Raw genomic sequence first — 55,384 nt, 5'->3', positions numbered from 1 at the left:
CGTGACCCATAGCTTCGTTCCCGACGATAGAGCGGACGCATGAGGCCGGTCTATGTGCTGGGTGTCGGGGCGCACCCTTGGGGCAAATGGCCGGAAACGACCCAGGTCGAACTGGCCATCCATGCCGTGAAGGCCGCGCTGGGCGAGGCGTCGCTGGAGTGGCGCGACCTGCAGGGGCTGGTCGCCGCCAGTTCGCGCTTCGAGGGCGGGATGGGATGGGGCCTGCACGCCAACGAACTGACGCAGGCCGTCTCGGAACACGGACTGGCCTGCATCAATGTCGGCGGAGCCTGTGCGGCCGGGGCCGTCGCCTTCCACACCGCCCATATGCTGATCGCCAGCGGCCAGTACGAGACCGTGGCGGCCATGGGAGCGGAACGGATGCCCAAGGGGTTCATCCCGCGCCCGCCCGGCTCTGCGGACGATCCGGCCGATCATGACTTCCTGCGCTGGAAGACCATGGGGGCCACCAATCCGGCCTATTGGGCGATGGAAGCCCGGCGCCGGATGCACGATCACGGTACCACCGCTGAAACCTACGCCGCCGCCTCGGTCATGATGCGCCGCCACGGGGCGCTCAACCCCTACGCCCGGTTCCGGACACCCTCGACCGTGGACGAGGTTATGGCCTCTCCCATGGTCAGCGACCCCTTGCACCTGCTCGAGATCTGCGCGGTCAGCGACGGGGCCGCCGCCGTTATCCTCGGATCCGAGGCGCAGGCGCGCCGCGCGGGAGGACCGATGATCGAGGTCGCCGCCAGCGCCATCGCCACCGGCCGCTTCGGCGACCCTGCCGCGCGCATCCCCACCGTCGGCGCGACGCCGCGCCCCGATGTTTCGCACACCAGCGAGGTCGTCTCGGCGGTCCACAGGGCGTGGGCCCTGGCCGGTATCGGGGCCGACGACATCGACTTGGTCGAGATCGCCGACAACACCGCTTGGCACATCCTGGCCTGGCCCGAGCTGTTCGGCTTCTTCGAGCCGGGGCAGGCCGATGGAATGCTGCTGTCCGGGGAGCTGACCCTCGGCGGCCATTTGCCGGTGAATCCCAGCGGGGGCTTCCTGTCGTTCGGTGAGGCCACGACGGCCCAGGCGCTGATGCAGGTCTGCGAACTGGCGTGGCAGCTGCAGGACCGGGCCGGCGAGCGCCAGGTCGAGGGTGCCCGCATCGCGATGTCGGCCGTCCTGGGCCTTGGAGCCAATGGCGGCTCCATCGTGCTGAAGCGATGACCGAAGCCGTTCAGGTCGAAGTTCGCGATCGCGTCGCGGTACTGACCCTGTCGCGCCCCGACAGCGGCAACGCCATCGATCAGGAGATGGCGGACAGTCTTCTGAAAGCGACCCTTCACATTGCCAGCGACGATGCGGTGCGGGCGGTTCTGCTGACGGGGCAGGGGCGGGCCTTCTGCGTTGGGGGCGACGTGAAAGCATTCGCCGCGACCGGGACCGGTGCGTCCGCCCTCGTCGATGGCCTCACGGCGTCCTTGCACGTGGCGGTCGCGCGGCTTGCCCGCATGGACAAGCCGCTGGTCACGGCGATCAATGGCGCAGCAGCCGGTGCCGGGTTCGGATTGGCTATCCTGGGCGATGTCGCCCTCGCGGCCAGGTCGGCGAAGTTTGCTATGGCCTATGGGGCGATCGGCCTGACACCGGATGGCGGCGCGACATGGCTCCTGCCGCGCCTGGTCGGATTTCGCCAGGCCCAGCGGCTCGCGTTGACCGGCGAACGGATCGATGCGACCGAGGCAGAACGAATCGGCCTGATCACCCGGGTGATCGACGACGATGCCTTGCAGGCCGAGGCGCTCGCTGTCGCCACGACACTCGCCCAGGGGCCGCGACTCGCCTTTGCGCGCACGCGGGCTCTGCTCCATCAGTCCCTGTCGAACGGGCTCGAGACACAGCTGGAACGCGAGGCCCGAGGCATCGCCGAAGCCATCGCCGGGCCAGAGGGACAGGAGGGCATCGCGGCCTTCGTCGCCCGACGTCCGGCGGACTTCAGCGGCCTCTGAGCGCCAATCAGGTCAGGGCTGAGACCAGCCCCTCCGACAGTCGATCAAGAGCCTCGTCGCCGCGTTTGCTGCCTTGAGGCAATCCGGCAAACCCATGGATCATATCTGGATAGTGGTGGCCGACGACCTGAACCCCCGCCGCTCGTGCCCGGTCAATCAGGCCCTGGCCCTCATCCCGAAGAGGATCGAACCCCGCAGTGATCACCACGCTCGGCGGCAGGCCGGACAGGTCGACCTTGGTCAGATCGGGCATGCTTTCGCTCGCGAACACGCTCCAGGCCCAGGCCATGAAGTCGCGCGTCAGCATATGGTCGCGACCGAAAGCCATCTGGGAGGCGCTGTCGCACCGCGCGTCGATCGCAGGATAGAGGAGGCCGAGCCCCGCGATGGGCGGGTGCTCGCCCGCGCACCGCAGGGCCGTCGCGATGGCCAGCCAGGCCCCGGCGCTGTCGCCGGCTAGCCCCAGGGGCGTACCGGGAAAGTTGGACCGGACCCACCGGACGGCCGCGAGCGCGTCGTCGAGACCGGCGGGGTAGGGGTGCTCGGGGGCCAGGCGGTAATCGACCGAGACGACGGTCAGCCCGGTGCTCAGGGCCAGGCGTCGGCACAGGGCGTCGTGGGTGTCCAGGTCGCCGAAGACGAAGGCTCCACCATGCAGGAAGACCACGATCGCGGTGTCCGCGTCGCCGGTCGACCGATAGAGTTTCAGGGGCAGGGGCCCGCCGGGTCCGGCGATCTCCAGGTTTTCGACCGTCAGGATCTCCGGTTTCGGTGCCCGGGCGAGATAGCCGTTCGCGCCGCTCCGGAAGGCCGCGAGATCCGCCGGCACCCGGAGCGCCACCCGTGGATCCTCGAGCCACCTCGCGAGAGCCGGATCCAGCGACCCGTCAGGAGGCGGCACGTATCGCCTCTCCGCCCCGCAGGTCGAACCCGTCGTAGCCTTGGGCCGCAGCCTTCTCGAGGATGCGGCGATAGCCACGGACGCCACCGGAATAGGGCATGAAGACGCGGGGCTTACCCGGCATCTCGGCCCCGACGTAGTAGGACGGCGTCTTCATGTAGAGGGTCTCATGAGCGCGGGCATTGACGTGATCCACCCAGTCGGACTGGGCGGCCTCTGTCGCCTCGATTTCTTCGACGCCTTGCTGTCGCGCGCTGTCGAACAGGGCCGCCAGCCAGTCGATCTGTTCCTCGCTCGACAGAATGACATTGCTGAGCAGCGATGGGCTGCCGGGTCCCCCGACGAAGAACAGGTTGGGAAAGCCGTGGACGCCGATGCCCAGATAGCTGGCCGGACCGCCGGCCCAGGCGTCCCCCAGGGTCTGGCCGTCGCGGCCCACGATGTCGATCTTCAGGATCGACCCGGTGAAGACATCGAAGCCGGTGGCGTAGATGACCACGTCGAACGGCAGGTCTCCGGCCGTGGTGCGAAGACCGGTCGGGGTGAAGCGCTCGATCGGCGTCTCGCTGATGTCGACCAGCGACACATTGGGTCGGTTGAAGGTGGCGAAATAACCCCCGTCGACCGAAGGGCGACGCGTTCCGAACGGGAAGCCCTGGGGCACCAATTTTTCCCTCAGGACGGGGTCCTCGATCTGCTCGCCGATCTTTCTCTGCACGAAGGCCGAGGCGATGTCGTTGGCGGCCTGGTTCAGCAGGATGTCCTTGAAGGTCAAGGCGAAGCCGAACCCCAGGCGGTTCCAGGCGGCCTCGAACGCGCGTTCACGCTCGTCCGGATCGACCTCGGCGGCGGACCGGGGATCGGGCGCAAACCCCAGGCCGCTGGGCGAGTTTCGCGCCGCCTCGCGACGGGCCCGGTAGTTCGCCTTCACCGCCGCATCCTCCGCGTCCGAGACGGGGGCGTTGGCGGCGGGGATCGAATAGTTTGCCGTCCTCTGGAACACCGTCAGATGCTCGGCCTGGGCTGCGATGATCGGTGTCATCTGCACGCCGGACGATCCCGTGCCGATGATCGCGACGCGCTTGCCCTCCAGCGCCACGGGCTCGCGCGGCCAGCGCGCGCTGTACAGTACCTGGCCCGCGAAGGTGTCCTGTCCCGGATAGGTCGTGGCCTTCGGCATCGACAACTGCCCGACGGCCATGACGAAGCGTTGGGCGGACCATGCGCGGCCGTCCTCCGCCTCGATCCGCCAGCGGCTGGTCGCCGGATCGAGCACGGCGCTGCGCACGCGCGTGTTCAGGCTGACGTCGCGCCGCAGATCGAACCGGTCGGCGACATGGTTGATGTAACGCAGGATCTCCGGCTGCTTCGCGTATCGCTCGCTCCAGCGCCACTCCTGTTCCAGCTCTTCGGAGAAGCGGTAGGAGTAGTCGAAGCTTTCGACGTCGCAGCGGGCGCCGGGATAGCGGTTGAAGTTCCAGACGCCGCCGATTTCGTCAGATGCCTCGAGCACCTGAACGCCGAAGCCCTGCGCCCGGAAGGTGTGGAGCGCCCGCAGTCCGGCCAGGCCTGCCCCGATCACGAGGATGTCGATGCGGACGTCTTCAACCATGCGGGTCTCCCTGCCGAAAAGCTGCCACGGCCGGGCGCATGCGTCAACGATGGTGTTGATAAGCGGCGAGCGCGTGGCTAGGACAGGCAGGAACCCGCTGGCGCGATCGCCCGTGCCCAGCCCTGGCATCCGAGGCTCAGCATGCGCGACATCCACCATTTCATCGACGGCGTGTCCTTCACCGGGTCGTCGGGCCGGTTCGCCGATGTGTTCAACCCGAACACCGGCGAGGTCCAGGCGCGGGTGCAACTGGCCTCGGTGGCCGAGATGGATCGCGCGGTGCAGGCGGCGCAGAACGCCTTCGAAGGCTGGTCCTCGACCAATCCCCAGCGCCGCGCGCGGGTGATGTTCGAGTTCAAGCGGCTGGTCGAAGCCAACATGACCGAGCTGGCCGAACTGCTGTCGTCCGAGCACGGCAAGGTCGTCGCGGACTCGAAGGGCGACATCCAGCGCGGGCTTGAGGTCATCGAGTTCGCCTGCGGCATCCCCCATGCGCTGAAGGGGGAATACACTTGGGGCGCCGGTCCCGGCATCGATGTCTATTCGATGCGCCAGCCGCTGGGCGTGGTCTCCGGCATCACCCCGTTCAACTTCCCGGCCATGATCCCGATGTGGATGTTCGGCGTGGCCATCGCGGTCGGCAACACCTTCATCCTCAAGCCCTCGGAGCGTGATCCGTCGGTGCCGGTGCGTCTGGCCGAGCTGATGATGGAGGCTGGCGCTCCCGCCGGCGTGCTGAACGTCGTCCACGGCAACAAACAGGCCGTCGACGCCATCCTGACCCACCCGCTGGTCCACGCCGTCAGCTTCGTCGGCTCGTCCGACATCGCCCACTATGTCTATCAGACGGGCGCGGCCAACCATAAGCGGGTCCAGGCCATGGGCGGGGCCAAGAACCACGGCATCGTCCTGCCCGACGCCGACATGGACCAGGTCATCAAGGACCTGTCGGGCGCCGCCTATGGCTCGGCCGGCGAACGCTGCATGGCCCTGCCGGTCGTGGTCCCGGTCGGCAAGAAGACCGCCGACGAACTGCGCGAGCGGATGGTGGCCGAGATCCCGACCATGCGGGTCGGCGTCTCCACCGACGCCGGCGCCCACTACGGCCCGGTCGTCACCGCCCAGCACAAGGCGCGGGTCGAGGGCTGGATCGACCAGGGCGTCAAGGACGGCGCCGAACTGGTGGTCGACGGCCGCGGCTTCAGCCTCCAGGGCCACGAGCGCGGCTATTTCATCGGCCCGTCGCTGTTCGACCACGTCACGCCCGAGATGGAATCCTACAAGGAGGAGATCTTCGGCCCGGTGCTGCAGATCGTCCGCGCCGCCAGTTTCGAGGAGGCCCTGTCACTGCCCTCGAAGCACCAGTACGGCAACGGGGTCGCCATCTTCACCCAGAACGGCCGCGCGGCGCGCGACTTCGCCGCCCGGGTCAATGTCGGCATGGTCGGGATCAATGTGCCGATCCCCGTGCCGGTCGCCTATCACACCTTCGGCGGCTGGAAGCGCTCGGCCTTCGGCGATACCAACCAGCACGGCATGGAGGGCGTCCGCTTCTGGACCAAGACCAAGACCGTCACCGCCCGCTGGCCGGACAGCGAACTCGAGCACGCGGACTCCAGCTTCGTAATTCCCACTATGGGGTAGCCGTCACAACTAGGTGACACCTTGAACTTCTCCTTTTGACGATCGGACGAATGTCCGCTCGTGGCGCATCTGAGCCGTTTGGAGCGTATCCTGACGAGGGGGCGTCGATCGTGGGAGGTGGCCATGAGCCAGCCCGATCTCTTTCGTTTACCCCGCAAGCCTTGGAACGCTGGCCGAATGACCGGAGCCAAAGCCCCGCTTAAGCCAAAGCACATCTGGGCAATCCGACAGCATCTCAAATCCGTCGGATCGATCCGAGATCTGGCGATGTTCAACATCGCATTGGACGCCAAACTGCGGGGCTGTGACTTGGTCAAGCTCCGGCTCGGCGACATCGCTCAGGGCGGCGTCATTCGGCAACGATCGACGATCGTGCAGCAAAAGACCGGTAGGCCGGTGCCGTTCGAGATCACGGAAGCCGCGAGGGAAGCTTTGGCTCACTGGCTGGAGCGCCAAGGGCGACGGCGCGACGACTGGCTGTTTCCTAGTCGCAGCCGAGATGGACAGCACATAGGCACGAGGCAGTACGCTCGGCTGGTAGATGCCTGGGTGAGGATGATCGACCTCAACCCAAGCGCCTATGGCACCCACAGCCTTCGACGCACGAAGGTGGCCTTGATCTACAAGAAGACCGGAAACCTACGCGCCTGCCAACTCCTGCTCGGCCACGGAAAACTAGAGAGCACCGTCCGATATCTCGGCATCGAAGTGGACGACGCGCTGCAGATTTCTGAGCAGATCGACCTTTGAGCCGGCTTGGGGCAGCCCGCCCGAAAGCGGACTGCCCCAATGTCTCGTAGGGGTCGGTAGCGGACATCTGTCCAGGCACCGAAAGCAGACCCTCCACGCCTCGGATCCATCCGAGGGGATGAGCGGTCCGGCCTCCTTGTAGGTGGGGACCCGAAGGGCCGGACCGCATACCGACGCCCGGGGTGAACGCTGGCGAGCGCGGTTGAACAGCTGTGTTTGGCGATTACCAATCTAGCAATCTGTCGCAGGCCACGGCCTAGCCATTTCGCGGATAGCGGTCGCGGCCGTAAGTCCAGTCGGTCTGCCACTGCCCGTCTGCGTCCCGAACCACGACTTCAGCGGCATAGCCCATCGCGCCCGTCACATTTGCGGCGTGGATAGCGTCATTCAGAGCTGAGACCTTAGTCCTGTAATCAAGGTCAGCACCGAGGTGCCGTACATTCCAGTTGGGGCCCTTCTTGGACACATAGAAGACCCCTCGCATCATGTGTTTGGTTATTCGACATTGACCCTCTGAATCGAGCGGATGCCTAGCGGGGCAAAGCGTCGCTTTTCTAGCTGTGGTATCAGGGCTGGCCCTATCTGAAAGGCGAGAAAATTAGCAGCCTCGGCCAGTGCGGCTGCAGACCCATGATCCGACGGTCAAACCGATCATGATGAGCGTGGCTACGACCATGAGGCCGATCCACACCCCTTCCCCTCGGTCGCGGCGCTTCATCGCCTGAGAAGGCGCCCAGCGTACGCCGTTCGCCAACCCCCACACATCACAGGAGACGACCCATGGACGTGCGCGACCTCCAGCGCCGGTTGCAGGCACTTGGCTGCTATGCCGGTGCCATAGACGAGGGGTTCGGCCCTGCGAGCATGGCTGCGCTCTAGAAAGCCCCCAGGCAACGCTTCGGCGTCATTGGCTTCATCGGCTGTCGTCGGAACTGGCGAATGACCTTGCCAAATCCAGCAGAAGGCGCTGGCGTTTGGGGCTCAACTTCGCGAACGCGTCCGCCATTTCGACACCGACCTTGCCCAGGCTCGCGAACACGAAGTCAGGGGTCCTTACCGTCCCCTCATCGAGCCCTTCAAAAAAGTAAGTGACCGGGAGGTTCAGCTTTTCGGCCAGCGTCCACAGAACCGACGCTGAAATCCGGTTCGTGCCTCTCTCATACTTCTGAACCTGCTGAAACGTCACGCCTACCAACCGACCGACATCGGACTGGCTCAAACCCATAAGGGTCCGAGCGGCGATGAGTTGGCGACCAACATGCACGTCTAGTTGTTGCCGCTCCTCGGCGGCTTGACTGCGGGCCATTGTTTTCCTGACCGATTATCCGAGACCAAACCGTCCGCTATCAGACCACTCATCTGACACTTACCCACGACGTCCGATAGGCTGAAAACCGTCGCCTTCGGGTAATCGATCAAACGTCATTCTTTTAGAGGGACTGCCACACCACGTGTTGGGTCCAAGCTCTGGTGCGTTGGGCAGTAAACTAGGGGATGATCGCTCCACGCCCGCGGGTCTGCGATAACGGTTGAGAGCTGCGCGCCTCGGCAGACATGGCCCTTGAGCGTGATCGCTGCGCACGTGAGTTTGCCGCCGGCAACAACCCAGGCCGAAAGGTGCGCCTCGTTCACTCCGAAATGCTGAGCCGCAACCCGGTCGGGGTCAACAGATTGACCGGCGTTCTCAACAAAGCCACCCCACGTGGCCGATACATGCTCAAGCAGATGGCCATTGGCAGGGTGAAAAAGGCTGTCGGCTTCGAGCTTCTTCGGGACTGGCGCGTGCAACAGCCTTGGAGCGTCACCATGCGGCGCGGATGGGGGTCTTTTCAGGACTGGAACTCCACCGCTCAAAAGGCGCAACAAAAGCCGGCGTCGGCGGCGTCAGCACAGTGCATAAGCCTCCGACATCGCGGACGTTCCAATGTGGTCCGCAGCACTTAAGCGGCCGCCCGTGCCCTTGCTCGTGAGTGGTGGAGCAACCTTAGTTTTCTTTATTGGGAACAACGCTCTGGCGCTCGCCTTAGCTAAGCATGGACAACGAGGTTGGACGGCTCCGCGCTCAAGCGGCAAAGGCCCGTCGCCTCTTGGCCACCGCATCGGATCTCATGACGCGCAGACAGCTATCGGACTATGCCCTGGAATGTGAGGCCGGGGCGGATCGGCTCGAGCGTGATGCCGATTCCGGAACTTTGGATTAGTAACCAGTCGTCAGCATCCGCGAATAGGTTTGACCGGCAGCTTATTGTGGCGCTTGGTCCCATCGCGCGCACAGAAAGCGGTCCTCGCCAAGACGGCCGATTACGGGTTGGGATGTGTACACAGACCTCTCCGAGCCAGTTCGTCGAAGGTTTGGGCCGCCGCGTAGCGGGCGGCTGAGCACCCGCTCAGACGTGCTTCACGCTTCATGCGCGCTTCGAGGGAAACGTAACTTCCCGATGGCCGAGCTTTCATCCGTCGACGCCGAACTGGATGCCATGTGGCGGAAGGTGTTCGGCCAACCCCTGCCGATGCTGGGTGCGCCGGAGATCGCGCGAAAGATCCTGGCGGACCACGTAGCGAAGACCGCCAACCTGGTGTGCGTCAAAGCCTAGGCAGCACGCGCCGGGCGGCGAGGCCGCTAGAGCTTTATCATCGTCGCAATGAAGGCTTCCTGCTTGGCCGCCGTCACGGCCAGCCTGCGCCAGTCGACAGCCATGATGCCGAAGGCGTCACGCATGTCGCCCGCGGGGCATTCCGCCGCCCGGCAGTCGAGATCGTGGGCCTTGTCGAGGCACTCTTCGGAGGTACGCATACCTTCGCAAGGCCAAGCGCCGGATATGGTTGCCCGGAAATCGGTGGAGGTCGTGGTTCGTGGCGAACTGATGCTGAACCCCCACGCCCCCTGATCGGTCGAGTTCCAAAAGCGGACGCCCTGGATGTCCGATATGGGTCGATAGCGGACGGTGGCCTAGGGGTGGAAAGCGGACGTAGCGCAACGCTGGCGGGTCGCTTGGTATCGTCTGGCTCAATGAGGAGGGGGCGGGCGGTAAAACATTTCAACCCGTTCGATCTGCTCGTAAAAGCCGAGAACGACCTCGACCTGCCAAACTGCCTGACCCAATCCGTTAGGGGTCAGTATCAATCGATAGGGCTTCCAGCTCGCGTTCTCTTCGGGAAAGCGCTGCACGGAAAATGGCTCTGTAAAGTCAGCTGCAAGGAACGTTTCCATCGGAGCTGTGGCGTTCGTCTCATAGGATGCGGGTGCGCCGGAGAGCAGATCAAAGTAAGCAAGGCGACCTTGGCGAAGATTTTGCTGTGCCTCGACTAATTTGGCAATGAGAGATTGCGCTTCTTCTGGAGCTAGTCCTCGAAGCTGTGATCCGGATATCCGCACTTCATCGGCAGAAGGCGAACTCTGGGCTGCAGAGTGGGAGGTCACCCCCGTCAATGCCACGAGCAAGCAAACGATCAGCCGCGTTCTCATGCCAAGCTCCGGTCAGTGTCCGCTACGCTAGCGCAGCTGACATCTCATCCCAATGGACTACTGCAAGGCGGGTTCCAGCGGCTGTTGAGTGGCGATCCTGCGGCCCCCAGAGGTCCGCTATGGGTCGATAGCGGCTATCCCCATCTTGCCCGAAAGCGGACGTCCCCGGTGACGGTTCGGGGTGGGGAGCGGACGAAACCTATGATCCACCACGCCGCGTGCTAGGGTTTGCCAAAACGATGTTCAGCCTCGGAGGACCGTCATGCTGATCCTAAGACACGTAGGCTGGCGGCCCCTTGCTCTCGTCATCGCTCTGGCGGGCGTTACAAACCCCGTTTCCGCGCAAACGACGGGGCCGGCGCAGGATGTCGGCGACTCGATCCGGGACCGTTTCGTTGCCGCTGTGGAAGCCTGCGGAACCGCTTTGTCCTCGACCCCCGGGGTAGTGGTTGATACCTCATCGAGCATCGACATTCACTACAGTCCCGATGATCGATCGATCCATTTGGGCCGTTGGGCGGACCTGGACACCGACAGCCGGGGCGTCATCGAGGCCTGGGCGAGCAAGGGCACGATGGGGCTGAGTCCCGAGCAGATGTTTTCGGAGACGTTCAATAGCATCATGGCTCCCCATGAACTGGGTCACTTCCTGCAGGACATATCGGGCCGTTCTGCGAGCCTGGGTATGTGGGATGGCGAGTTGGAAGCCAACCGCATCGCGGTGGCCTTCTGGGCCATGCAGCCGGGCGCGGATGGCCGCGTTGTTGAGCGCGTCGGCAACATCACGCCTTTGATGGACGACGTGCCTGATCCCGTTCCGGCCGAAGAAGACCCGAAGGCATTCTTCGAGACCCACTACGACGCGTTTATGCGGGGCGAGGATGGCCCGCTGAACCCGGTAACCTACAGCTGGTTTCAGGCGAGGCTGCTCACAACCGCGTTGGAAGAGCCAGAAGCGTATCCCTTCTGCGACTTGGTGCAAATCAACCAGCCACTTTGAGGGACGCCAATGTCCGCAAATGGTCGGGAGCAGGGCACCGGACTGAAAAGCGGACGTTCCCAGGCTCAGACGGCATGGCTGAATGTCGTCGCTCTGGTGCCCAGTGAATGACCACTCTGGCGCAGAGCTGACCTTAAAGCTGACGCTAGTGACGGCACAGGCGGGTGGATTGCTGTCGCTTTTCCCCGTCCAAAGCTGAACGCTGATATTCGCCGCGTTGAGATAATCGCGGCGACTTAAGCTGTGTCAGCCAGCCTCGACAGAAGCGTGCGCGCCGATGCCGTCGGTCTTGCCGGCCAGACCAGGTACCTCGTCTCGTTGACGAAGACTGGTGAAGTAGCCCCGCTCCTCGCGATAGCGAACGATCTCGAAGCCATGGCCACGCAAACCTTGAATGGCATCGAACTCCTCAGCCGTCGGGGTGTTGAGGTCGATCATATCTGGCTTCCCTCGCGGATCCCGGCTGGGCGATGTCCAAGTGCGAAATCGATGGCGTCGATGTCGACCTTCAGCTTGACCAAGTCGCGGATGCGTTCGTGGTCGTCGGACAGCGCCGCCTCGACGGCCGTCGGCCAAACCTGCGCTTCTAGCTCCTGGCGGATCGCCAGAAGCCGGGCGGCGACCGCTGCGTTATCAGTGGTCATGTTACGCTATTTCAGGTCGGCGATCGCTCCGCCGGCCTCTTCTTCGTCGAGGAGGGCGGCGTTATCGGCGTTGGCGGACAGGCGGACTTGGTTGCCTTCGACCTCGGCGACCATACCCCCTGAGAGGTAGTGGTGGTGGTCGCTGTGCGACCCGCTGTCCGCTTTGGTGAGCTTGATCCGATCGCCTTCGATTTTGTCGACTGTGCCTAGGTGGACGCCGTCGGCACCAATGACTTCCATGTGCTCTTTGATCTGCGAAAGGTCGGTCATGGCGGTCTCCTTGGGATACCATAGCAAACGGGGACCCGACCGCGACGTTCCCAAGACCTGGGCGGGTCCCCACCATCGGGGCTGACGATCGCTTGCGACGGTGATCGTGCTGAAGCTCCGCCGACTAGACTCGCAGTAGGATGCTAAGCTCAGGGGGAGGGCCACAGCCGAGGCTTAGGGCTGAAACTGCCGATGCCTAAGGAGATTTGCCGTCGAAGCTCGAAGGTCTTCCTTTGGCGGGAAGACGACGCTCAGTGCACATTGCGAAAATCGCACTGAGAGCGGACAGGGCAGGGATCGCTGGACTCCCGAGCGATAGCCGACCAGAGCCCGACGGCGACATTTCACGCTGCGTGCCAATGTCCGTTTTCGGCGGAGGCCCTTAGGTTTGCTTTTCGACCCAACCGGACGTTCAGGCGCACCTTTTTTGGTTCGTCATCAAAAGCCACCGATATCACCACCAAAGGACCTGACCGCTGTCTATCGCTATGGGGGATCCACAGCGGTCAGGTAGGCTGGATCAGAAGAAGCCGAGCTTGTCAGGGCTGTAGCTGACCAGCAGGTTCTTGGTCTGCTGATAGTGATCCAGCATCATGCGGTGGTTCTCGCGACCAATCCCAGATTTCTTGTAGCCGCCGAAGGCCGCGTGGGCGGGGTACTGGTGGTAGCAGTTGGTCCAGACGCGGCCGGCCTCGATGCCACGACCGGCGCGGTACGCGGTGTTCATGTCGCGCGACCAGACCCCTGCGCCAAGGCCATAGATGGTGTCGTTGGCGATCTCGATGGCTTCCTCGAAGGTCTTGAAGGTGGTGACCGAAAGCACGGGACCGAAGATCTCTTCCTGGAACACGCGCATATCGTTCGTGCCCTTGAAAATGGTCGGCTTGACGTAATAGCCGCCGGCCAGGTCGCCGGAGAGTTCGGGCTGATCACCGCCCGTCAGGACCTCGGCACCTTCGGCCCGACCGATCTCGAGATAGCCGAGGATCTTCTTCAACTGCACGTCGGATGCCTGGGCACCCACCATGGTGTCGGGGTCCAAGGGATCGCCGGCGACGATGGCCTCGACCCGCGCGATCGCCTTCTCCATGAAGGCGTCATAGATGTCCTCGTGGATCAGCGCACGGCTGGGGCAGGTGCAGACCTCGCCCTGGTTGAGGGCGAACATCGCAAAGCCCTCCAACGCCTTGTCGAGGAAGGCGTCGTCGTGATCCATCACGTCCTTGAAGAAGATGTTCGGCGACTTGCCACCCAACTCCAGCGTGACCGGTATGATGTTCTGGGTGGCGTACTCCATGATCTTCTGCCCAACGGCGGTGGAGCCGGTGAAAGCGATCTTGGCGATGCGCGGGTTGGTCGCCAGCGGCTCGCCGACCTCCTTGCCGGTGCCTGAAACAATGTTGAGAACGCCCGCGGGGACCAGATCCTGTATCAGTTCCATGACTAGCAGGATCGAGGCGGGGGTCTGTTCGGCCGGCTTCATCACGATGCAGTTGCCGGCGGCGAGCGCCGGAGCCAGCTTCCAAGCCGCCATTAGAACGGGAAAGTTCCACGGAATGATTTGGCCGACGACGCCGAGCGGCTCATGGAAATGATAGGCGACGGTATCGTTGTCGAGCTGGGAGATCCCGCCCTCCTGAGCGCGGATACAGCCGGCGAAATAGCGGAAATGGTCGATGGCCAGCGGGATGTCGGCGGCCATGGTCTCGCGCACGGGCTTGCCGTTTTCCCACGTCTCGGCCTCGGCGATGGCCTGAAGGTTCTCCTCCATCCGGTCGGCGATACGGTTCAGCATGATCGCCCGTTCCGTGACTGAGGACTTGCCCCACGCCACCTTCGCCTTGTGCGCAGCGTCCAGGGCCAGTTCGACATCGGCGGCGTCCGACCGGGCGACCTCGCAGAGGACGCGACCATTCACCGGGGAGGTATTCTCGAAATAGCGGCCTGCCACGGGCGCGACCCATTCACCGCCGATGAAATTTTCGTAGCGGGGTTTGAACTTGGGCGTCACAGCGCGGACGAATTCGGGCTTGGTCATCTGAGGTCTCCGTTGTTTCCAGGTCGCGCCGGTTTGTTGGCGTCGTCGTTGGACACACAGAGCGCTTCGGCCTCCGGTTGCGCTAGATGAAGGCGTGATGGTGCGACGCAAACCTGTCGCAGGTGTGAGACAGTCGGCTAGTGACCACTCAGGCCCAGACGGTTCAGCTTCCTGTGCAGGGTGGCGCGACTGACGCCAAGGGCGCGAGCCGCAGCGGAGACGTTGCCGCCTGATCGGGCCAGGGCCCGGCGGACCGCTCCGCGTTCTGAGTCTGAAAAATCGGTCTCGGCGGCGCTCCCTAGAAGGTCCGAGGCCGGCAATTGGGCCGCGATCCGGGCGTCGGTGATCTTGAGTGCCACGCGAGCGGCGCGGGTGGCCCCGATTACCAGATCGTCGCGATCCACAGCCAGCAGGGCGGCCGATCGGTCGGCCCCGTCGGCGACCCCGCCTCCGGCCAAGACGATGCGAGCATCGGCGAAGGCCTGTCGGAAGGCCTGGGTCTCGATGGCGCGCGCTGCGTCGCCGACCGCGTTGGAGATCAAACCCAGCATGATTGCGGTGGCGTCCGCGCGCGCGGACGATACGTCCAGCGCTCCTGCCAGTCGCCCGAGGTGATCGTGGATTGGATGAGTGGTGCAACTGAGCGCCGTATTGCGGGTGTGGAAATGCTGGTCGCGGTGGATGGTCACCGCGCGGTGCTCGACCAGCGCCGTGCCGATCCCGTTGGTGCCTTCGGCCGCCTCGGACCAATCGGACCCCGGCCAAAGACCCCACAGATGAAAGATCTCGTCATCGACCGCGGCACCCCGCCGGTCGACGGCAATCCCCTGCGCGTCCGTTAGAAGAACGCAGCAGCCGGTGTCACCGACCGCCAGGAACAGGCGATCCAGGACGGGCTGGGCCGCAAGCATCAGGGGCTCCATTGCCTGGCGCGCCTCTTGTAGTTGCCGGTCCGTGACAGTTCGGGCGCGTCCTCTGTCCTCCGGTGCCAGCCCATGGACGGTCAACGATCGCCGCCACGACGCCGCTAGCGCCGAGCGGGCGGGTCCGGCGGCATCGTCGAGCGTGCGGCGGACGCGGTCGGGGTGGTCGGGTTCTGGATCCTTGGCCATCGTCTCTCCTTCCGGCTGGGTGGAGCAGATGTTGCGATCAGTGCCGCGTTAGCCTTGCACCTTTCTACGCGCCGGCAAAGAAAAACGCCGCGCTGGTGCAAGGAGGCGTGAGAGGTTGAAGGCAAACGCACTGTGTCGCTTGCGTAGGTGAACGTCTGCTTTCCACCCCTAAGCCTTGGTCAGCTCTCGACCCAAAGCAGACATTCCGAGCCCGCAGCTCCCGAGCCCGAAAGTGGCGCGGAGCAGCCGCTGGCCAGCGCCAGTTGAACGTAGGAAGCGGACTATCGGCGATACGTCGTCCATTGGCCGATGGTGCCCGGCGGGTAGAAGGTCCGCAATGGGTCGGGACCAGCCGGGCATCGTCAGCTTGTCGTCTGAAGTATGACCTGCACCGTCTCTTCGGGTTGGTCCCAATGGGGGAAGTGGCCGGACCTGTCGAACCAGCGTAGCTCAGCGTTCGGGAAGGCGGTCTGGGCCCGATAGGCTTGGCGCGGCAGCAGAAGGCGATCCTTCCGGCCCCAGCCGATTGTCACACGGCCGGGCGTAAGCGCGGTTCCAGCTTGCAAGGGGCCGGTCGCCAGTTCCTGCACCATGTCGTCGAAAACCGTCGTGGCGGCGAAGGTTCGCATCTCTGTCAGCACGATATCAGGCGCTAGCGCCCAGGGTCTGGCGGACAACTGCGCCAGCAGCAGCGTCCGTGTGGCGGCATGGCGCGACAGGAATGGCATCACCGGCTGGAGACCTCGGACAAGCCCGATGGACGCCGCGATTGTGATCTGGAAGAACTTCGTCTCCCAGCCTCGCCAAAAGCCACCCGGATCCAGGGCTACGCAGTGGCGACCAACGCCGCGACGGGAAAGCTCCAACACCAAGCGGGCGCCCACGGAGCTGCCAACCAAGTCAACCGCTCCCAGCTGCTCAGCTTCGATGAATTTCGTGAGAGCGTCCGCATAGGCGGAGATGGTCTGGCGTCCCGGAACCGGCGGCGACCTGCCATGTCCGGGCATGTCGATCAGGATCAGTTCCCGTGAGCGGCTGAGCGGCTTCGAAATTGTATCCCATGACCGCAAACTTCCACCAAGGCCATGGACCAAAAGGAGAGGCGGCCCCCTGCCTATGCGCTCACAGTGCAGGGTCATGCGGCTACCACGATGGCTGTAGATGGAGGGTCAATGTTGGCTTTTGGCCAGCCAGCTTAAAGCCACGAGTGGTGCAATCGGTTGCACTTACCGGGTCGGCCGTAAGTTCCGGTGAGGGTCGGCAGCGAACCTTTAACGATCGACACGCTGAACGTCTGCTTTCGGGACTGATGTCGATGTCCGGTCATGGCGCTTCTGAGACATTGGGGCAACCGCCGCTTTTGACTCATTGCGGTCTTTGACGACGTCCGCTTTCGGAGATCGACTAGCCTCCGTGGTGCCGCAAACTCTCACCCCTGCAATCGGCGCCGTAGTTCCGAAAGGCGAGTGTCGCCAGCCACCGCTGATTGAACCGCAAGGCGCTCGAGAACCAGGCCAATACCGTAGGGCCAACCCTCAGAGTCTTCTCCGAGCACTACCCAGAGCAGATCCAGCACCTCAAGGGCGTGCCGCTCAACCAGGTCACCGGGGTCTCCCTCATCGAGCCCGTCCAGTTGGCTCTCATACCGCCGGAGTGGAACGAGGCGGGGCAGTACAAGAGGCACGAGGCTCGCGAAATGGGTTGGGACCGAGAGGACGAGGTCGACTAGCCGGGCGGCCATGCCCGGCGTTCTGACGGCGCGTTGGCGTGGCCAGACGTCCCGTAGGAACGGCCCGATGCGGTCCGCCCAGATCGCGTCCTCCGCCGAGGCCCATCGTGACAAGGTCCAGAGCAGATCGCGGCGCATATCGTCGTCGGTATGGATCAGGACTTCGCGCAACTCGACCGCTGTGACGGCGGGGCCTGTGTGGTCGGGATGCAGTGCGCGCCCCCAGGCATCGAGCAACATGCCGCCGAGTATCCGGTCTCGCCGTGACGGGTCGGTAAGCCTTGCTCGAGCAAGCAGCGGCTCTTTAATATGAACCAGAAGAGCGTCACTGGGAGACCGCTCCGCCCACAGGAATCCTTCCCAGAAAGGCGTCGCTAGTGCGCTGTCGGCCGCCATGGCCGGTAGTATCCGGGTGGATGCCCAGTCCGGATCAACATGGAATAGCCACGTCAGTTGGAAGGCCGCCATCACCATGGTCTGGCTCGCCAGCGCGCCCGGCAGGTTCAACAGGGTTTCGAGCCGACTAGCCCAACGTTCGGGAAGGCCGTCGCCAGCGGTCAACTGGTCCTTCGACGGATCGGCCATTAGAAACTGGAAGAGGCGCCCGGCCGGGGCGTTCAGCGCCTCGTCCGCCCATGAACGCCCGACGCGCCGAGCGTCGGCATCGGCGGGATTGTTGCGCAACGCCGACGTCAACGCCCGCCAAAGATCATCGTCTAACGCCGGCGCCGCATTGAGCCGCGCTGCATTCTCGGACATCCACTCCGACACCGGGTAGGCGATGGCGAGAAGGCGAGCCTCCGGCAGGCGGACCAAACGACGCGCGATGGTCTCAAACAACCGGTCTCGGTCATTCGCGCGTGTGTCGCTGCGCAGAAAATCGCTCCAAGCCCAATCCGGCGCTCCGCCCAGCCTGCCCGCCAACGTGAGCGCCGCCAGAGCTCGGCCAGGATCGGAAGCGGACAGACCCGCAAAGGGTTGGCGGCGGACACGGTCGCGTATTTGCGGGCGGGCCGCCTCCTCAGCGGCATTGAACAAATCCTTGAGCGGAAGAGCCGCCAAGGGGGAGGGATCGGTGTCTGTAGCAATGCTGTAGACCTCGGGTGCATTTGATGCCGCAGCCTCCGCCGCCGCTTCCGGCCGCCAGTCGGTATCGATGAGGCGGCGCTGTGCGATCTCCGCGTCAGCATCAAAGCTGAACGCGACTCCAGCCGCTGACAACCAGGCGATCCGGTTCAGCTGGTCATAGGCGGCGTATTCATCTTGGCGATCGGCCTCCATCTCGCCTCCATAGGGGAAGGCCCCCGTCAGAATTCGCTGCTCCAGTCGGGTGCGGCGCTCTGGTGGTATGTCCGGCCATCGGTCACGCAAGGCGAACAGAAGGTCGCGTTGATGCTCGGAACTCCAGAATATTCGCTCGCCCAGACCCAGGAACGCATCCGCCGCCTCATCGCCGGCTAGAAGGCCGGGCAGGCCCGCCGCCCATATCCGCAGGCGACCGAACAGATGGTCGTCAATCGGCCAGCTGCCGGCCTGCGTCCGCGCGCGATCGCGATCGATATGAACCAGCCTCTGGAATAGCCGCTGGAAGGTGACCAGCACCCCCGTGACGCCGAACGCGTCATCGTCCACCAGGCCGCCGTCATCCGTTCGACTGGTGGTCAGGTACAGGCCTTCTCGGCCCCGCACCTCACGCTCCAGCGCCACGGCCAGGTCAAGGTTGGTCCGGAAACACTCAGCCGCATAGGGAACGAACTCGTCCGGTGGGGCATGCGTCTCATGAGGTCGTGGATAGTCGACATCGAGCCTGAGAACGTCGCCCACTCGCTCAATTTCGAGCGGCGCGCGACCTACCTCGACGGCGGGATCTGCGGTGAGCCGTGGACAAAACAGATGAACCCAGGCTCGGACGAGGGTTTGAGACCAGCCGTCGGCGGCGACCAGAGCCCGCAACTCATATTCGGCGCGGTCAACATCGTTCCGACCCCGCCGCGATGTCCGGAACAGCGCTCGCCAGCCCTCGCGCAACGCAGGGGTGAAATTTGCGGTCTGTGTCCGCAGCCTCCAGTCGATGCCGTCTTCAATGTCGGGATGCAGGCGTCCCTGGCGTGCGGCCCAAGCCAGAGTGCCGGGTTGATGGGCGATGTTGCGAATCCAGACGCTGAGTTGTCCGAGACGCGGCGGCAACGGGCAGGGTCGGTCGGCCGTGACCCCCGCCAGAGCTTGCGCGTCCGGGTCGGTTCGGTCCGCGCGAGTTGTCGCAAATCCGTCCCAGGCGTCGGCGGGGGGCTCTCGATTCTGGAGCCAATTCTCCGGATCCGGCGGCGGGGGAACAAGGTCGGAGTCTAGGCCAAAAACCGAGAACGGATCGAACCGAGGGGCCGTCGGATCACCATACCGGCCTTCAGGCGTCGCATACCGGCCCGTGGGATCAAAGACGTTTAGCCAAGCGGAGGGCAGAAGCGCCTCAGCGGTCACGATGCTCTTGGCCCCTTCTCGCGTACTGACCAGGTGAGCCACTTGGCCCCGTTGATGCGGCGTGAGCGTTTCTGGTCCCTGAGCCGCAGTCGCGAGCAGAGCGCGAACCCATCCTGCGGGGTCGCGAGCCCGGTCGGCCCACGTCTCAAGCGTGTTCCATAGAGTCGCGTAGTCCCCGGTGTAGGGGATCGCTTCGACACCCTTGTGTTCCCAGAGCCCGATGGCGTCTCCGTTCTCGGCGTTCTCGAAGGTGTACAGCTTTTTTCGTCCGCCAGCCGGCAGGTCGAGAGCCTCCAGCAGGTATTGGACCGGCGGATCTTCGGCGGAATAGCCCACAAAGACGACCTGGAACCGCTCCAGCAGTCGGCGGATGAACCGTGTAGCCCAGCCGTCGGACAGATAGGCACGTCCGAAATCGGCGCTGGACAGAACCAGCTCAGGCGCAACGCCGTTCACGGCGTCGCTACGTCCGTGGATGTGCACCACGCCGCTGAAATCGGTGTCATTGTGCGGATCGGGCAACCTGGGCGGTGCGGACCACGCCAATGTCGGATCGGCGAGCTCAAACAGACTGTCGAAGTTGGTGGTGACCAACCGCACGACGCCCGTGTTCGACCTGGCTAGATCCAGAAGTGTTCTATGCGCTGTCAGATCCACCAGAGGGTCGACAACAAGCCGACCGGCTACGGCTTCACGCACTTCACTGGTCTCGAATTCCCGTTCCAACAACCGGAAGCGTCGATCAACTGACAGGGCCTCGTCCCGCGCAGGGCTATTCTGAGCCGCGCCGAGTCCCTCAATGACCTGCCGCAAAAGCCCAGGGAAGTCGGGGAGGTTCGCGCGCGCCAGCGATACGCCTGCTCCGCAAAAGAATACGACGTCCCCCAAGTCGCGAGCGATTAGCAGGTCATCCGGAATGTCTGGACCGTCAGCGAAGAACTTCATGCGATGGATCTTAGCTCAACTGAGAACCAAATGAGATTTCGATGCTCCGGCAGGTGCTATTGACCTCGTTCAGCAACAATGCATCGACCGGGGTTCGCGTACTGGGATCTGCCTTTAAGCTGACGTTTCCGCCCGACCGTCGAACGAATCGAATCATGCAACCCTAGGCCTCACTTCAAGCGAGAATCGCCCTTGGTGCGACTGTCATATGGGTAAGAGCAGGAAATCCGGATCTCAGACGTCGTCGGGCGGGGGAAAGGGCTTTGACTTCGGCCAACCGCTCACGTCCTTCGTCGAGTCGGGTTTCGAACATCTAGTTCATTTCGCAGAGGCCGAGGTCGGCGGCTGCTCCTACGGTTTCGTCCGTTCGGCTGAGGTGGGTGCCGCTATCCCGGTGGTGACTCTTCTCGCGCGTCACGAGGCGCCGCTTCGTGCAGCGATGTCCGAGTTGAGGTCTTGGGGCGACGGCGTTGATGGCGACGCGGTCGAGATGACCGTTGTCTTCATGAAGAGCGGCGGATGGCTACTTGGACTATCGCCGGAACCACGCCGCCTCGCGGCGCGAACCCAGACCGCCGACCTGCTCCTCGATCCTCTCTATTTTGCGCCGACCTGGATCAAGACGCTCGATACGACCGACCCTTTTCTGCGGCGCTTCGAGCAATATCACGAGGCGATGTTCGCGCCGTTCATCCTGAGCGCGGCGGTCTGGCGCGGATCTCCGCCGGATCAACGCCGGCCGCACGACACGCAGATGGATCTCCTTGAGCAGCGCCTGTCGCTCCTCAAGTTTCAATGTACGTTTTCGGACGAGGATTCGGTCGAGGCGGGATCGCAGGCGGCCGTCATGCTCGCCACCTTCAAACGCGACGGCAAACCAAGGCGTGCCAAGCGTTCAAGCGGCGAAGAGGCACCCGGACGTCCGGACATCAAACGTATCAAGGCGAAGAGGGAGCAGGTGTTGGCCTCGCTCTTCACTGTTTCGCGTCGCCGCGCCGACAGGACCGGCCTGACCGCGGGGATGATGGAACAGCTCGCGCCGTTGGGCATCCAGCGGTGGCAAGTGGATCAGGCCATCGCCAACGTCGTTTTGAGCCGCAAGATGTGCGGCGAGGATCACTATGCCCCGCTGGAGAGCAAGTCGCTGAAGCGCGCAGTTATCGAAGGCGCGTTCAACCATGTGGAGTTCGCCGACGGAGAGCTCAGCCAGTTTACGATCGCGCCCGAAATTCTCGAGCGCCAGATCGATTTAGATGGACGTGATCTCCTGCGCATTTTCGGCCACCAACCGAAGCGGGACGGGGTGGCGGCGACGCTTGGTGAACTGCGGCGGAGGCGTCTGATCGATGCCTGATCCCGTCACGACCCTTTCCGACCAAGATCGGCTCAAGGTCTTCATCAGTTCGACCATCACGGAATGCGCGGCCGAACGCTTGGCGGCGCGTGCGGGCGTTCAGGCCACCAACAACGAGCCCATCCTTTTCGAGCATCTCGGGGCACGGGCCCATCCGCCCCGCGATCTGTACCTCTCCCGCCTGCGGAGCTCTCAGATCGTCGTCGCCATCTATCGAGACAGCTACGGCTGGATCGACGAGCAGGGCGGAATGACCGTTTCAGGCCTTGAAGACGAGTATCGACACGCGCGGCAGTGGGGAAAACCCGTTCTCGCCTATGTCAGGAAAGACGGTAGCGCCCGCACCGCAGAACTCACCGCCCTCGTGCAGGATATCCTCGCCGGCGACCTGACAGTCTCGTTTTATGAAGAGGCTGACGAACTCGCGGACCGGATCCGCGACGATCTCACCGCCCTAGTCACGCAGCGGTTCCTGGACACCTCGACGCAGGACGCCGCCCTCTTGGAAACCTCGCGCGCGAAATCCGGACCGCGGAATCTGGCGGGCGGTCTGGTGCCGCGCCCCAATGTCATGTCGGCAATCTCACAAGGTCTCTCGACCGCCCGCGTTGTTCAACTGGTCGGACCGGCGGGGAGCGGGAAGAGCGTGGCCTTGGCCGAGTACGCCAGTCAGTCCAACAGCGCCCTCGTCAACGCCACTTATCTGAGTCCGAAGGAGCTGTTTGGCGTTCTCGCCAATCTGTTTGCAGGCCGTGTGGCCGGCGATGCCTTGCAGTTCGCGACGCTAGACGGCGCGCGGGACGCATTTTCTGATGGCTGGCGCGCCGGCGGGACGGCGACAGTCCTCGTGGACGATCCCAAGGACGCCCAAATTCTGTTGGAGGCCATCCCGCCCGAACTCACTGAACTTGGCCCCCGCCTCGTGTTGGCGTCCCGCGAGCCATACCTCGCCGAGGCCACCTCGATCGTCGAGATGGGTTCTCTGTCCGACGAGCAGATTCGGGATTGGCTTGGACCGGCCCGGTTTAGAGCCCTGGTTCGCTCAGGCGCGCTTCAATCTGCTCACGGCCAGCCGCTTCGCATAAGACAACTCGCGTTTGAATCGGCGACGGCCACGCAGGCTTTCACGTCGCTGGAGCCGACCGCGCGCGAGTTGCTATCCTACGTCGTTATCGCGGGCTTTCCCCTGACCCTCGAACAGCTCCTGGAGCTCCGGGCGGATCCTTCATGCCGGCCGGATGAGCTGGCCGACGAAATGGCGCGGATCTCCGCTTTGGTCGCAGATACGTCGATGGGCTACGTGGTCGTCCACGACGAGGTTCGACGAGAACTTCTTGCGCTCGTCCAGGCGAGCCAACAGCGCTACCGCTTCGCGGCGACCCGCCTCGGTCGCCAGCTGGCGGATGGCGGCGCCATGGTGCGGGCGTTCGAGGTGCTCGACCCGATCGGCGGAGATCCGGATGGCGAGTTGCTGGAGGCCGCAGCCTACGAAGCGGGCCGGTCGGGAGATCAAAAGACGTCGCTGGCGCTCCAGCTCAAGCTGAGAGAACGCGCCCTCGGCCACGCCGACCGGTCCGAGGCTCTTTATTGGGCGCTCGCTCTATCCCAGACGGCGGAGGCGATCGGCGATCTAGACCTAGCCAGGACGCAGCTGGAAGACGCCGAGCGGCTGGCCGAGACCATGGATGAGAATACGGCGCTGCGCGTGCGGGAAACCCGCTTGGGATTCGATGCACGCCGCACGCTGTCGCCAAGCGTGGTGGAGGCCATCCAAGCGCTGCACGAGACAGCGAAGGCCAAGGGCAATCTGTCGGTCGCCGGACGGACGGCGACGGAGTTGTGCGTCATCTTCATGGGTACCCAAGACTACCCGGCCGCGGAAGCGTACGCCCGCTACGCCCGCGACACGTTCCGTGACCTAGGAGATGCCTACGGCGTGGAGATTGCGAGCCGAAACCTCGCAGCGGCGATCCTCATGCAGGCCGATCGTGAGGAGGAGGCCGACGCGATCGTTCGCGGACTTAGCGCGAACGTCGATCCGAGCGCGCGCCAACGACACCGTGCTTGGCTCTGCAATCTACTGGTGCGGAAGCTGCGCCGATCCGGTCAGACGGCGGAGGCCCTCGAGCGCGCAGAAGAGGCGATCTCCATCGGCGAAGCTCTGGGCGACCGCACGTTGATAGCCGTGAACCAGACGAGCAAGGCGAACGTCAAATCTGATCTCGATGACTACCCGGGCGCCATCGGCGACTATGAGGCCGCGGCCGGGAACGCGCGGAGTTGTGGACGGCCTGACCTTGAGGCGCACGCCTCCTACCTGAGGGCGCAGATTTACAACGAATGGCCCGACGACGAGGGGCGTCCGAAGGATGCGGCGGTGCTCGCCGAAGAGAGCGCGCGCCACGCGGTCGATCTGGTCAGGGGCACGGTCGCGCGCGACCACCTTTCGCGCGCGCTTGAGGCCCTGGGCGACGCCTTGCTCGCTCAGGGACGACGAATGGAGGCAGCCGAAGCCCAGTTCGAGGCGGCAGAGATCATCGTCACGCTGCAGCGATGGGGCCGGCTTGAAGGCGTTTTCATGACGGCGCTCTGGAACACCATCGATGACGATCCCGACGCGTACATCTGCGGTATTCGCCGGGTGTTCGGGCTGGCCCCGGAGTCAAAGAGCGACGGTGCGCTGACGGCGCGCATGTTCAGCACCTTGTCGGACGTCATGCCGGCGATCCCTGCGGCGATCGCACTGCCCTTCTACGGTGCCCATATGCGCGCCATGTTCGAGGAACTTCCCCCTCCGGTCCGGCGCAACCTCTTCATCCGCCAAGTCGAGGCCATCGTGAACGCCTTCCGGCCCTCCGCCGCGCCGGAGCCTTGGCAAATCCTGTATCCGTCGATGACGGTCGCCGCCGTCGGCGCTGAAATGCTGACCGCCGCCGACCTTACCATAATCGCCGAAGCGGTGAGCGACGTCGTCCCGGGTTTGCACCACCGCTCGATCCCGGACGCCGGCCTGCACTGGGTTGTCGAACTCGAGATGGCGGAGCCGGTGATCCTGTCGATCACAGCCATGGACGAGCAGCCTGAGATCACATTCGCGGCAATGGCCTTGGCCTTCTTCCTCAAGGGGTTCGAGGGCGAGCTGCGAAAGAAGGTCTTCGGCACTCTGAAGCCGCGACCGGAGCTCTGCATCTATGTGGTGGACCTCGCCGAGGCGCCGAACGACATCGCCCAGCCCGTGCGTGACGCGATCGGCGAGCGTTCGAGCATGGTCTCGCGGCAGACAGATCCGGCATTGGAGCCGCCCGCGCCAACGGCGGTCTTCATCGCAGAGGATTTCGTCGAGGGCTTGACCGTGGGCCAGGGCCGAGGCGGATCGCTTCAGGTTCTTCTCGGCTACGGCGTCCTCGAGATCGTCTACAGTCTGCTACGTGGCGAGGTCGAACACAGCGTGCTCTCCCCCAAACTGGTCGAGCTCGTGAAAACATCCATCTCTTAGGCACGCGCGAGCTCCACCTCGCTCAAACCTTGGGAGGCCGGCGTCCATCGGGGAGACTCTACGGTTGGAGTAAACCCTCGATCACATGCCTCCGCTCAAACAAGCCGAGCTGCGTCACGTCATCGACGTGATCCGGTCCTCTTTCGAGGTGGCGTTGGCATATCTGCACGGTGACGAGGACCTCCGCGACGGGTCGTGAGCGGCCTAAACGCCGCCGACCGGTCGGACGTCTGCTTTCAGGCATCCCGGTAATGTCCGCTGTTGGCGCATAGCCGCCATAACGACTGGACTTCGACCGGGCACCGAGCGGTAGTCGGTTTATGGAGCCCGACGACGACAACGCACTTTTCCATCCCCACGATGCGCTGGAGGCGAAGCTTGGCCTTGGCGTGCTGATGTCCTCGATCCTGGAGGGCGCGCATATTTTCTGCACTGACGTTGCACTGCTGAAGGCAGGAAGCGGCGGGGAGGGTGCTTCGATCCTATGCTGCAGATTTTGCGGCGTTGGCCGCAGCAATCGAGATCCTCGATAGACGCAGCAGGTCTGCCGTCAGTCGAACGTAACCAGGCTGGCCAAGGTGCGCCGAGACCGCAGGCGAGCTTGTCCAGGACAGTCACGGTCGGTTTGCGCACGCCGCGCTCCACGCCGGAGACGTAAGTCCGGAGGATGCCGGCTCGGTCGGCCGCCGCCGCTGCAGTCTGGACGCTAGTCTGGTGTTATGGGGTCTCCCACATTGACAATACGCCGCGAGCCTCAGGCCCGACAGCGGAGACCGCTAGCACGCCGGCCGTCTAGGCGGCTCTGGGCCTGTCGACCCGGCGCGGATCAAGCAGACGACGGCCACCGTTGCCGACCATCCAAGTGAGGAACTGGCTGACGCTGTCGACTTGGTCGTCGTGGCGGCCGTTCGGGAAGGCCATCATTTCGCGACGGAGGTCTTCAAGCCATGGCGCATCTCGAGCTAGGAGCGCCTTGCCGGCGTAGAGGGGATCGGAGGCAGCGGCGAACCGCTCTGCCTTGCCCAGCCGGGGCGAAGCGGCGAGACGGACGCACCAGGGGGCATGGTGCTCAGGCTCGCTTTGCCTGCGGGTGTCACGCGACAGGCTGTCCAGAATAGCACGCCCCACCCCGGCCTCCTCCGCGATGATAAGATCGGCCAGCCATCTGCTGCGCTCAAGGCGAACTCGGGCCAAGAGGTCGGAATAGGCTAGGCGGACCCGGATCAGGTCGAGCAGCTTCCAGGCCGTGCCGTCGTTGCCCCACACGGTGCCGACCGAATAATCGGCCGAAGGTGACACCGTGTCTGCTGTGTCCCAGCTGATGACCACTTTGTGCAGCAGCCGTCGGCCATCGCGGGTCCGATAGTCGATGGGATCGTCGTCATGGAACTGGAGCCGGTCCCAGCGGATGATGTCGCCGTCGGCGGGCGTGGGGTTCTGCTGGTACTGGGCTTCGAAGGCCCGCGAGCCCAAGCCGACCCGGATTTCATCCAGAACGGACAAGGGCTCGCGGTCGGGGTTCAGCACATCACCGATGCGGCGTGCGTGCGAGCGCCCCCGGGTGAGGGGGACGATCTCGTCGCGGACGGCGATGGCGGGCAGGTCTAGATGGCGATAGCCGCCCTTCGCGGTCAGGTGGGCCGAGACATCGTCTTCATGCAGGCGCTGCTGGATTGCGATCACCGCTCCGGTCGCCTTGTTGTTTAGGCGGGTGAAGAGCGATTCATCGACGAACCGCTGGGCCCTGGCCCTGGCCTCCGGGTAGGAGGCGTCCGCGGCCTTCATCAAGTCGTCGATGATGATCAGATCGGCACCGTAACCGGTGACGGTCGATCCCACGGCCGTGGCGAACCGGAAGCCGCTCTGGCGCGTCCTGACCTCGGTATCGGTATCCCGGACGATCGAGGTCGCTGTGACCGGGAATATCTGCTTGTACAAGGCCGAAGTGACCACCTTGCGGAAGTCGCGCGACAGGTTGGACGACAGCTCCTGGCCGTAGCTGGCGCAGATGATCTTGTAGGTCGGATCGCGACCCATCATCCAGGCCGTGAAAGCCACCGTCGTCGTGATCGACTTCAGGTGGCGGGGCGGCACGGTGATTTGCAGACGTCGGCTGGAGCCGTCGGAAACCTCGTTCAAGGCCTGGATCATGGCCGAGAGATACCAGCCTCTGGCCAGGGCCACGCCGGGGTTGAGGACAGCGAAGATCAGTTCGAGAAATACCCCGAAGTCGTTGCGAGCGCGAACAAAGAGGAGATCTTCGACGGGGATCGGGGGGGGCCTCACAGCCCTCCCTCCGCCGTATGATCCAGGACCAGCGCCTCGAAGATGGCGTTGTACTGGTCCGTGCTGAGTTCCGTCTTCTGCCCGTGCTCGACGCTTTCGGGCGGCGGGACGGCCTGCGCCATTGCTTTGACCAGGAAGGCCAAGGCCCGCAGGTCGCCCTTGGCAGCGTTATCGACCTGCTGGCGCACGGCCACTTCCGCTTTGGTTAGATGGACCCGACGCCCCTCTATCGTGACGGGGACACGGGCCTGCATGGCGTCGGACAGCAGGGTGTGCAGATTATGCGATCCCCTGGGCCGGCCCTTCGGGTTGCCGGACTGGCCGGTCTTGAACCGTGTGGCCTGGGGTGGTCGGCCGTAGCCGACATCGTAGTCATCAGACATGGGTCATCTCCCTTAGGCGGCCAGACGAGTGCGGACCCGCACCCGGGGGGCGGGCAGGGCGATGATGTCGGCGGATGGGGCCGCGACATCGGCCGTGGCTGTGGCTGGATTGGAATGCCTAGAGCGTTCAGCCTGCACCTGCCGAAACGTCTGACCCGTCGAAGCCAGACACGCCTCGCGGCCGGTGAACTCTTGCCAGCGCAGCACGCCAACATCCACGTATCGAGGATCGAGTTCGGTGGCGAAGCCACGGCGACCGACATTTTCGGCGGCGATGACGGTCGTGCCGCTGCCGCTGAATAGATCCAACACCGCATCGCCTTTTGCCGTGCAGTCCAGAATAGCATCGCGGACGAGCGCCAGCGGCTTGACGGTGGGATGCATCTCGCGCGCCTTTGCTTTGGCAGCACCGAAGCCGTTGACGCCCTCATAGGTCCAGACATTTGAGCGGTCGCGGCCATGCCTGCCCAGTTCGACGCGGTTCACATGCGACGCGCCGGGCTTTCTGAACAAGAAGATCAGTTCGTGGCGTGAGCGGTAGAAGCTGCCCATGCCCCCAGCCTTCTTGTCCCAGACGATCAGGTTGAGCCTGTCCAAACCGGCGGCCGACGCGGCATCGAGCGTATGCTCCATGTGGCGGTGGTCCATGCAGTAGTATAGCAGGCCGCCATCGACGAGGTTCTCGCGGGCCCGCATCATGACCTTGGTCGAGAAGGCGGTGAACTCGTCATCGGTCATCTCGCCCGACGCCATTACGAACTCGCCGTGCTTACCGCCGCTGGTCACGTGCCCGGCGATGGCGACGTTATAGGGAGGGTCGGTGAAGACGACCCGGACTTGTTCGCCGGTGAGCAGTTGCTCGAAGCTTGCAGGCTCGGTGGCGTCGGCGCAGAGCAGACGACTGTCACCCAACTGCCAGAGGTCGCCGACCCGACTAACGACCTGATCGGGCAGGGCAGGGATGGCGTTCTCGCTGCGGTCGCCGCTCTCGCCGCCAAAGACGATGCTGTCGATCTTCGCCGAGGAGAACCCGGTGAGTTCCAGGCTGAAGCTCAGGTCCATTCCAGAGAGCTCGTGCAGCTCGATCTTCAGTGTCTCGTTGTCCCAGCCCGCGAGCTGACCCAGTTGGTTCTCGGCGATGGCGAACACTCGCCGCTCGGCTTCGCTCAGATGGGTAACGCGAATGCAGGGAACCTCCACCATGCCGAGAAGGTGGGCGGCTTGAACGCGGCCCTTGCCGCAGATGATCATGTTGTCGGCACCGATCAGCACCGGGACTATGAAGCCGAACTGACGGATGCTCGCCGCCATGACCTCGAGATCCCGCTTTCTGCGTATGCGAAGTTGGCGGCCGCCAATGCAAAGAGTGGCGATCGGAAGGTCTTCGATTATCAACCGGAGCGCCGGCGGAATCTGTTGAGCGATGGTTTCGGGTGTGGCGTTATTCATGGGGCACTCCTTGCATGAGGGCGCAGGTTCGCGATCATGCGAACGGCTGACGCCTGGGTTTAGTCGGAGGCTTCCGATGCTGATCAGTGGCTCCACCACGCGCCGGCAACGTCGGACCTAGAGTTTGCTCGGTTTAGAACGCTTCAGCGTCAGGCCCTGGCATGGCCCACGGGTATCCCTCGGATCCCAACAACAACATCAAGCACAGCAAGAAGCCTACGGCTGAGAGAGAAGCTGGTGACTTTAATTCTCGACTTCAAGTTAAGGCGTTTCGCTGCAACACAGCACTGGACTGGCGCTCCATAGGAAGCCCTAGTGATCACGTTCCCGCCCGGCAGTCCGGGCTTGGCTCAGTAGGGCGCACCCCGCGCTCGTTGACCGAGGAACATTATCATGCCCCGCAAACTCAAGGCCGAAGCCGCCCCTGAAACGACAGCTCGCTCTCCGTCCAAGCTCGACCGCCTGGTCGCCATGCTTACCCGGGAGGAGGGGGCTGACATGCCCACCATGATCGAGGCCACCGGCTGGCAGGCTCATTCAATCCGCGGTGCCATGGCCAGCGCGCTGAAGAAGAAGGGCCACACCGTCTCCAGCGAGAAGGTCGGCGAGCGACGCGTTTGGCGCAGCAGCACTCCGACGCAGGAAGCTCAGTCGTGAGCGGCCTAAGCGAGACGCTTGCGCTCCTGGAGGGCATGGCCATTGATGATCTACGGGGCCTTTGGAGGGAGCGGCTCGGTGAGCCGCCCCCGGTCCGCTCTCCGGACGTTCTACGCCGGGCCCTGGCCGAGGCTCTGCAGATGAAGGCCGCTGGCCAAGGCGGTGTGAGTTCCGATCGCCGCCTGGCCAGTGCTGCGTCCCGGCACCGCATGGGCCATAAGCCCAAGGTGCGCGCCGCGTCCTTCAAGCCCGGCTCGACGCTCATTCGCGAATGGCAGGGTCGCCGCCACGAGGTCGAGGTCCTGCGTGACGGCTTTGTCTGGAACGGTGAGAAGCACGCTAGCCTATCGAAGGTCGCCCGGCTCATCACTGGCGTGCGCTGGAACGGCCCCCGCTTCTTTGGCCTGCGCGAGGTCGACGCCGCATGAGACCCGCCAGTCGTCCCCTCCGCTGCGCCATCTACACCCGTAAGAGCTCCGAGGAGGGTCTGGAGCAGGACTACAACTCGCTGCATGCGCAGCGTGACGCCTGCGCTGCCTATGTGCTGTCGCAAGCCGGGGAGGGGTGGACCCTCCTCCCTGAGGTGTATGATGACGGCGGGTTCAGCGGCGGCAACATGGAGCGACCGGCGCTCAAACGGCTGATGGCCGACGTGGCGTCGGGGCTGATTGATGTGGTGGTGGTCTACAAGGTCGACCGGCTCACTCGCGCACTACCCGACTTCTCCAGAATCGTGGATGTCCTGGATAAGGCTGGCTCCAGCTTCGTCAGCGTGACCCAGGCCTTCAACACCACGACGTCCATGGGACGGCTGACCCTCAACGTCCTGCTCTCATTCGCCCAGTTTGAGCGTGAGGTTACGGGAGAGCGCATCCGCGACAAGATCGCGGCCTCCAAGAAGCTGGGTATGTGGATGGGAGGCGGGGTACCACTTGGCTACGAGGCATCGGGCCGGACCCTGGTCATCAATCCTGTTGAGGCCGAGACCGTGCGCGGGATCTTCCGAAGCTATCTGGACACCGGCTCAGTCCACCAAGTCCAACAGGAACTGAACGACGCAGGTGTCGTATCCAGACGCCGAACGACCAAGGCCGGCGTCGAGAAGGGCGGCCAGCCCATGGATCGCGGCGCGCTGTTCCACATGTTGCGCAACTGCACGTACGTGGGCGAGATTCCTCACAAGACGACCAGCTACCCGGGCCAGCATCCCGCCATCATCGACCGCGAAACCTTCGACGCCGTTCAGGCCCGCCTTGACGACAACGACCGCAAGCAGCGGGTGCCGGGCGAGGCCCGCCGCCCGCACAAGGGCGCGCCCCTGATGGGACTGCTGTTTGATTCGGCTGTCAATCCGATGTCTCCGGTGAAGGCCGCCAAGCCCAACAAGCCCACCTACCACTACTATGTCTCGACAGCGGTCACGACCGGGCGGCCCGACCAGGCCGGCGCGGTTTCGCGGATCTCGGCACCTCTGCTCGAAGACATCGTGGCCCAGCGCCTTGGCGAACTGCGGATCATCGATACCAGCCCGGTTTCGCCCGACTGGGCAATTGCCCGGGACGTGATCGACCGTGTCGAGGTTGGCGCGGAGGCCGTGACCATCGTGTTCGACGAAGAGCGGCTGCAGATCGCAGCACGTGATCTAAAGCCCGAGAACCGGGTTGGCATTGACAGCTTGGAGCGACGAGGCGATCTGCCGATGACAGAGATCAAAGTCCGTCTTGTCCGCAGAGGCGGGACCATGGTCGCGGTCGGCCCCCAAGGCTCAGCCGCCGTCGCCTCCTCCCGGATCGACCGCGCCATGACCACCGCTCTGATCCGGGCCGAATCCTGGAAGCGGCGTCTCCTCGCTGGCGAGGTCGAGAACCTCAACGTCATCGCCGATGCCGAGGGCGTGTCGGATGCCTTTGTCCGCCGGATGATCCGACCGGCCTTCCTCGCGCCAGATCTGAAGGCTGAGATCCTTGATGGCCGTCAGCCGGTGGGCCTCACCCTGGAGGCGGTCACACGCTCGGACCTCCCCCTGGACTGGGTGGAGCAAAGGCGTCTTTACGCAGGATGATGCCGTCCCTGTTACGGCAGTGCGTTTCCCTGATCGCCTGAAATTATTCCCTGATACGTGAGGAAATTTTCCCTGTTCGTGTCACGGGAAATCCAAACGGCTCCGGCGCTCCGACCCAGTGGTGGCGGGCATTTGCGCGGTGTTAGGTTCGGTCGAGAATCACCGTGGGCATGCTTTTTCCCTGTACTTCCCTGCTATCAAGCATCCGCGCTCAGGCAGTCGAAAGCGACCCGCCACGCAGTCGGCGGAGACGGGGGCGGGTTATTCGCTGGATCAGGGGCACTTGAGGGGTCGCGGAGACCGGGCTTTGCGTCTCCGGTTCGGGACATGTCGCGGTAATGTCGGGGGTATTTCAGAGGTAACAGGGACCTGTCCGTTTCAGCACAGGACGGTGGCGGACAGGGTGGGATTCGAACCCACGGTAGGCTTTCACCTACGGCGGTTTTCAAGACCGCTGCCTTAAACCACTCGGCCACCTGTCCGTACGGCGAAGGCCATAGCAGCGGAGATCGCGTTAACCAAAACGGAAATCGTCGGCGCGATCATGCGGCCATGATCGCGCTGGCACATCCGCTGAGGCACTTTCGGCTGCTGGCCATCGCCGGCGCGATGAGCGGGCTGGCCGCCTGCGCCAGCGCGGGGGGAGGGGGACCTGCCGGAACCGGACGCGCGGCGATCCCGATCGTCACCGATCCCGCCCCGATCGTGTCGGGAACGATGCGACCGTATCAGATCCGCGGCCGATGGTACCGGCCCGAAGAGCAGCCCGGCTATGACCAGGTCGGCATGGCCTCCTGGTACGGCGACCAGTTCAACGGGCGGCCGACCTCGACCGGCGAGCGGTTCGACATGCACGCCCTGACCGCCGCTCACAAGACCCTGCCCCTGCCGGGACTGGTGGAGGTGACCAACCTGGCCAACGGTCGGACCATCGTCCTGCGGGTCAACGATCGCGGCCCCTTCGTCGACGACCGGATCATCGACCTGTCGCGGGGCGCGGCCGAGGCTCTGGATATGCTGCAACGGGGCGTGGGCGAGGTCCGGGTCCGTTATCTGGGTCGCGCGCCCCGGGTCGGCGGCGGCGCGGTCCTTCAGTATGCACAGGCCCGGCCGGAGCGCGCCGTCCCGGTGTCCGCGCCGCCCCCGCCGCCGTCCCCATCCGTGTCTCCGGGCAGGTTTTGGGTCGAGGTTGCCGCCTATCCGGCCCAGCCGGAGGCGCGCGCTGCGGCCGGACGGCTCGGACAGACGGCGCGGGTGCAGGCTGCGACCGACAACTCCATGTTCCGCGTGCTGCTGGGGCCCTGGCCCGACGCGAACGCCGCCGAACAGGCCCGGCAGGCCGCCGTCGCGCGCGGATTCGCCGACGCCCTGTTGATATCGGCGCGATAGGCCCAAAGCCCCCTTGGCCCGGGCGGCCCGGGTCGCCATGGTGCGCCGATGTCGCGAGGCCGTTTCATTACATTCGAAGGCGGGGAGGGGACCGGAAAGTCCACCCAGGTCGCCCTTCTGGTCGATCGTCTCGGCGCACGGGGCCGCGACGTGATTCGGACGCGCGAACCGGGCGGGTCGCCGGGCGGCGAGGCCATCCGCAGTCTGGTCGTCTCCGGAAGCGCGGATCGCTGGTCGGCGCGCACCGAACTGCTGCTGATGTTCGCGGCCCGCTCCGATCATCTGGAGCGGACCATCCGTCCGGCTCTGGAGGCTGGCCAGTGGGTCGTCTGCGACCGGTTCGCCGACTCCAGCCGCGCCTACCAGGGCCTCGCGGGCGGCGCGGAGACCGCCTTCGTCGAGGCGCTGGACGCCCATGTCGTCGGGACGAACCAGCCCGATCTGACCCTGATCTTCGACCTGCCGGCCGAGGTCGGTCTGGAGCGCGCCTTGGCACGGGCACAGGGCGACACCCGCTTCGAATCCAAGGGCCTCGCCTTTCATCAGAATCTCAGACGCGCCTTCCAGACGATCGCCCGGGCCCATCCGGAGCGTTGCCGTCTCATCGACGCGACGGGGTCGATCGATGACGTGCAGGCGCGGGTCTGGGCGGCCGTCGAGCCGGTGCTGGAATGACCGGCGCCCCCCGCGACCGTTTCGACCTGGTCCCGTCTTTGGACGCCGAGCTGGCGTTCCTCGACGCCCTGGATCGCGGTCGCCTTCACCATGCCTGGCTGCTGTGCGGGCCGGAGGGCCTGGGCAAGGCGACCTTCGCCTATCGGGCGGCACGGCGACTCCTCGGGGCCCAGCCCGACGCGACGCGCGGCCCTCTGGGTGCCTCGCCCGGCGATCCCGTCAGCCAGCTGATTTCCGCCCAGTCGCATCCCGATCTGCTGGTGCTGGAGCGTCTTTCGGAAGGCGGCAAGGTCAAGAAATCCATCTCCGTGGATCAGGCGCGGGACCTGCCGGAGTTCTTCTCGAAGAGCCCGTCGCAGGCCGCCTATCGGGTCGCGATCGTGGATGCGGCCGACGACCTGAATCCCAACGCTGCCAATGCCTTGCTCAAGACTCTGGAGGAGCCACCCGAACGTGGTGTGCTCTTCCTGATCACCCATGCGCCGGGCCGGCTGCTGGCGACGATCCGGTCGCGGTGCCGCCGTCTGGCTTTCGCGCCGTGGGACGAGGCGGCCGTGGCGGCCCTGGTCGCGCGCCAGACGGATCTGGAGGGCGACGAGGCGGCACGGATCGCGGGGATGGCGCGAGGATCGCCGGGCGCGGCCCTGTCGCTGGCGACCGAGGCCAATCTGGCGCTCGACCGGCTGGCCCGCCGCTGGGTCGAGGACCCCGCGCTGGACCGCGCCGAACAGATGGCCATGTCCGACACCTTTCGCGGGGCGGACGGGCAGGCGCGTTTCGAGGCCCTGATGGATCGCCTGACCGCGGCCGTGAAGGCCCGATCGCTTCAGACAGGCGACGGTGCCGCCTGGGCCGATCTGTGGACGCGGCTGAGCGACCTGCCGGACCGCACGGCCGCCGTGAACCTCGACCGGGCCGACGTCCTGTCGGGGGCCCTGGCCGACCTGGCGCGGGTGAAGGCGCGGACCGGAGGATGACGTCGCCATGCTGATCGACAGCCACGTCAACCTGCACGCCGCCCAGTTCGACGAGGATCGCGACGCCGTGATCGACCGCGCGCGCGCCGCCGGGGTCGGCCTGATGGTCGAGATCTCGGACTCGCTGGCCACGTTCGAGGCGACGCACGGCCTGGCCATGGCGCACCCGGACATCTGGTGCACCGTCGGGGCCCACCCGCACGAGGCGCGCCACCACCTCGAGATGACCGCCGACGACCTTGTCGCCCTCGCCGGGCGCCCCCGGGTCGTGGGGATCGGCGAATGCGGCCTGGATTTCCACTACGACCTGAGCCCGCGCGATCAGCAAGAGGCGGTCTTTCGCCGGCACGTCGCCGCCGCGCGCCGGACCGGACTGCCGCTGGTCGTCCATACGCGCGAGGCCGACGACCGGATGGCGGCGATCCTGGCGGAGGAGCAGGGGGAGGGGCCGTTCCGGTTCCTGATGCACTGCTACACCAGCGGTCCCGATCTCGCTGAAAAGGCTTCGGAAATGGGCGCGTGGTTCTCCGTATCAGGCATCGCCACCTTCAAGGCCGCCGAGGACGTCCGGGCGGTCATCCGGACCATGCCGGGCGACCGGATCATCGTCGAGACCGACTGCCCCTATCTGGCGCCGGTCCCGCACCGGGGGCGGCGCAACGAGCCCGCCTATGTCGGCCATGTGCTGCAGACCCTGGCGGACATCCGGGGCTGGACGCGGGAGGAGGCCGAGACGCGCACGACCGACGCCTTCTTCAACCTGTTCGACCGAATCCCGAGGCCGGCATGAGCGCGCTCGAGTTCACCATCCTCGGCTGCGGGTCGTCCGGCGGCGTGCCGCGCGGCGACGGTGACTGGGGCAGTTGCGATCCCGCGGAACCGAAGAACCGGCGGACCCGATGCTCGATGCTGGCGCGGCGGCGCGGCCCGGAGGGCGAGACCAGCGTGCTGATCGACACCTCGCCGGACCTGCGCCAGCAGATGCTGGCCGCCGGGGCGACCCGGGTCGACGCCGTCCTGATCACCCACGATCACGCGGACCAGACCCATGGCATCGACGACCTGCGCGTCTTCGCGCTCAGGCGTCGCCAGCGCATACCGGCCTGGATGGATGCCGCCACCAAGGCGGCCCTGACGCATCGGTTCGACTACATCTTCGAGATGAAACAGGGTTATCCGGCCATCCTCGAGGCGCAGGACCTGCCGGCGCACGGCGTCGACTGGCAGATCGACGGGCCCGGAGGAGCCGTGCCGGTCGTGACTTTCGACCAGGGCCACGGACCGATCCGGTCGGTCGGCTACCGGCTGGGGGGTCTCAGCTATTCCAGCGACGTCGATGCGCTGGACGAGGACGCGCTGCGGGCCGTTCGGGGATCCGAGGTCTGGATCGTCGATGCCTTGCGCTGGACGCGTCATCCGACGCACGCCCACGTCGATCAGGCGCTGGAGTGGATCGCGGCCGCCGACGTGGGCAAGGCGATCCTCACGAACCTGCATATCGATCTGGATTTCAACGCATTGCGCCGTTTTGTTCCTGCCAACGTCGAGATCGCGATCGATGGCTGGACCGGTGTTGCCGGGCTCTGACTGACATAGAATTTCGCATAATATATCTTAGGCGACAAGAGGAACCACCCCCATGGCGGGTCTCAAGGACAAGCGCGGCTTCATCGACAAGGACCGTCTGGACCTCTCCGAGCGTCAGGCCGTCGAATACTGGATGAAGCGCTGGGGCGTCACCCGCGACCAGATCACCGCCGCCCACCGCAAGGCCGGCCGCATGGTCAAGGACATCGCCGCCGAGCTCGGCAAGAAGCGCTAGCGCGCGACGACGGCGCGCCAGCAGATCAGGTCGCCGTCCTCCGCGTCCGTACGCACGCCGACCCGGACGAAGCCGTTTCTTTCGAGCACCCGGTGCGACGCCGGATTGTCGACGGCGGTCTCTGCCGTGACGCCGGTCAGATCCGGACGCGTCCCGGCCCATTCCAGGACCTCACCCACCGCGCGCGTGGCCGCGCCGCGCCCCTGTCGACTGGAGGCGACGCCGTAGCCGATACTGATCGAGCCGTCCCCGGAGGGCTCCGAGACGATCGAGCACAGGCCGACGATTTCATCCCCGTCGACGATCCACCATGCCGCCGGATCGCAGTGCGGGCGGACCCGCGCCGCGACGCCGCGCAGCATGTCCAGGACCGGGTCCGGCGCGATGCCGCCCTCTGCGACGGCTCTGCCCTGGACGCGACCGGCCGCGAGCAGGTCCGCGAAATCGGCGTCCCCGGCAGCGAGGATCGTCAAAGGTGGATGGTGCGCCCGTAGGCGTCCAGCGCGGCCTCGTGCATGGCCTCGGACATGGTCGGGTGCGGATAGACGATGCCGTGGATGTCCTCCTCGGTCGCTTCCATGGCGATGGCGGTGACATAGCCCTGGATCATCTCGGTGACCTCGTGGCCGATCATGTGGGCGCCGATCAGGGCCCCGGTCTTCGTGTCGAAGATGACCTTGACGAAACCGTCGGTGTCGCCCGCCGCCACGGCCTTGCCGTTCACCCGGAACGGGAACCGGCCGATCTTCACGTCGCGTTTGGCCTCGCGGGCCCCCTGCTCCGTGATCCCGACGGACGCGACCTGCGGCTGGGCATAGGTGCATCCCGCGATCGGCGAGACGACGTTGGGGCTCTTGTAGCCGGCGATGTATTCGGCCGCGTGAATGCCTTCGTGGCTGGCCTTGTGCGCCAGCCAGGGCGCGCCGGCGCAGTCGCCGATGGCATAGAGCCCCTTCACGTTCGTGGCGCAGTGGCCGTCGATGGTGATGTGGCCGCGGTCCATGTTGACGCCCAGCGCCTCCAGGCCGATGCCGTCGGTGTTGGCGGTGATGCCGACCGCCGAGATACAGACCTCGGCCTCCAGCGTCTCGGCCTTGCCGCCGGCCTCGATCGCGACCTGAACCCCCTTCCCGCCCTTGGACACCCTGGTGACCTTGCAGCCGGTGCGGAACTTCATGCCGCGCTTCTCGAAGGACTTCTGGGCCGCCTTGGAGACCTCTTCATCCTCCACCGGCATGATACGATCGACCGCCTCCACTACGGTAACTTCCGCGCCCAAGGCACGGTAGAAGCTGCCGAATTCAATGCCGATGGCACCCGATCCGATCACCACGATGGAGGCCGGCATGGTCTTGGGGGCCATGGCCTCGCGATAGGCCCAGATCCGGTCGCCGTCGGCTTCCAGCCCGATCTGGGGGATGGCCTTGGCGCGAGCGCCGACGGCCAGGATCACGGCCCTGGCCTCGAGCGTACGCGAGCCTCCAGCTTTCAGGGCGATGACGACCTTGGGAGCCGCCGTGCCCTTTTCCAGCCTGGCCGTGCCCTCGATCACCTCGATCTTGTTCTTCTTCATCAGGAAGGTGACGCCCTTGTTCATCGTCGCCGCCACGCCGCGCGAACGCTGGATGATGGCGCCGAAGTCGAACGTCGCGCCCGAGGCGGACAGGCCGTAGTCGTCCAGATGGCTGAGACTCTCGAACTTCTCGCCGGACTTCAGCAGCGCCTTGGTGGGGATACAGCCCCAGTTCAGGCAGATCCCGCCCAGGCTCTCACGCTCGATGATGGCGACCTTCTGGCCCAGCTGGCTGGCGCGGATCGCGGCAACATATCCACCCGGGCCGGAGCCGATGACGATAAGATCGAAGTCGGCCAAGTCTGAGCCTCCGTGAAATCAATGGGGTCTTGTAGCGGCCCGGGCCTTGAGCCGAAAGCTCCGCGTCCGGCTCCGTAACCACCCGTGACCGGCGTCAGACCGCCTCGATCCATGCGATCAGGGCCGGCCAGTCGGTCACGGTCGCCAGGATGGCCACCGCGGCGGGCATGAGCGCCAGCACGACATAGAGGCTGAGGTGGACGATCCCTCGCCAGAGCGCCTGCACAGGAGCCACCGCATAGTAGCGGGCGGCCGCGATCGTGAAATAGGCCAGGTAGGGCACCACCAGCCAGGCTGCCGACAGATTGGCGCCGGCGGCATTGATGCCCGCCAGTCCCATGGCCAGCAGGAAGCCGACGGCATGGGCCCACATGGCGAAGATGACGTGCTCCAGGAACAGCCGACGACGTCCGAAGAACGGCATCAGGAACACGGCATAGACGGGCATCAGCAGCCAGAGGACGTTCGGCAGCCAGCCCGACAGTCGGGCCGCCCAGTCCGCCTGCTCGGCATTCAGGACCAGTTCGTAGCGCATGCTGGCCCGGGTCGGTTCGTCGGAGGCCGCGCGGGCCGCGGCCTGGATCGCGGAGGTGACCTCGGGGTCGATGGCGGGCTCGATCTTGGGCTGCAGCCAGCGCTCGCCGTCCGTCGCCCCCTGAACCTTCACCTCCATCGATACGGGGTCGTAGAAGGCCGGGCCGACCTGCCCGCCCCGATCGACCTTCCACACATACTGGACCAGCGTCGTGTCGCTGAAGTTGAGCACCGACAGGAACAGGGCGGTCGAGGCGACGAACAGTTTCAGCGGCGTGACGTAGAGCGAGCCCGCGCCGCTGCGATAGGCCTCCAGCAGTCGGCCAGGACGGACGGCCAGAACCGCGAGCGTCCGCGCCAGCTTGCCGTCGATCGGGCTGTAGGAGGTCGCGACCTCCACCACCATGGCGCGCAGCGGAACCGGCCTGGCCCGGCTGTCCTGCCCACAGGCGTGACACCAGCGCCCGGTCAGAGGCGTTTCACAGGCCGCGCAGACCGCGCCGGCCGTCGTGGTCTCTGTCATCCCCGCCCCGAATCGTCAGCCAGCCGGGGACATCCTACGTGCCCGGGCAGGGCTCAGAGAAGCTTCTCGATATCGGGCGCGATGGCCGCGGGCTCGACCTGCGGCGCATAGCGGGCGACCACCCTGCCCTCCCGGTCGGTCAGGAATTTGGTGAAGTTCCACTTGATGTCGCGGCTGCCGAGGAAGCCCTTCTTCTGCCCGGTCAGCCAGGCATAGAGCGGGTGCCGGTTCGGCCCGTTGACCTCGATCTTGTCGAACAGGGGGAAGTCGACGTCGAAGGTGGCGCTGCAGAACGACGCGATCTCGGCCGCCTTGCCCGGTTCCTGTCCGCCGAACTGGTTGCAGGGAAAACCCAGCACCTCGAACGGCTGGTCGGCGAAGCGCCGGTGCAGGGTTTCGAGGCCGGCGTACTGGCCGGTGAAACCGCATTTGGACGCCGTGTTGACGATCAGCAGCGCCTTGCCGCGAAACCCGTCCAGCGGCACCTCGGTCCCGTCGATGCCGGTCGCGGTGAAGTCATAGACGGTGCTCATCGCGTGCGCCTCAGGCCAGCATGGTGACAGGGTCTTCGATCAGCGGCTTGAAGGCCTGCAGGAACCGCGCGCCCGTCGCCCCGTCCACCACCCGGTGATCGCAGGTCAGGGTCACGGTCATCACGGTCGCCACGGCCAGCTGGCCGTTCTTCACCACAGGCCGTTGTTCGCCGGCCCCGACGCTCATGATCGCGCCCTGGGGCTCGTTGATGATCGAGCTGAAGGCCTTGATGCCGAACATGCCCAGGTTGGACACGCTGAAGGTGCCGCCCTGGAATTCCTCGGGCTTCAGCTTCTTGTCGCGGGCGCGCTTGGCCAGATCCTTCGATTCGACAGCGATCTGCGACAGGGACTTGGTCTCGGCCTTGAAGATGATCGGGGTGATCAGGCCGCCGTCGATCGCCACCGCCATCGCCACGTCGGCGTTGTGGTGCATCGCGATGCCCTCGGGCGAATAGCTGGCGTTGGCCTCGGGCACGAGCTTCAGCGCCATGGCCGCGGCCTTGATGACGAAGTCGTTGACCGAGACCTTGACGCCGGACTTCTCCAGCATCGCATTGACCTTGGCCCGGGCGGCCAGCAGTGCGTCGATCTCGACGTCGATGAACAGCGGGAAGTGCGGCACGTTCTGGATCGAGCCGACCATGCGCCGGGCGATCGCCTTGCGCATACCGTCCAGCGGGATGAGATCGTAGCTGCCGTCGGGGATGCCCATGTCGGCCAGCGACTGGACCTTGCGGGCCTCGATGCCGGAAGCGGCGGTCGTGGCGGGCGCTGCGGCCGGCCGCGCGCCGCCCTTGGCAGCAGCCTCGACGTCGGCCTTGACGATCCGGCCGTGGGGGCCGGTGCCCTTCAGGGTCGACAGGTCCAGTCCGGCGTCCTTGGCCAGCCGACGCGCGAGCGGCGACGAGAAGACGCGGGCCCCGGTCGAGGCGGCCGTGCCGGAGGTTTTGGGCAGGACGGCTTCGGCGGACTTGATCCCGTCGGGCGTCGCCACCGCATCGCCGCTCTCGTGACCTGCGGGCGCGGGCGCAGCCTTCGGCGCCTCGGCTTTCGCGGGTTCAGCGGCCTTGGGTGCCGGGGCGGCGGAACCGCCCTCCTCCGCCAGACGGGCGATCGGCGTATTGACCTTCACGCCCTCGGAGCCTTCGGCCACCAGGATGTCGGTGATCGTGCCTTCGTCGACGGCCTCGACCTCCATGGTCGCCTTGTCGGTCTCGATCTCGGCGATGACGTCGCCGGCCTTGACCGTGTCGCCGACCTTGACGTGCCATTTGGCCAGGACGCCCTCTTCCATCGTGGGCGACAGGGCGGGCATCAGGATATCGGTCATGCCATCACCGCCTTGACGGCCTTCACGATCTTGTCGACGCCGGGCAGCGACAGGATCTCAAGGTTGGCGGCATACGGCAGCGGCACATCCTCCTGGTGCACCCGCAGGGGCGGCGCATCCAGATAGTCGAAGGCGTGTTCGATGACCCGGGCCACGACCTCGGCGCCGACGCCCATCGGACCCCAGCCTTCTTCGGCCGAGACCAGGCGGCTGGTCTTCTTGACGCTCTCGACGATGGTCTCGTGGTCCAGCGGACGCAGGGTGCGCAGATCGATCACCTCGACCGAGATGCCCTCGGCTTCCAGCTGCTCGGCGGCCTGAAGCGCGAACCCGACCATGCGGGCGTGGGCCGTGATGGTGACGTCGGTGCCCTCGCGGCGGACCTTGGCCTTGCCGATGGGGACCAGATAGTCCTCGACGTCCGGCACATCGAACTCGATGCCGTACATCATCTCGTGCTCGAGGAAGACGACGGGGTTGGGGTCGCGGATGGCGGACTTCAGCAGGCCCTTGGCGTCGGCGGCGTCATACGGGGCGACGACCTTCAGGCCGGGCACCTGGGCATACCAGGCCGAATAGTCCTGGCTGTGCTGGGCGCCGACGCGGCTGGCCGCGCCGTTCGGACCGCGGAACACAATGGGCGCGCGGATCTGGCCGCCGGACATGTACAGCGTCTTCGCGGCCGAGTTGATGATGTGGTCGATCGCCTGCATGGCGAAGTTGAAGGTCATGAACTCGACGATCGGCTTCAGCCCCGCCATGGCGGCCCCGACGCCCAGGCCGGCGAAGCCGTGCTCGGTGATCGGGGTGTCGACCACGCGGCGGTCGCCGAACTCCTGCAGCAGCTCGCGGCTGACCTTGTAGGCCCCCTGGTACTGGGCCACTTCCTCGCCGATCAGGAACACGTTCTCGTCGCGACGCATCTCCTCGGCCATGGCGTCGCGCAGGGCGTCGCGGACCGTCGTCTTGACCAGTTTGGCGTCGGCGGGGATCTCGGGATCCTTCAAGGCCGGCTTCGGCGTCGGCGTGCCGGCCTCGGCCGGGGCCTTCTCCGGATCACCCGTCGTCGAAGTCTTCGGAGTCTCTGCCGGAGGCGTCGAATTCTCCGCCGCAGGCGTCGTCGAATTCACCGCGCCCTCTTCCCCCGCCATACGGGCGATCGGCGTGTTGACCTTCACGTTCTCGGAGCCCTCGGCCACGAGGATTTCGGCGATCTCGCCCTCGTCCACGGCCTCGACCTCCATGGTCGCCTTGTCGGTCTCGATCTCGGCGATCACGTCGCCCGCCTTGACCGTATCGCCCGCTTTCACGTGCCATTTGGTCAGGGTGCCCTCTTCCATCGTGGGCGACAGCGCCGGCATCAGGATGTCGGTCACGCGGCGGTCTCCACTTGGGGGGTCTCGAGATAGACGTCGGTATAGAGCTCGGACGGATCCGGCTCGGGGCTTTCCTGGGCGAACTGGACGGCCTCGGCGACGATGGCCTTCACCTCGGCGTCGATGGCCTTGATCTCGTCCTCGGTGGCCTTGGCCTGGTCCAGCAGCATCTTGACGTGGTCGATGGGGTCACGGGTCTTCTTGACCTCGTCCACCTCTTCCTTGGTGCGGTACTTCGCGGGATCGGACATCGAGTGGCCGCGATAGCGATAGGTCTTCACCTCAAGAATGAAGGGCCCCTCGCCGGCCCGGGCGCGCTTGACCGCCCGCTCGACCGCGTCCTTGACCGCCAGCACGTCCATGCCGTCGACCAGCTCGCCGGGGATGCCGAAGCTGGCCCCGCGATGCGCCAGGTCGGTCGTCGACGACGAGCGCTCGATGCTCGTGCCCATGGCGTACTGGTTGTTCTCGATGATGTAGATGGCCGGCAGCTTCCAAAGCTGGGCCATGTTGAAGCTCTCGTAGACCTGGCCCTGGTTGGCCGCGCCGTCGCCGAAATAGATGAACGCGACCGAATCATCGCCCCGGTACTTGCCTGCGAAGGCCAGCCCGGTGCCGAGCGCCACCTGGGCGCCCACGATGCCGTGGCCGCCGTAGAAGCCGGTCGGCACGTCGAACATGTGCATCGAGCCGCCCTTGCCCTTGGACGACCCACCGGAGCGCCCGGTCAGCTCGGCCATGACCTCTTTCGGGTCCATGCCCGCGGCCAGCATGTGGCCGTGGTCGCGGTAGCCGGTGATGATCTTGTCGTGGCCCTGCTTGACGCTGGCCTGCACGCCCACGGCGACGGCTTCCTGACCAATGTACAGGTGGCAGAACCCGCCGATCAAACCCATGCCGTAGAGCTGCCCTGCCCGCTCCTCGAAGCGGCGGATCAGGACCATCTCGCGATAGAAGGCGAGCAGCTCCTCCTTGGTCGCGGTGGGAACGTTCGGGATCTTGGCCGAGGCCTTTGATTCCGTGGTCTTCTGGGCGGCTCTCGCCATCCGGCATCTCCCGGGTATGAGCTCCCGGGCGATACGCGCCGCCGGAGCCTCTTCTCGTTACGGAAAGCGGCTGTAGCAGCCTTCGTTCCCCAAAGGCAAAGCGCTCAGGCTCCGCTGTAACAAGAGTTCAGGAAGGGGTCACGGCCGTGGTTCGCGCAGGAGCCGCTGCAACGCGGATCACATAGTCGCGCGGGTCCGAAAAACCGAGCACCGCGCTGGCGCGTTCCTCGAGCAGGTCGCGGGACAGGCTGCCGGTGCGAAGGTAGCGCACGCGCACTTCGAGATCGGCGCGCTGTTCGGCCAGGGCCGCCAGCTGGGCCTCGCGCGCGTCGAGACGGGCGTCGCGGGCCGCGCCACTCAGCAGACCCCTCTCCCCCGTCAGAGCCTGGACGCCGAGGTAGCCGATCAGCAGCAGCAGGAAGGCGGACAGGGCGTAGGGTTTCATCCGTTCGAGCATCACGAACGCTCCTTCTGAGCGTGGACAACAGTTGCTCGTGTGTGACCGAAAATGCCTAACAAACCCTAGCTTGGCCGTAGGTCCTCGCGCGAAATCCGGCGTGTGGATCAGGAAATCGGCACGGCCGTGGTGGGTGCCTCAACAATCGCGCCATCCCAGACCCCGGGATCGCGCCCTCCCCCGAACCGGATGAGCGCGGCGATCCGCTTTTCGATCGGGGGATGGGTGGCGAACAGGGCATCGGTGAACCCTTCGCGCTCGTTATCGAGGAACATGCCCTGAACGTCGTCCGGCGCCTGCAGCTTGGAGCGGCCCGACACCTTGCGCAGGGCCGAGATCATGGCGTCGGGGTTCTTGGTCAGCTCGACCGAGCCGGCGTCGGCGACGAACTCGCGAGTGCGCGACAGCATCATCCGGATGACGATGGCGAAGACATAACCGACGGCGGCGATCAGGAACCCGATCAGGATCAGCGGCCCGGCGTTCTTGTTGTCCTTGCCGCTGCGCAGATAGAACAGGCCCCGGAATACCAGCTGGCAGACCACGCTGATGATGCCCGCGAAGATCGAGGCGATGATCATGGTGCGCACGTCCTTGTTGATGACGTGGGTCAGTTCGTGGGCGAGCACGGCATCCATCTCGTCGCGGTCCAGGGCGGCGATCAGGCCCCGCGTCACGGTCACGCTGTAGTGGCCCTCGCGGATGCCGGAAGCGAAGGCGTTCAGGCTGTCGCTGTCGATGATGCGTAGCGTCGGCGTCTGCAGGCCGCGCGAGATCGCCAGATTTTCCAGCAGGTTGTAAAGCTGCGGCTCGTCCCGGCGCTCGACCTTTCGAGCCCCCGTCATCACGTCGATCATGGCCTGGTTGCCGAACCAGGCGATGGCGAACCAGACCAGGGCGACCACGACGGCCAGGGGGATCGTGCCCGCCAGCATCGATACGGCCAGGCCGATGTCCTGCCCCAGCGTCCCGCCTGAGTTGGGCAGGAAGCCGAACCCCATCAGGACCAACTCCAGCCCGAACAGGACGAGAGTCAGCATGACCGGAAACCCGATCAGCAGAAGGGTCGAACGGGTGTTGTTCGCCCAGATGTGGGTCTGCAGCCCGACGGCGGCCATGGGGACCTAGAACTTCACCGAGGGCGGTGCGGCGGTCATGGCCGCGCGGTCGACGGCGTCGACAGCGAAGAACGGTTTCTCGGTCCCGAAACCGAACATCCCGGCGAACAGGACGGTCGGGAACTGGGCCCGCACGGCGTTGAACTCTGCCACGGCATTGTTGAAGAAGCGGCGCGCGGCGGCCAGCTTGTTCTCGATGTCGCTGAGCTCGCGCTGCAGCTCGAGGAAGTTGGTGTTGGCCTTCAGGTCGGGATAGGCCTCGGCCACCGCGAACAGCTTGCCCAGCGCGCCCGTCAGCATGTTGTCGGCGTTGACCTTCTGGTCGACCGTCGTGGCCCCGGCGGCGGCGGCGCGGGCCTGGGTCACCGCGTTCAGCGTGCCCTGTTCGTGCGCGGCATAGCCCTTCACGGTCTCGACCAGGTTGGGGATCAGGTCGTTCCGCTGTTTCAGCTGCACGTCGATGTCGGCGAACGACTGGTCAGCCTTCTGATCCAGCGCGACCAGTTTGTTGTACGCGCCCATGACCACGAAGATCAGGACGACGACGATGACGGCGATGATGATGAGCGTGATCATGATGGCTCCCCCGGTGTGACGCTGATTATCGCCCGACCATCGGTCGACGGATAGTGAAATCGCGGAAACGTCAGGTCCCGGCGGTCAGCGGAACTTGCGCAGACCCCGGGGGCCCATCCGCCCGGCCCCGGCCCGCTTGCCGAGCCAGTCCTTCCAGTCCGGCCAGTTGCGACGCCGCCCGCCGCCATCGACCCACTCCGGCCCGTGCGCGCCGTCGAACAGGGCGATGTCGGTCAGCCCGCCCTGCTTGAACGATTGCAGCTTCACACCCTTGCCCCGACCCATCTCCGGCAGCTCGTCGGCCTTAAAGATCAGGGTCTTGAGGTTTTCGCCGATCGTGACGACGTGATCGCCGGTCACGCGGATCGCCGCGAGAAGGTCGCCGTTCAGGACCTGCTTGCCGCCCCGCTTCTGGGCCAGCAGCTCGTCTTCCGGCGCGATGAAGCCATAGCCGGCCTTGGACGCGATCAACAGTTTCGCGCCCGGCTGATGCGCCAGAACGGCGACAATTCCGGCGCTCTCCTCCAGTTCGACCATCAGCCGCAAGGGCTCGCCATGCCCGCGCCCGGAGGCCAGCTTGTCGGCGCCGACGGTGAAGACGCGTCCGTCCGAGGCCGCGACCAGCAGCTTGTCGGTCGTGAAGGCGGGCACCAGGAAGCCCAGGGCGTCGCCTTCCTTGAACTTCAGTTCCGACGGATCCTCCACCTTGCCCTTCACCGCGCGGATCCAGCCGCGCTCGGACAGGATCACGGTGATGGCCTCGCGCGGGATGAAGGCCTCGGCCGGGACGAAGGCGGAGGCGTCGACGGCCTCGGCGATCGTGGTGCGGCGCGGCGAGATCAGGGCCTTGCGCGTCGCCGCCAGTTCCTGGCCGATCTTCTTCCACTGCTTGGCCGGCGAGGATGTCAGTGACTGCAGCGACGCAAGCTCCTCAGACAGGGCCTTGTATTCGTTCTCGATCGTCATTTCCTCGATCCGCGCCAGCTGACGCAGGCGGGTGTCGAGGATGAAGTCCGCCTGGGTTTCCGACAGGCCGAAACGGGCGATCAGGACGGCCTTGGGCTGTTCCTCCTCGCGCACGATGCGGATGACCTCGTCCAGGTTCAGGAAGACGATCCGCAGGCCTTCCAGCAGGTGCAGCCGCTTCTCGACCCGTTCGATCCGCCAGGCCGAGCGACGATTCAGCACCTCGCGCCGGTGATCGAGGAAAGCCTGGAGGCAGGCCTTCAGCCCCATCACGCGCGGCGTGCCTGTGGCGTCCAGAACGTTCATGTTGATCGGAAAGCGCACCTCGAGATCCGAAAGCCGGAACAGGCTCTCCATCAGGCTGTCGGCGTCGATATTGCGGCTCTTGGGGTCGATGACGACACGGATGTCCTCCGCCGACTCGTCGCGGACGTCACCCAGCAGCGGGGCCTTCTTCTGTTCGATCAGTTCGGCCAGGGCCTCGATCAGCTTGGACTTCTGGACCTGGTACGGCACCTCGGTGATGACGATCTGGTAGCCACCGCGTTCCAGAGGCTCGCGCTCCCAGCGGGCACGTAGCCGGACCCCGCCGCGGCCTGTCTCATAGGCGTCCAGGATGGAGGCGTGCCCCTCCACGGCCACGCCGCCTGTGGGGAAGTCCGGGCCGGGGACGATCTCCGCCAGCTCCGCCGTGGTCGTCTCGGGCCTGTCGAGCAGGGCCAGACAGGCGTCGATCAGTTCGCCGACGTTGTGCGGCGGGATCGAGGTCGCCATGCCCACGGCGATACCCGACGATCCATTCGCCAGCAGGTTCGGGAAGCCCGCCGGAAGGACGGTCGGCTCTTCATCCTGATCGTCATAGGTGGGACGGAAGTCCACGGAATCCTGATCGATTCCCTCCATCAGAAGGACTGATGCGGCCGTCAGCTTGCACTCGGTGTAGCGCATGGCCGCGGCGTTATCGCCGTCGATGTTGCCGAAATTGCCCTGCCCGTCGACCAACGGGTAGCGCTGCGCGAAGTCCTGCGCCAGGCGGACCAGAGCGTCATAGATGGAGGCGTCGCCGTGCGGGTGATAGCCGCCCATCACCTCGCCCACGACCTTGGCGCACTTCCGCGCCGCCGCCTGCGGGTTCAGCCGCATCTGGTGCATGGCGTACAGGATGCGGCGGTGGACCGGCTTGAACCCGTCGCGCACGTCCGGCAGCGCCCGATTGGTGATGGTCGACAGGGCATAGGCCAGGTAGCGGCGGCTCAGCGCCTCGCCCATCGGCTCATCGACGATGCGGCCACCTTCGGGCGGAGGGGTGTGGATGGTCATGCAGGCTCGAATCACTCAGGCGAAGGCCCAAGTCTAGTCTCACCCCGCCAGAACGCTCTCGATTCCCGCCAGCAGGCTCGCGGCCGTGATCGGTTTGGGGACGTGAAGGTCGGCGCCGGCGGCCCTGGCCTCATCCCTGTGCTCGGCCATGGCGTTGGCGCTGAGCATGAGGATGGGGGTGCGCAGGTTCGTCTTGGCTTCGTGCGATCGGATGGCGCGGGTCGCTGTCAGCCCGTCCATGCCGGGCATCTGCATGTCCATCAGAATGACATCGAAGGTGCCCTGGGTGGCGGCGGCCAGGGCCTGTGCCCCGTCGCCGACGATGACGAGGTCGGCACCGATCCCGTCCAGGATCAGTTGGACCACCCGCTGGTTGGTCGGGTGATCTTCGGCCAGCAGGACGCGCAGGGGGCGGTCGGTGGCCCGGCTGCCGATGACGCCGGCCCCCTGCGCGGGGTCGGACGGGGCCTGTTGGTCGACACGGGGCAGCGGCAGTGTGATGCAGAACCGGCTGCCGACGCCCGGCTCGGAACTCGCATCGATCTCGCCGCCCATCAGTTGCATCAGCGAACGACAGATCGACAGGCCCAGGCCAGTGCCTCCGAAGCGGCGCGTAATGGTGCTGTCCGCCTGGTTGAAACGACCGAACAGCAGCGCAGCCTGTTCCTCGTCGAACCCGACGCCCGTATCCTGGATGGTCAGCGACAGGAACGTCTGATCCTCGGCGTCCTCGGTGACCCATGCCGTGAGCACGACGCTGCCTTCGGCCGTGAACTTCACGGCGTTCGACAGGAGGTTGGTCAGGACCTGTTTCAACCGGGTGCTGTCGCCCAGGAAGGTCCCGCTGACCTCCGGAGCGATATCGACCAGAAAGGCCAGGCCCTTGTCCGCCGCCTTGGCGCGCATGACGTCGATCGGCCCCCGCAGGGCGTCCTCGAGGTCGAAGGCATGGAGTTCCAGATCCAGCTTTCCGGCCTCGATCTTGGAGACGTCGAGGATGTCCGACACCAGGCGCTCCAGCGTCGTGCCCGAATCGCGGATCAGATCGACCATCTCGGCCTGGGCAGGCTCCAATCCCGTCCGCGACAGGGCGTCGACGATGCCGATCACCCCGTTCAGGGGCGTGCGGATCTCGTGGCTCATATTGGCGAGGAAGTCGGACTTCGCCCGGTTGGCCGCTTCAGCGGCGGCGCGGGCGGCCAGCAGCTCGGCCTCGGCCGCCACCCGCTCGGTGACGTCGCGAGCGGCGCCATAGATGTGCTGCCCACGCCGCTGTGCACGCCATTCGAGGGTGAGGTAGTGACCATTCTTGTGGCGATAGCGGTTGATCTGGCCGCGCACCGGATCGCCGGCGCGGCGGGTCTCCACCTCGCGGACGCTGTCCCATGTGGCTTGGAGATCGTCGGGATGGACGAGGCCCAGCAGCGGGCGACCTTCGATCTCGGACGGTCGATAGCCGAGGATGGCCGTCCAGGACGGGCTGACCTTCACGACGATGCCGCGCAGGTCCCGGATGACCAGAAGATCCAGCGAGACGTCGAAGAAGCTGTCGATGTCGCCGCCCTGCCCGCCGGTCGACGTATCCCCTCCATCGGTGACCAACGGTATCATCATCTCGCACCCACGCCTGACAGGGGACCGATGTACACAACCGGACATTAAGCGACGATTGAGCCGGCGAAGGAATTTTGCCGTCCGGCTAGAGGCGACCCTCTTCTCCGAGCTTGTCGATCATCCAGGTCCGGGAGGTCGGCAACGGTTTGTTCTGCGGATGGAAGACGAACTGCTCGAGGAAATGCCCGGTCAGGTCGAGACCGTCCTTGACGTCACCGTCGCGCAGCCCCGCCTGGGCGCCGAGCATGAACGGGGGGAGTTTCAGCAACTTGTCGGCATAGGGCGCGCCGGCGGATGCGCTGACAGATCGGCCGGTTCGGGGGCTCACCCAGACCAGATCGTCCATCGTCCCGGTTACCGCGCATCGGCTGAGGTCGAGGCCGAACCCCAGATCCTCCAGAAGGCCGGCCTCGAAGCGGACGAAGATGGCAGGCCAGACGGCCGGGATCTGGAACGCGGACATCAGGGCCTCGAACGCCAGGAAGGCCCCGGGGTGGGGCTCGCGTTCCGGCAGGGCGCCCTGCGCGACGGCAGCAGCCGCCGACAGTCCGGCGAGGGCCAGGCCGTCGTCGAACAGGGCGCTGGGCCCCTCCCCCACAGGCTCCAGCCGCGCGGAGCCCAGATGATCGCTGGTCCGCGCCCGGTAGTCGGCGATGACCCTCGCCCCTGCCTGCAGAAACGGCTTCATCCGCCGCGACGCGCCGCCGGCCACATAGGCCGCATGACGGCCATGCGTCTCGGTCAGCAGGTCGACGACGACGCCCGTGTCGCCGTGTGCGCGGGCCGACAGCACGAAGGCTTCCTCGTGAAACTCCATCAGGGCGCGGGTCTCGTTTCCGCCAAGGCCTGCGCGGTCTCGAGTGTCTTGATGATGTCGGCGATCGGGCTGGCGATATCGTTCGGGACTGCCAGGCTGAGGACGTACTGCTCGATCTTCCAGCCTTCATCCGTCAGCCGCAAGACGCCGGAACCTCGCGTCCGACCATAGCTGTCGTTCGTCAGCTTCTCCTCGAACCAGGCGATGCATTTGCAGTCTATGGGCGCGATCGTGATCGTGCGTTCGGTCGCCGGGTAGGACCAGCCCCGGCCGCGCGCGAAGACCGGTCCTGCGTAGGTCCGGAACTCGGTCATCGTCCAGTGTTCGCCGGCATCCGTGCCCACGAAGCGGGCGTCCGGCGAGAACAGGGCGAAATAGGCCTCGCCATCGGCCGCCGTCGAGGCCGCGTTCAAGGAGTCCAGGACAGCCGCCACATCAGCTTCCGGCGTGGATGTCTGAAGGGTCAGGCCTGCAAGGGCGACAAGGAGGATGGACATCGGCGCTCCGGGCTGTGTCCATCCGTCCTAGACCTACTCCCCGCTTTCGGGAACCGGATAGGTTTCCGGCGTGATCGCCTTGGCGATGGCGATCAGATTCCGGGCCGCGTTGCGGCCCACGCGGTCGGAATAGTCGTGGCCCTGATCGGTCTCCGAATAGTCCGGCCCGGGCCCGGGGCCGAGATGCCAGTAGGTCCAGCTCTGGCCCGGAATGGTGAAGCCCATGTCGATCAAGCCCTGACACACGGTGGCGACGATGTTGTGGGCCCCGTCCTCGTTGCCGGTGACGACAACGCCGGCGACCTTGCCGAAGGCGACGGGGCGGCCGCTGTCATCGGTCTCGCCGAACCAGGCGTCCATGCGCTCCAGCGCACGCAGGCAGACGCTGGACATCTGGCCCAGCCAGGTCGGCGTGGCGAACACGACGATATCGGCCGCCTTGAGCTTGGCATCGATCGCGGGCCAGCCATCGCCCTTCCCCTCGTCGGCCGTCACGCCCGGCCGGATGTCGTGATCGACCAGCCGGATCATCTCGACCTCGGCCCCGCCCTTCTCCAGTTCGGCCGAGACCACCTTGGCGAGGGCTTCGGTGTTGGACGGTTCCGGGGAGGCCTTCAGGGTACAACTGAGGATGACGGCGCGCATGGTGATCTCCATTGGGGTCCGCTTTCAACGACGAGCCGCCGGTGGCGTTCCAGTGGCTATTTAACTCATCGGTTGACAGCGTCAGGGAACAAGTTCATTTAACCGATCAGTTGAACACGAAGCCTGACCATGCAACCCGATCCGCTCTCCGCCAAGTTCGCCGCCCTCGCCGACCCGACCCGCCGGGCGATCCTGGCGCGTCTGGCCGAGGGCGAAGCCAGCGTGAACGATCTCGCTGCACCCTTTGACATGAGTTTACCAGCCGTCTCCAAGCATCTGAAAGTGCTCGAAAAGGCGGGGCTGATTTCCCGGGGGCGAGAGGCGCAGTGGCGTCCTGCGCGGCTTGAGCCGATGGCGCTCAAGGGCGTCGCGGAATGGCTCGAACACTACCGGCGTTACTGGGATTCCAGCTTCGACCGCCTCGAAACCTACCTGAAGAAAATCCAGAAGGGAGACCCCAATGGTCCAAGAAACTGACAACCCCTGCCACACGCCCGGTCATCCGAACGGGTTCGACCTGACGCTGAAGCGCCACTTCGACGCCTCGCCCGAGAAGGTGTGGCAGGCCTGGATCAACCCCGACCTGTTGAAGCAGTGGTTCTGCCCCAGGCCATGGTCGGTCTCGGAAGCGGTCATCGATCCGCGCCCGGGCGGTGTCTTCAACACTGTGATGAACGGGCCCGACGGCGAGGTCATGCCGAACTCGGGCATCATTCTGGCGATCGAGCCGAACCGCCGACTGGTGACGACCGACGCCTTCACGCCCGAATGGAAGCCGACCGGGGTGCCCTTCATGGTCGCCGAGGTCACCCTGACTCCCGCGGCAGACGGGGGCACGGACTATGTCGCGGTGGCGCGTCACTGGAATGCCGAGACGATGCAGCAGCACGAGCAGATGGGCTTCGAGGCCGGGTGGAACGCCGCCGCCGATCAACTGGCCGACCTGCTCAAGACCCTGTGAGCGCCCCGATGTCGATGAGCGAAGCAAGCCTGCCCGATCTGCCGACGTTGCTGCCGCACAGGCTGGAGATGGAGCGGATCTTCGATGCGCCCCGGGACCTGGTCTGGATGGCCTGGACCCGGCCGGAGATGCGCATCCAGTGGATGGGTCCGGTCGAGTGGCCGATGCTGTCGGGGACCAACGACCTGCGGGTCGGCGGCCTCTGGCGCGCCTGCCTGGGGTCGGCGACGACCGAGGACGTCCTGTGGCAGGGCGGCATGTACCGCGAGGTGATCGCCCCGGAACGGCTGGTCTTCACCTTCAGGTGGGACGAGAGCCACGAGGATGGGCCGCCTGCGGACACCCTGGTGACCGTGGTCCTGCATGAACTGCCCGACGGGCGGACCCGGATGGTCTTCACCCACGAAGGCCTGAAATCGCAGCGCAGTCTCGAAGGCCACACCCACGGCTGGACCTCCACCTTCGGCCGGCTCGGCGTCTGGCTGTCGCAAAAACAGTCCTAAGGAGACGACCATGAAACTGGTGACGAGCCTGAGCTTCGCCGGAAACTGTCGCGAGGCGTTCGAGTTCTACGCGGCGGTCCTGGGGGGCGAGATCACCGCCGCCATGCCGTACGGGGACGGTCCGCCCGGGATGGAGGTGCCGCCCGCGATGCGGGACTGGCTCATGCACTGCTGGCTGCAGGTCGGCGATCAGGCCCTGATGGGTTCGGACATGCACTCCGACTGGGCGACCAGGATCAATGAGCCCAAGAACGGCTTCGACGTGACCTTCCATACCGAGAGCGTCGAGGACGCCCGACGGGTGTTCGAGGCGCTGTCCGAGGGTGCCACGGTCGGCATAGCGTTTGGAGAGACCTTCTGGACGCCCGGTTTCGGGACCCTGACGGACCAGTTTGGTATCCCCTGGATGATCAACGTCGTGCCCGCCGCCGGCTGGACACCGGGCACTGCGGCCTAGTCAGCCAGACCCGTCGGGAAGGGGTGGCCGAGAGCCTCCGCCATCCCTTGCTGGGAGATCAGCAGGACCTGCGGCTGCTGGTGATAGTTGTTGGACAGGACGATCACGGCGATCCGGGCGTCCGGCTGCCAAGTGACTAGGTTGCGGAACCCGGACCAGCTGCCGGTATGGTAGATCTCCCAGTCCTGGAACGCCGGCGTCACGCGCTGGCCCAGACGGTTGGCCATCAACCCATAGCCCCAGTCACGACGCCGGAGCCCGTTTCGCTGCCTGGGCTCGTCCGTCGGGGCATGGTCGGCGATCATCTGGGCGTAGCTGAACGGCTTCAGCACATGGCCGCCGTGCAGCGCCTGTTCCCAGACCAGCATGTCGTCCAGCGTCGAATACAGCGCCCCTGCCCCGGCCACGATCGAGACGTTCGGCTGGCGCTGAGCCGTCAGCCCCTCCGGGAAGGTGGCGTGGCCGGTCACGATGCCCAGGTCCGTATCGTCGTCGAACCCCGTGTCCGCCATGCCGAGCGGCTCGAAGAAGGCGGATCTCAGATACGCTGCAAACGTCATCCCGCTGGCCTTCTCGACCACGGCCGCGGCCAGGTTGAAGCCCGCGTTGTTGTAGGCCAGCTTCGAGCCCGGCACGAAGGAAAGGCCGAAGCTCCCTGAATCGTCTGTGAGTTCATCGATCGTCGCGGGCGTGACCCGGCGGTTGCCCCAACCGGGACGCGCCATCAGGTCGGGGATTCCCGAGGTATGCGACAGCAGGTGGCTCAACCGAATCGGGGCCCAGGCGGCGGGGCACGGCTGGATCCATTGGCAGACTGGATCCCCGATCGACAGCTTGCCCTCGTCCTGCAGCTTCAGGATCGCGGCGGCGGTGAACTGCTTCGAGACGGACGCCAGCCTGAACCGCGAGGTGATCTGGTTCGGCGCGCCGGTGGCGACGTCGGCGGTGCCATACGCCTGCCGGAACAGCACTTCATCGCCGCGCGCGACCAGGACGGCGCCCATGAACCGGCCTGCGTCAGCCTCGGCCTGAAGCCGCGCCGTGAGTTGGGGAAGGCCTTCGACGACCTCGACGGGCGCACGCG

General features: G+C 65.4%; 54 protein-coding genes, 1 tRNA gene and 1 pseudogene (2 of these 56 cut by a window edge). 23 read left to right on the top strand and 33 right to left on the bottom strand.

What is annotated here, in order from left to right; all coding sequences use genetic code 11:
* The 3 genes in view from BRESU_RS10030 to BRESU_RS10020 are tightly spaced (each overlapping or abutting the next) and all read left to right on the top strand, a layout consistent with a single transcriptional unit that may run on beyond the window.
* Positions 1–43: the 3' end of a Zn-ribbon domain-containing OB-fold protein gene (locus BRESU_RS10030; protein ID WP_013269435.1), read on the top strand. The gene continues 389 nt to the left of window position 1, outside the view; only the last 43 of its 432 coding nucleotides appear in the window; the start codon falls outside the window, past its left edge; it ends in the stop codon at positions 41–43.
* The gene (locus BRESU_RS10025) at positions 40–1,230 is read left to right on the top strand and encodes a lipid-transfer protein (protein WP_013269434.1); all 1,191 of its coding nucleotides are present in this window, start codon (positions 40–42) and stop codon (positions 1,228–1,230) included. The genes BRESU_RS10030 and BRESU_RS10025 overlap by 4 nt, the downstream gene beginning before the upstream one ends.
* Complete coding sequence (locus BRESU_RS10020; RefSeq protein ID WP_013269433.1) at positions 1,227–2,012, top strand: enoyl-CoA hydratase/isomerase family protein; 786 nt, start codon at positions 1,227–1,229, stop codon at positions 2,010–2,012. Before BRESU_RS10025 ends, BRESU_RS10020 begins: the two co-directional genes overlap by 4 nt.
* 7 nt (positions 2,013–2,019) lie before the next feature.
* Here the strand turns inward: BRESU_RS10020 and BRESU_RS10015 are convergent, their stop codons facing one another.
* Both BRESU_RS10015 and BRESU_RS10010 read right to left on the bottom strand, forming a co-directional pair.
* Positions 2,020–2,913 (bottom strand): alpha/beta hydrolase, encoded by an 894-nt coding sequence (locus BRESU_RS10015; RefSeq protein WP_169308018.1) that lies wholly within the window; start codon positions 2,911–2,913, stop codon positions 2,020–2,022.
* Positions 2,900–4,525: a flavin-containing monooxygenase gene (locus tag BRESU_RS10010; RefSeq protein ID WP_013269431.1), complete on the bottom strand. Its 1,626-nt coding sequence runs from the start codon at positions 4,523–4,525 to the stop codon at positions 2,900–2,902. Before BRESU_RS10010 ends, BRESU_RS10015 begins: the two co-directional genes overlap by 14 nt.
* Positions 4,526–4,666: 141 nt before the next feature.
* Here BRESU_RS10010 and BRESU_RS10005 point away from each other — a divergent pair, with 141 nt between their 5' ends.
* The 3 genes from BRESU_RS10005 to BRESU_RS17805 all read left to right on the top strand — a co-directional run bounded on the left by BRESU_RS10005 (position 4,667) and on the right by BRESU_RS17805 (position 7,798).
* The gene (locus BRESU_RS10005) at positions 4,667–6,169 is read left to right on the top strand and encodes a CoA-acylating methylmalonate-semialdehyde dehydrogenase (RefSeq protein ID WP_013269430.1); all 1,503 of its coding nucleotides are present in this window, start codon (positions 4,667–4,669) and stop codon (positions 6,167–6,169) included.
* A 123-nt stretch (positions 6,170–6,292) separates the two neighbouring features.
* Complete coding sequence (locus BRESU_RS10000; RefSeq protein ID WP_013269429.1) at positions 6,293–6,919, top strand: tyrosine-type recombinase/integrase; 627 nt, start codon at positions 6,293–6,295, stop codon at positions 6,917–6,919.
* A gap of 780 nt (positions 6,920–7,699) precedes the next feature.
* A complete protein-coding gene (locus BRESU_RS17805; protein ID WP_013269427.1) occupies positions 7,700–7,798 on the top strand; it encodes a peptidoglycan-binding domain-containing protein in 99 nt (32 codons plus the stop codon).
* Between the two features lie 34 nt (positions 7,799–7,832).
* Here the strand turns inward: BRESU_RS17805 and BRESU_RS09995 are convergent, their stop codons facing one another.
* Positions 7,833–8,225, bottom strand: a complete 393-nt coding sequence (locus tag BRESU_RS09995; RefSeq protein ID WP_013269426.1) for a helix-turn-helix domain-containing protein — start codon at positions 8,223–8,225, stop codon at positions 7,833–7,835.
* A gap of 1,132 nt (positions 8,226–9,357) precedes the next feature.
* Between BRESU_RS09995 and BRESU_RS17170 the strand changes: the two genes are divergently transcribed.
* Complete coding sequence (locus BRESU_RS17170) at positions 9,358–9,513, top strand: DNA methylase (RefSeq protein ID WP_013269425.1); 156 nt, start codon at positions 9,358–9,360, stop codon at positions 9,511–9,513.
* A 26-nt stretch (positions 9,514–9,539) separates the two neighbouring features.
* Here the strand turns inward: BRESU_RS17170 and BRESU_RS17405 are convergent, their stop codons facing one another.
* A complete protein-coding gene (locus tag BRESU_RS17405; RefSeq protein ID WP_013269424.1) occupies positions 9,540–9,713 on the bottom strand; it encodes a hypothetical protein in 174 nt (57 codons plus the stop codon).
* 213 nt (positions 9,714–9,926) lie between these two features.
* Positions 9,927–10,385, bottom strand: coding sequence for a hypothetical protein (locus BRESU_RS17400; RefSeq protein ID WP_156796142.1), 459 nt, complete (start codon positions 10,383–10,385; stop codon positions 9,927–9,929).
* A gap of 262 nt (positions 10,386–10,647) precedes the next feature.
* Between BRESU_RS17400 and BRESU_RS09990 the strand changes: the two genes are divergently transcribed.
* Positions 10,648–11,385, top strand: coding sequence for a hypothetical protein (locus BRESU_RS09990; RefSeq protein ID WP_013269423.1), 738 nt, complete (start codon positions 10,648–10,650; stop codon positions 11,383–11,385).
* Positions 11,386–11,631: 246 nt separating this feature from the next.
* On the opposite strand, the gene BRESU_RS09985 is transcribed toward BRESU_RS09990, so the two are convergent.
* From BRESU_RS09985 to BRESU_RS09955, 7 genes are all read right to left on the bottom strand, one after another.
* Complete coding sequence (locus BRESU_RS09985; RefSeq protein ID WP_013269422.1) at positions 11,632–11,823, bottom strand: helix-hairpin-helix domain-containing protein; 192 nt, start codon at positions 11,821–11,823, stop codon at positions 11,632–11,634.
* Positions 11,820–12,029, bottom strand: coding sequence for a hypothetical protein (locus tag BRESU_RS09980; protein ID WP_013269421.1), 210 nt, complete (start codon positions 12,027–12,029; stop codon positions 11,820–11,822). Before BRESU_RS09980 ends, BRESU_RS09985 begins: the two co-directional genes overlap by 4 nt.
* Before the next feature lie 6 nt (positions 12,030–12,035).
* Positions 12,036–12,299 (bottom strand): DUF2171 domain-containing protein, encoded by a 264-nt coding sequence (locus BRESU_RS09975; protein ID WP_013269420.1) that lies wholly within the window; start codon positions 12,297–12,299, stop codon positions 12,036–12,038.
* A gap of 520 nt (positions 12,300–12,819) precedes the next feature.
* Positions 12,820–14,337: an acetaldehyde dehydrogenase ExaC gene (gene exaC, locus BRESU_RS09970; protein WP_013269419.1), complete on the bottom strand. Its 1,518-nt coding sequence runs from the start codon at positions 14,335–14,337 to the stop codon at positions 12,820–12,822.
* 137 nt (positions 14,338–14,474) lie between these two features.
* The gene (locus BRESU_RS09965; RefSeq protein ID WP_245528558.1) at positions 14,475–15,248 is read right to left on the bottom strand and encodes a helix-turn-helix domain-containing protein; all 774 of its coding nucleotides are present in this window, start codon (positions 15,246–15,248) and stop codon (positions 14,475–14,477) included.
* 563 nt (positions 15,249–15,811) lie between these two features.
* On the bottom strand, positions 15,812–16,588 hold the full coding sequence (locus tag BRESU_RS09960) for an alpha/beta fold hydrolase (protein ID WP_013269417.1): 777 nt from the start codon (positions 16,586–16,588) through the stop codon (positions 15,812–15,814).
* A 290-nt stretch (positions 16,589–16,878) separates the two neighbouring features.
* On the bottom strand, positions 16,879–20,601 hold the full coding sequence (locus tag BRESU_RS09955; protein ID WP_013269416.1) for an SIR2 family protein: 3,723 nt from the start codon (positions 20,599–20,601) through the stop codon (positions 16,879–16,881).
* Positions 20,602–20,809: 208 nt separating this feature from the next.
* Here BRESU_RS09955 and BRESU_RS09950 point away from each other — a divergent pair, with 208 nt between their 5' ends.
* Both BRESU_RS09950 and BRESU_RS09945 read left to right on the top strand, forming a co-directional pair.
* A complete protein-coding gene (locus BRESU_RS09950; RefSeq protein ID WP_013269415.1) occupies positions 20,810–21,955 on the top strand; it encodes a hypothetical protein in 1,146 nt (381 codons plus the stop codon).
* Positions 21,948–25,451 (top strand): DUF4062 domain-containing protein, encoded by a 3,504-nt coding sequence (locus BRESU_RS09945; RefSeq protein WP_013269414.1) that lies wholly within the window; start codon positions 21,948–21,950, stop codon positions 25,449–25,451. The genes BRESU_RS09950 and BRESU_RS09945 overlap by 8 nt, the downstream gene beginning before the upstream one ends.
* A 318-nt stretch (positions 25,452–25,769) precedes the next feature.
* On the opposite strand, the pseudogene BRESU_RS17800 reads toward BRESU_RS09945, so the two are convergent.
* The 4 genes and pseudogenes from BRESU_RS17800 to BRESU_RS09930 form a co-directional block, all read right to left on the bottom strand.
* Positions 25,770–26,132 (bottom strand): annotated as a pseudogene (locus BRESU_RS17800) (helix-turn-helix domain-containing protein); the annotation flags it as partial.
* Positions 26,133–26,243: 111 nt separating this feature from the next.
* Positions 26,244–27,635 (bottom strand): phage terminase large subunit family protein, encoded by a 1,392-nt coding sequence (locus BRESU_RS09940; RefSeq protein WP_156796141.1) that lies wholly within the window; start codon positions 27,633–27,635, stop codon positions 26,244–26,246.
* Positions 27,636–27,733: 98 nt separating this feature from the next.
* Positions 27,734–28,120 (bottom strand): DUF5681 domain-containing protein, encoded by a 387-nt coding sequence (locus BRESU_RS09935; protein ID WP_013269412.1) that lies wholly within the window; start codon positions 28,118–28,120, stop codon positions 27,734–27,736.
* A 12-nt stretch (positions 28,121–28,132) separates the two neighbouring features.
* Positions 28,133–29,569: a site-specific DNA-methyltransferase gene (locus BRESU_RS09930; protein WP_013269411.1), complete on the bottom strand. Its 1,437-nt coding sequence runs from the start codon at positions 29,567–29,569 to the stop codon at positions 28,133–28,135.
* A gap of 393 nt (positions 29,570–29,962) precedes the next feature.
* Here BRESU_RS09930 and BRESU_RS09925 point away from each other — a divergent pair, with 393 nt between their 5' ends.
* Genes BRESU_RS09925 through BRESU_RS09915 form a run of 3 tightly spaced genes read left to right on the top strand, consistent with a single transcriptional unit; the run spans position 29,963 to position 32,288 of the window.
* The gene (locus BRESU_RS09925; RefSeq protein ID WP_013269410.1) at positions 29,963–30,226 is read left to right on the top strand and encodes a DUF3489 domain-containing protein; all 264 of its coding nucleotides are present in this window, start codon (positions 29,963–29,965) and stop codon (positions 30,224–30,226) included.
* On the top strand, positions 30,223–30,654 hold the full coding sequence (locus BRESU_RS09920) for a DUF2924 domain-containing protein (RefSeq protein WP_041761522.1): 432 nt from the start codon (positions 30,223–30,225) through the stop codon (positions 30,652–30,654). Before BRESU_RS09925 ends, BRESU_RS09920 begins: the two co-directional genes overlap by 4 nt.
* Positions 30,651–32,288: a recombinase family protein gene (locus BRESU_RS09915; RefSeq protein ID WP_013269408.1), complete on the top strand. Its 1,638-nt coding sequence runs from the start codon at positions 30,651–30,653 to the stop codon at positions 32,286–32,288. Before BRESU_RS09920 ends, BRESU_RS09915 begins: the two co-directional genes overlap by 4 nt.
* A gap of 392 nt (positions 32,289–32,680) precedes the next feature.
* On the opposite strand, the gene BRESU_RS09910 is transcribed toward BRESU_RS09915, so the two are convergent.
* Positions 32,681–32,770: transfer RNA gene (locus BRESU_RS09910), tRNA-Ser, on the bottom strand.
* Between the two features lie 70 nt (positions 32,771–32,840).
* Between BRESU_RS09910 and BRESU_RS09905 the strand changes: the two genes are divergently transcribed.
* From BRESU_RS09905 to BRESU_RS09880, 6 genes are read left to right on the top strand one after another with little or no spacing between them, the layout of a single operon-like run.
* Positions 32,841–33,677 carry a septal ring lytic transglycosylase RlpA family protein gene (locus tag BRESU_RS09905; protein ID WP_013269407.1) on the top strand — a complete coding sequence of 279 codons (837 nt, stop codon included), beginning with the start codon at positions 32,841–32,843 and terminating at the stop codon, positions 33,675–33,677.
* A 48-nt stretch (positions 33,678–33,725) separates the two neighbouring features.
* Positions 33,726–34,352: a dTMP kinase gene (tmk, locus tag BRESU_RS09900; RefSeq protein ID WP_013269406.1), complete on the top strand. Its 627-nt coding sequence runs from the start codon at positions 33,726–33,728 to the stop codon at positions 34,350–34,352.
* Entirely contained in the window at positions 34,349–35,329 is a 981-nt protein-coding gene (locus BRESU_RS09895; protein WP_013269405.1) for a DNA polymerase III subunit delta', read from the top strand. Before tmk ends, BRESU_RS09895 begins: the two co-directional genes overlap by 4 nt.
* A gap of 7 nt (positions 35,330–35,336) precedes the next feature.
* Entirely contained in the window at positions 35,337–36,119 is a 783-nt protein-coding gene (locus BRESU_RS09890; RefSeq protein WP_013269404.1) for a TatD family hydrolase, read from the top strand.
* A complete protein-coding gene (locus BRESU_RS09885; protein ID WP_013269403.1) occupies positions 36,116–36,916 on the top strand; it encodes an MBL fold metallo-hydrolase in 801 nt (266 codons plus the stop codon). Before BRESU_RS09890 ends, BRESU_RS09885 begins: the two co-directional genes overlap by 4 nt.
* Positions 36,917–36,968: 52 nt before the next feature.
* Positions 36,969–37,151, top strand: a complete 183-nt coding sequence (locus BRESU_RS09880) for a DUF3606 domain-containing protein (RefSeq protein WP_013269402.1) — start codon at positions 36,969–36,971, stop codon at positions 37,149–37,151.
* Here BRESU_RS09880 and BRESU_RS09875 read toward each other — a convergent pair.
* The 15 genes from BRESU_RS09875 to BRESU_RS09805 all read right to left on the bottom strand — a co-directional run bounded on the left by BRESU_RS09875 (position 37,148) and on the right by BRESU_RS09805 (position 52,379).
* Complete coding sequence (locus BRESU_RS09875) at positions 37,148–37,624, bottom strand: GNAT family N-acetyltransferase (RefSeq protein ID WP_013269401.1); 477 nt, start codon at positions 37,622–37,624, stop codon at positions 37,148–37,150. The genes BRESU_RS09880 and BRESU_RS09875 overlap by 4 nt on opposite strands.
* The gene (gene lpdA, locus BRESU_RS09870) at positions 37,621–39,024 is read right to left on the bottom strand and encodes a dihydrolipoyl dehydrogenase (RefSeq protein ID WP_013269400.1); all 1,404 of its coding nucleotides are present in this window, start codon (positions 39,022–39,024) and stop codon (positions 37,621–37,623) included. Before lpdA ends, BRESU_RS09875 begins: the two co-directional genes overlap by 4 nt.
* A 94-nt stretch (positions 39,025–39,118) precedes the next feature.
* Entirely contained in the window at positions 39,119–40,081 is a 963-nt protein-coding gene (locus tag BRESU_RS09865) for a DUF3667 domain-containing protein (protein WP_013269399.1), read from the bottom strand.
* Positions 40,082–40,134: 53 nt separating this feature from the next.
* Complete coding sequence (locus tag BRESU_RS09860) at positions 40,135–40,614, bottom strand: glutathione peroxidase (RefSeq protein ID WP_013269398.1); 480 nt, start codon at positions 40,612–40,614, stop codon at positions 40,135–40,137.
* A gap of 10 nt (positions 40,615–40,624) precedes the next feature.
* On the bottom strand, positions 40,625–41,947 hold the full coding sequence (locus BRESU_RS09855; RefSeq protein WP_013269397.1) for a pyruvate dehydrogenase complex dihydrolipoamide acetyltransferase: 1,323 nt from the start codon (positions 41,945–41,947) through the stop codon (positions 40,625–40,627).
* Complete coding sequence (locus BRESU_RS09850) at positions 41,944–43,323, bottom strand: pyruvate dehydrogenase complex E1 component subunit beta (RefSeq protein WP_013269396.1); 1,380 nt, start codon at positions 43,321–43,323, stop codon at positions 41,944–41,946. Before BRESU_RS09850 ends, BRESU_RS09855 begins: the two co-directional genes overlap by 4 nt.
* A complete protein-coding gene (gene pdhA, locus BRESU_RS09845) occupies positions 43,320–44,369 on the bottom strand; it encodes a pyruvate dehydrogenase (acetyl-transferring) E1 component subunit alpha (protein WP_013269395.1) in 1,050 nt (349 codons plus the stop codon). The genes BRESU_RS09850 and pdhA overlap by 4 nt, the downstream gene beginning before the upstream one ends.
* A 127-nt stretch (positions 44,370–44,496) precedes the next feature.
* The gene (locus BRESU_RS09840) at positions 44,497–44,826 is read right to left on the bottom strand and encodes an FtsB family cell division protein (protein ID WP_013269394.1); all 330 of its coding nucleotides are present in this window, start codon (positions 44,824–44,826) and stop codon (positions 44,497–44,499) included.
* 107 nt (positions 44,827–44,933) lie between these two features.
* Complete coding sequence (locus tag BRESU_RS09835) at positions 44,934–45,944, bottom strand: M48 family metallopeptidase (protein WP_013269393.1); 1,011 nt, start codon at positions 45,942–45,944, stop codon at positions 44,934–44,936.
* Positions 45,945–45,950: 6 nt separating this feature from the next.
* Positions 45,951–46,520 (bottom strand): LemA family protein, encoded by a 570-nt coding sequence (locus tag BRESU_RS09830; protein ID WP_013269392.1) that lies wholly within the window; start codon positions 46,518–46,520, stop codon positions 45,951–45,953.
* Between the two features lie 84 nt (positions 46,521–46,604).
* Positions 46,605–48,806 (bottom strand): DNA topoisomerase IV subunit A, encoded by a 2,202-nt coding sequence (gene parC, locus BRESU_RS09825; protein ID WP_013269391.1) that lies wholly within the window; start codon positions 48,804–48,806, stop codon positions 46,605–46,607.
* 39 nt (positions 48,807–48,845) lie between these two features.
* On the bottom strand, positions 48,846–50,417 hold the full coding sequence (locus BRESU_RS09820) for an ATP-binding protein (RefSeq protein ID WP_156796290.1): 1,572 nt from the start codon (positions 50,415–50,417) through the stop codon (positions 48,846–48,848).
* Positions 50,418–50,505: 88 nt separating this feature from the next.
* A complete protein-coding gene (gene recO, locus BRESU_RS09815; protein WP_013269389.1) occupies positions 50,506–51,237 on the bottom strand; it encodes a DNA repair protein RecO in 732 nt (243 codons plus the stop codon).
* Positions 51,237–51,734, bottom strand: coding sequence for a nuclear transport factor 2 family protein (locus BRESU_RS09810; RefSeq protein WP_013269388.1), 498 nt, complete (start codon positions 51,732–51,734; stop codon positions 51,237–51,239). Before BRESU_RS09810 ends, recO begins: the two co-directional genes overlap by 1 nt.
* A 33-nt stretch (positions 51,735–51,767) precedes the next feature.
* Positions 51,768–52,379 (bottom strand): flavodoxin family protein, encoded by a 612-nt coding sequence (locus BRESU_RS09805; RefSeq protein WP_013269387.1) that lies wholly within the window; start codon positions 52,377–52,379, stop codon positions 51,768–51,770.
* 129 nt (positions 52,380–52,508) lie between these two features.
* Between BRESU_RS09805 and BRESU_RS09800 the strand changes: the two genes are divergently transcribed.
* Genes BRESU_RS09800 through BRESU_RS09785 form a run of 4 tightly spaced genes read left to right on the top strand, consistent with a single transcriptional unit; the run spans position 52,509 to position 54,300 of the window.
* Positions 52,509–52,856: an ArsR/SmtB family transcription factor gene (locus BRESU_RS09800; protein ID WP_013269386.1), complete on the top strand. Its 348-nt coding sequence runs from the start codon at positions 52,509–52,511 to the stop codon at positions 52,854–52,856.
* Positions 52,840–53,340, top strand: a complete 501-nt coding sequence (locus BRESU_RS09795) for an SRPBCC family protein (RefSeq protein ID WP_013269385.1) — start codon at positions 52,840–52,842, stop codon at positions 53,338–53,340. Before BRESU_RS09800 ends, BRESU_RS09795 begins: the two co-directional genes overlap by 17 nt.
* 14 nt (positions 53,341–53,354) lie before the next feature.
* Complete coding sequence (locus BRESU_RS09790; protein ID WP_050762560.1) at positions 53,355–53,843, top strand: SRPBCC family protein; 489 nt, start codon at positions 53,355–53,357, stop codon at positions 53,841–53,843.
* Positions 53,844–53,853: 10 nt separating this feature from the next.
* The gene (locus tag BRESU_RS09785; protein ID WP_013269383.1) at positions 53,854–54,300 is read left to right on the top strand and encodes a VOC family protein; all 447 of its coding nucleotides are present in this window, start codon (positions 53,854–53,856) and stop codon (positions 54,298–54,300) included.
* On the opposite strand, the gene BRESU_RS09780 is transcribed toward BRESU_RS09785, so the two are convergent.
* Positions 54,297–55,384: the 3' portion of a serine hydrolase domain-containing protein gene (locus BRESU_RS09780; protein ID WP_013269382.1), read on the bottom strand. Its footprint extends 97 nt past the window's final position; only the last 1,088 of its 1,185 coding nucleotides appear in the window; the start codon falls outside the window, past its right edge — the gene reads right to left on this strand; the stop codon is at positions 54,297–54,299. The two genes, BRESU_RS09785 and BRESU_RS09780, sit on opposite strands and share 4 nt — an antisense overlap.

This window comes from Brevundimonas subvibrioides ATCC 15264 (assembly GCF_000144605.1).
Taxonomy (GTDB): Bacteria; Pseudomonadota; Alphaproteobacteria; order Caulobacterales; family Caulobacteraceae; genus Brevundimonas; species Brevundimonas subvibrioides.
The sequence above is the reverse complement of the archived record's forward strand: the minus strand, read 5'-3'. Positions and strand labels throughout refer to the sequence as shown.

What these genes read in the sequence shown, in the direction of transcription:
- BRESU_RS10025 (WP_013269434.1), top strand. Translation starts at nt 40, where the DNA reads ATGAGGCCGGTCTATGTGCTGGGTGTCGGGGCGCACCCTTGGGGCAAA.
- BRESU_RS10020 (WP_013269433.1), top strand. Translation starts at nt 1,227, where the DNA reads ATGACCGAAGCCGTTCAGGTCGAAGTTCGCGATCGCGTCGCGGTACTG.
- BRESU_RS10010 (WP_013269431.1), bottom strand. Translation starts at nt 4,525, where the DNA reads ATGGTTGAAGACGTCCGCATCGACATCCTCGTGATCGGGGCAGGCCTG.
- BRESU_RS10005 (WP_013269430.1), top strand. Translation starts at nt 4,667, where the DNA reads ATGCGCGACATCCACCATTTCATCGACGGCGTGTCCTTCACCGGGTCG.
- BRESU_RS10000 (WP_013269429.1), top strand. Translation starts at nt 6,293, where the DNA reads ATGAGCCAGCCCGATCTCTTTCGTTTACCCCGCAAGCCTTGGAACGCT.
- BRESU_RS17805 (WP_013269427.1), top strand. Translation starts at nt 7,700, where the DNA reads ATGGACGTGCGCGACCTCCAGCGCCGGTTGCAGGCACTTGGCTGCTAT.
- BRESU_RS09995 (WP_013269426.1), bottom strand. Translation starts at nt 8,225, where the DNA reads ATGGCCCGCAGTCAAGCCGCCGAGGAGCGGCAACAACTAGACGTGCAT.
- BRESU_RS17170 (WP_013269425.1), top strand. Translation starts at nt 9,358, where the DNA reads ATGGCCGAGCTTTCATCCGTCGACGCCGAACTGGATGCCATGTGGCGG.
- BRESU_RS17405 (WP_013269424.1), bottom strand. Translation starts at nt 9,713, where the DNA reads ATGCGTACCTCCGAAGAGTGCCTCGACAAGGCCCACGATCTCGACTGC.
- BRESU_RS17400 (WP_156796142.1), bottom strand. Translation starts at nt 10,385, where the DNA reads ATGAGAACGCGGCTGATCGTTTGCTTGCTCGTGGCATTGACGGGGGTG.
- BRESU_RS09990 (WP_013269423.1), top strand. Translation starts at nt 10,648, where the DNA reads ATGCTGATCCTAAGACACGTAGGCTGGCGGCCCCTTGCTCTCGTCATC.
- BRESU_RS09985 (WP_013269422.1), bottom strand. Translation starts at nt 11,823, where the DNA reads ATGATCGACCTCAACACCCCGACGGCTGAGGAGTTCGATGCCATTCAA.
- BRESU_RS09980 (WP_013269421.1), bottom strand. Translation starts at nt 12,029, where the DNA reads ATGACCACTGATAACGCAGCGGTCGCCGCCCGGCTTCTGGCGATCCGC.
- BRESU_RS09975 (WP_013269420.1), bottom strand. Translation starts at nt 12,299, where the DNA reads ATGACCGACCTTTCGCAGATCAAAGAGCACATGGAAGTCATTGGTGCC.
- exaC (WP_013269419.1), bottom strand. Translation starts at nt 14,337, where the DNA reads ATGACCAAGCCCGAATTCGTCCGCGCTGTGACGCCCAAGTTCAAACCC.
- BRESU_RS09965 (WP_245528558.1), bottom strand. Translation starts at nt 15,248, where the DNA reads ATGCTTGCGGCCCAGCCCGTCCTGGATCGCCTGTTCCTGGCGGTCGGT.
- BRESU_RS09960 (WP_013269417.1), bottom strand. Translation starts at nt 16,588, where the DNA reads ATGACCCTGCACTGTGAGCGCATAGGCAGGGGGCCGCCTCTCCTTTTG.
- BRESU_RS09955 (WP_013269416.1), bottom strand. Translation starts at nt 20,601, where the DNA reads ATGAAGTTCTTCGCTGACGGTCCAGACATTCCGGATGACCTGCTAATC.
- BRESU_RS09950 (WP_013269415.1), top strand. Translation starts at nt 20,810, where the DNA reads ATGGGTAAGAGCAGGAAATCCGGATCTCAGACGTCGTCGGGCGGGGGA.
- BRESU_RS09945 (WP_013269414.1), top strand. Translation starts at nt 21,948, where the DNA reads ATGCCTGATCCCGTCACGACCCTTTCCGACCAAGATCGGCTCAAGGTC.
- BRESU_RS09935 (WP_013269412.1), bottom strand. Translation starts at nt 28,120, where the DNA reads ATGTCTGATGACTACGATGTCGGCTACGGCCGACCACCCCAGGCCACA.
- BRESU_RS09930 (WP_013269411.1), bottom strand. Translation starts at nt 29,569, where the DNA reads ATGAATAACGCCACACCCGAAACCATCGCTCAACAGATTCCGCCGGCG.
- BRESU_RS09925 (WP_013269410.1), top strand. Translation starts at nt 29,963, where the DNA reads ATGCCCCGCAAACTCAAGGCCGAAGCCGCCCCTGAAACGACAGCTCGC.
- BRESU_RS09915 (WP_013269408.1), top strand. Translation starts at nt 30,651, where the DNA reads ATGAGACCCGCCAGTCGTCCCCTCCGCTGCGCCATCTACACCCGTAAG.
- BRESU_RS09905 (WP_013269407.1), top strand. Translation starts at nt 32,841, where the DNA reads ATGATCGCGCTGGCACATCCGCTGAGGCACTTTCGGCTGCTGGCCATC.
- tmk (WP_013269406.1), top strand. Translation starts at nt 33,726, where the DNA reads ATGTCGCGAGGCCGTTTCATTACATTCGAAGGCGGGGAGGGGACCGGA.
- BRESU_RS09895 (WP_013269405.1), top strand. Translation starts at nt 34,349, where the DNA reads ATGACCGGCGCCCCCCGCGACCGTTTCGACCTGGTCCCGTCTTTGGAC.
- BRESU_RS09890 (WP_013269404.1), top strand. Translation starts at nt 35,337, where the DNA reads ATGCTGATCGACAGCCACGTCAACCTGCACGCCGCCCAGTTCGACGAG.
- BRESU_RS09885 (WP_013269403.1), top strand. Translation starts at nt 36,116, where the DNA reads ATGAGCGCGCTCGAGTTCACCATCCTCGGCTGCGGGTCGTCCGGCGGC.
- BRESU_RS09880 (WP_013269402.1), top strand. Translation starts at nt 36,969, where the DNA reads ATGGCGGGTCTCAAGGACAAGCGCGGCTTCATCGACAAGGACCGTCTG.
- BRESU_RS09865 (WP_013269399.1), bottom strand. Translation starts at nt 40,081, where the DNA reads ATGACAGAGACCACGACGGCCGGCGCGGTCTGCGCGGCCTGTGAAACG.
- BRESU_RS09860 (WP_013269398.1), bottom strand. Translation starts at nt 40,614, where the DNA reads ATGAGCACCGTCTATGACTTCACCGCGACCGGCATCGACGGGACCGAG.
- BRESU_RS09855 (WP_013269397.1), bottom strand. Translation starts at nt 41,947, where the DNA reads ATGACCGATATCCTGATGCCCGCCCTGTCGCCCACGATGGAAGAGGGC.
- pdhA (WP_013269395.1), bottom strand. Translation starts at nt 44,369, where the DNA reads ATGGCGAGAGCCGCCCAGAAGACCACGGAATCAAAGGCCTCGGCCAAG.
- BRESU_RS09840 (WP_013269394.1), bottom strand. Translation starts at nt 44,826, where the DNA reads ATGCTCGAACGGATGAAACCCTACGCCCTGTCCGCCTTCCTGCTGCTG.
- BRESU_RS09835 (WP_013269393.1), bottom strand. Translation starts at nt 45,944, where the DNA reads ATGGCCGCCGTCGGGCTGCAGACCCACATCTGGGCGAACAACACCCGT.
- BRESU_RS09830 (WP_013269392.1), bottom strand. Translation starts at nt 46,520, where the DNA reads ATGATCACGCTCATCATCATCGCCGTCATCGTCGTCGTCCTGATCTTC.
- parC (WP_013269391.1), bottom strand. Translation starts at nt 48,806, where the DNA reads ATGACCATCCACACCCCTCCGCCCGAAGGTGGCCGCATCGTCGATGAG.
- BRESU_RS09820 (WP_156796290.1), bottom strand. Translation starts at nt 50,417, where the DNA reads ATGATACCGTTGGTCACCGATGGAGGGGATACGTCGACCGGCGGGCAG.
- recO (WP_013269389.1), bottom strand. Translation starts at nt 51,237, where the DNA reads ATGGAGTTTCACGAGGAAGCCTTCGTGCTGTCGGCCCGCGCACACGGC.
- BRESU_RS09810 (WP_013269388.1), bottom strand. Translation starts at nt 51,734, where the DNA reads ATGTCCATCCTCCTTGTCGCCCTTGCAGGCCTGACCCTTCAGACATCC.
- BRESU_RS09805 (WP_013269387.1), bottom strand. Translation starts at nt 52,379, where the DNA reads ATGCGCGCCGTCATCCTCAGTTGTACCCTGAAGGCCTCCCCGGAACCG.
- BRESU_RS09800 (WP_013269386.1), top strand. Translation starts at nt 52,509, where the DNA reads ATGCAACCCGATCCGCTCTCCGCCAAGTTCGCCGCCCTCGCCGACCCG.
- BRESU_RS09795 (WP_013269385.1), top strand. Translation starts at nt 52,840, where the DNA reads ATGGTCCAAGAAACTGACAACCCCTGCCACACGCCCGGTCATCCGAAC.
- BRESU_RS09790 (WP_050762560.1), top strand. Translation starts at nt 53,355, where the DNA reads ATGAGCGAAGCAAGCCTGCCCGATCTGCCGACGTTGCTGCCGCACAGG.
- BRESU_RS09785 (WP_013269383.1), top strand. Translation starts at nt 53,854, where the DNA reads ATGAAACTGGTGACGAGCCTGAGCTTCGCCGGAAACTGTCGCGAGGCG.